This window comes from Paenibacillus alvei DSM 29, assembly GCF_000293805.1.
Classification (GTDB): Bacteria; Bacillota; Bacilli; order Paenibacillales; family Paenibacillaceae; genus Paenibacillus_B; species Paenibacillus_B alvei.
Genome location: NZ_AMBZ01000003.1, coordinates 228,431 through 285,056 on the forward strand (window position 1 = coordinate 228,431; position 56,626 = coordinate 285,056).

At 44.4% G+C, this 56,626-nt stretch carries 66 protein-coding genes and 2 pseudogenes (2 of these 68 cut by a window edge); 34 read left to right on the top strand and 34 right to left on the bottom strand.

Annotated features, from left to right (window positions below):
• Positions 1-503 carry the 3' portion of an aminoglycoside phosphotransferase family protein gene (locus tag PAV_RS11420; RefSeq protein ID WP_005546225.1) on the top strand. The gene continues 433 nt to the left of window position 1, outside the view, so the window shows 503 of its 936 coding nt (coding positions 434-936); its start codon lies beyond the left edge, outside the window; its stop codon occupies positions 501-503.
• Positions 504-615: 112 nt separating this feature from the next.
• On the opposite strand, the gene PAV_RS11425 is transcribed toward PAV_RS11420, so the two are convergent.
• Positions 616-1,836, bottom strand: a complete 1,221-nt coding sequence (locus PAV_RS11425) for a GNAT family N-acetyltransferase (RefSeq protein WP_005546228.1) — start codon at positions 1,834-1,836, stop codon at positions 616-618.
• A 186-nt stretch (positions 1,837-2,022) separates the two neighbouring features.
• Positions 2,023-2,397 (bottom strand): annotated as a pseudogene (locus tag PAV_RS11430) (VOC family protein); the annotation flags it as partial.
• 344 nt (positions 2,398-2,741) lie between these two features.
• Here PAV_RS11430 and PAV_RS11435 point away from each other — a divergent pair.
• A complete protein-coding gene (locus PAV_RS11435) occupies positions 2,742-3,083 on the top strand; it encodes a cupin domain-containing protein (protein ID WP_005546232.1) in 342 nt (113 codons plus the stop codon).
• Positions 3,084-3,220: 137 nt separating this feature from the next.
• Here PAV_RS11435 and wecB read toward each other — a convergent pair whose 3' ends face one another.
• Positions 3,221-4,378, bottom strand: coding sequence for a non-hydrolyzing UDP-N-acetylglucosamine 2-epimerase (gene wecB / locus PAV_RS11440; protein ID WP_005546234.1), 1,158 nt, complete (start codon positions 4,376-4,378; stop codon positions 3,221-3,223).
• A 336-nt stretch (positions 4,379-4,714) separates the two neighbouring features.
• Here wecB and PAV_RS11445 point away from each other — a divergent pair, with 336 nt between their 5' ends.
• From PAV_RS11445 to PAV_RS34610, 4 genes are all read left to right on the top strand, one after another.
• On the top strand, positions 4,715-4,978 hold the full coding sequence (locus PAV_RS11445; protein WP_005546235.1) for a YqkE family protein: 264 nt from the start codon (positions 4,715-4,717) through the stop codon (positions 4,976-4,978).
• A 170-nt stretch (positions 4,979-5,148) separates the two neighbouring features.
• Positions 5,149-5,799, top strand: a complete 651-nt coding sequence (locus PAV_RS11450) for a GTP pyrophosphokinase (protein ID WP_005546236.1) — start codon at positions 5,149-5,151, stop codon at positions 5,797-5,799.
• A 370-nt stretch (positions 5,800-6,169) separates the two neighbouring features.
• Positions 6,170-6,919, top strand: a complete 750-nt coding sequence (locus PAV_RS11455; RefSeq protein WP_005546237.1) for an alpha/beta hydrolase — start codon at positions 6,170-6,172, stop codon at positions 6,917-6,919.
• On the top strand, positions 6,900-7,043 hold the full coding sequence (locus tag PAV_RS34610; protein WP_157266781.1) for a hypothetical protein: 144 nt from the start codon (positions 6,900-6,902) through the stop codon (positions 7,041-7,043). Before PAV_RS11455 ends, PAV_RS34610 begins: the two co-directional genes overlap by 20 nt.
• A 3-nt stretch (positions 7,044-7,046) precedes the next feature.
• On the opposite strand, the gene PAV_RS11460 is transcribed toward PAV_RS34610, so the two are convergent.
• From PAV_RS11460 to PAV_RS11470, 3 genes are all read right to left on the bottom strand, one after another.
• Positions 7,047-7,775 carry a 3-ketoacyl-ACP reductase gene (locus tag PAV_RS11460; protein WP_005546238.1) on the bottom strand — a complete coding sequence of 243 codons (729 nt, stop codon included), beginning with the start codon at positions 7,773-7,775 and terminating at the stop codon, positions 7,047-7,049.
• A gap of 29 nt (positions 7,776-7,804) precedes the next feature.
• The gene (locus PAV_RS11465) at positions 7,805-8,113 is read right to left on the bottom strand and encodes an antibiotic biosynthesis monooxygenase (RefSeq protein WP_005546239.1); all 309 of its coding nucleotides are present in this window, start codon (positions 8,111-8,113) and stop codon (positions 7,805-7,807) included.
• Positions 8,114-8,210: 97 nt separating this feature from the next.
• On the bottom strand, positions 8,211-8,501 hold the full coding sequence (locus tag PAV_RS11470) for a winged helix-turn-helix transcriptional regulator (protein WP_051135121.1): 291 nt from the start codon (positions 8,499-8,501) through the stop codon (positions 8,211-8,213).
• Positions 8,502-8,875: 374 nt separating this feature from the next.
• Between PAV_RS11470 and PAV_RS11475 the strand changes: the two genes are divergently transcribed.
• Entirely contained in the window at positions 8,876-9,394 is a 519-nt protein-coding gene (locus PAV_RS11475; RefSeq protein ID WP_005546243.1) for an NAD(P)H-dependent oxidoreductase, read from the top strand.
• Between the two features lie 282 nt (positions 9,395-9,676).
• Here PAV_RS11475 and PAV_RS11480 read toward each other — a convergent pair whose 3' ends face one another.
• Positions 9,677-10,468, bottom strand: a complete 792-nt coding sequence (locus PAV_RS11480; protein WP_005546247.1) for an HAD-IIB family hydrolase — start codon at positions 10,466-10,468, stop codon at positions 9,677-9,679.
• A gap of 45 nt (positions 10,469-10,513) precedes the next feature.
• Positions 10,514-11,200: a LysE family transporter gene (locus PAV_RS11485; protein WP_005546249.1), complete on the bottom strand. Its 687-nt coding sequence runs from the start codon at positions 11,198-11,200 to the stop codon at positions 10,514-10,516.
• Between the two features lie 110 nt (positions 11,201-11,310).
• Here PAV_RS11485 and pdxR point away from each other — a divergent pair, with 110 nt between their 5' ends.
• Positions 11,311-12,771 carry a MocR-like pyridoxine biosynthesis transcription factor PdxR gene (gene pdxR, locus PAV_RS11490; protein WP_005546251.1) on the top strand — a complete coding sequence of 487 codons (1,461 nt, stop codon included), beginning with the start codon at positions 11,311-11,313 and terminating at the stop codon, positions 12,769-12,771.
• 83 nt (positions 12,772-12,854) lie between these two features.
• Positions 12,855-13,700 carry an HAD family hydrolase gene (locus tag PAV_RS11495; RefSeq protein ID WP_005546253.1) on the top strand — a complete coding sequence of 282 codons (846 nt, stop codon included), beginning with the start codon at positions 12,855-12,857 and terminating at the stop codon, positions 13,698-13,700.
• A gap of 1 nt (position 13,701) precedes the next feature.
• On the opposite strand, the gene PAV_RS11500 is transcribed toward PAV_RS11495, so the two are convergent.
• From PAV_RS11500 to PAV_RS37570, 3 genes and pseudogenes are all read right to left on the bottom strand, one after another.
• Positions 13,702-14,592, bottom strand: a complete 891-nt coding sequence (locus PAV_RS11500; RefSeq protein WP_005546255.1) for a LysR family transcriptional regulator — start codon at positions 14,590-14,592, stop codon at positions 13,702-13,704.
• A 45-nt stretch (positions 14,593-14,637) separates the two neighbouring features.
• Positions 14,638-14,990: pseudogene (locus PAV_RS11505) on the bottom strand (DUF4260 domain-containing protein).
• Between the two features lie 264 nt (positions 14,991-15,254).
• A complete protein-coding gene (locus PAV_RS37570; RefSeq protein WP_372515396.1) occupies positions 15,255-15,344 on the bottom strand; it encodes a putative holin-like toxin in 90 nt (29 codons plus the stop codon).
• 247 nt (positions 15,345-15,591) lie between these two features.
• Here PAV_RS37570 and PAV_RS11510 point away from each other — a divergent pair, with 247 nt between their 5' ends.
• Both PAV_RS11510 and PAV_RS11515 read left to right on the top strand, forming a co-directional pair.
• Complete coding sequence (locus PAV_RS11510) at positions 15,592-16,746, top strand: IS4 family transposase (protein ID WP_005543483.1); 1,155 nt, start codon at positions 15,592-15,594, stop codon at positions 16,744-16,746.
• A 505-nt stretch (positions 16,747-17,251) separates the two neighbouring features.
• The gene (locus PAV_RS11515; RefSeq protein WP_005546260.1) at positions 17,252-18,304 is read left to right on the top strand and encodes a YeiH family protein; all 1,053 of its coding nucleotides are present in this window, start codon (positions 17,252-17,254) and stop codon (positions 18,302-18,304) included.
• Between the two features lie 206 nt (positions 18,305-18,510).
• Here the strand turns inward: PAV_RS11515 and ald are convergent, their stop codons facing one another.
• Together ald and PAV_RS11525 are read right to left on the bottom strand one after the other, a co-directional pair.
• On the bottom strand, positions 18,511-19,641 hold the full coding sequence (ald, locus tag PAV_RS11520; RefSeq protein ID WP_005546262.1) for an alanine dehydrogenase: 1,131 nt from the start codon (positions 19,639-19,641) through the stop codon (positions 18,511-18,513).
• Between the two features lie 230 nt (positions 19,642-19,871).
• Positions 19,872-21,113: a PucR family transcriptional regulator gene (locus tag PAV_RS11525; RefSeq protein ID WP_005546264.1), complete on the bottom strand. Its 1,242-nt coding sequence runs from the start codon at positions 21,111-21,113 to the stop codon at positions 19,872-19,874.
• Between the two features lie 107 nt (positions 21,114-21,220).
• Between PAV_RS11525 and PAV_RS11530 the strand changes: the two genes are divergently transcribed.
• Positions 21,221-21,712 carry a sensor histidine kinase gene (locus PAV_RS11530; protein ID WP_081505720.1) on the top strand — a complete coding sequence of 164 codons (492 nt, stop codon included), beginning with the start codon at positions 21,221-21,223 and terminating at the stop codon, positions 21,710-21,712.
• A gap of 81 nt (positions 21,713-21,793) precedes the next feature.
• Here PAV_RS11530 and PAV_RS11535 read toward each other — a convergent pair whose 3' ends face one another.
• Entirely contained in the window at positions 21,794-23,443 is a 1,650-nt protein-coding gene (locus PAV_RS11535) for an alkaline phosphatase (protein ID WP_005546269.1), read from the bottom strand.
• Positions 23,373-23,519, bottom strand: a complete 147-nt coding sequence (locus PAV_RS36110; protein WP_238555807.1) for a hypothetical protein — start codon at positions 23,517-23,519, stop codon at positions 23,373-23,375. The genes PAV_RS11535 and PAV_RS36110 overlap by 71 nt, the downstream gene beginning before the upstream one ends.
• A 386-nt stretch (positions 23,520-23,905) precedes the next feature.
• Between PAV_RS36110 and PAV_RS11540 the strand changes: the two genes are divergently transcribed.
• From PAV_RS11540 to PAV_RS37580, 9 genes are all read left to right on the top strand, one after another.
• Positions 23,906-24,514: a hypothetical protein gene (locus tag PAV_RS11540; protein ID WP_005546271.1), complete on the top strand. Its 609-nt coding sequence runs from the start codon at positions 23,906-23,908 to the stop codon at positions 24,512-24,514.
• Between the two features lie 17 nt (positions 24,515-24,531).
• Positions 24,532-25,089: a hypothetical protein gene (locus tag PAV_RS11545; protein ID WP_005546273.1), complete on the top strand. Its 558-nt coding sequence runs from the start codon at positions 24,532-24,534 to the stop codon at positions 25,087-25,089.
• Positions 25,090-25,186: 97 nt separating this feature from the next.
• On the top strand, positions 25,187-25,753 hold the full coding sequence (locus PAV_RS11550) for a hypothetical protein (protein WP_005546275.1): 567 nt from the start codon (positions 25,187-25,189) through the stop codon (positions 25,751-25,753).
• 25 nt (positions 25,754-25,778) lie between these two features.
• Positions 25,779-26,066: a hypothetical protein gene (locus PAV_RS11555; RefSeq protein WP_005546277.1), complete on the top strand. Its 288-nt coding sequence runs from the start codon at positions 25,779-25,781 to the stop codon at positions 26,064-26,066.
• Between the two features lie 189 nt (positions 26,067-26,255).
• Positions 26,256-27,224, top strand: a complete 969-nt coding sequence (locus PAV_RS11560; protein ID WP_005546280.1) for a stalk domain-containing protein — start codon at positions 26,256-26,258, stop codon at positions 27,222-27,224.
• Between the two features lie 476 nt (positions 27,225-27,700).
• Entirely contained in the window at positions 27,701-29,830 is a 2,130-nt protein-coding gene (locus PAV_RS11565; protein WP_005546282.1) for a methyl-accepting chemotaxis protein, read from the top strand.
• Between the two features lie 117 nt (positions 29,831-29,947).
• A complete protein-coding gene (locus tag PAV_RS37575) occupies positions 29,948-30,142 on the top strand; it encodes an aminoglycoside adenylyltransferase domain-containing protein (RefSeq protein ID WP_372515410.1) in 195 nt (64 codons plus the stop codon).
• A 135-nt stretch (positions 30,143-30,277) separates the two neighbouring features.
• Positions 30,278-30,970 (top strand): hypothetical protein, encoded by a 693-nt coding sequence (locus PAV_RS11570; protein ID WP_005546284.1) that lies wholly within the window; start codon positions 30,278-30,280, stop codon positions 30,968-30,970.
• Between the two features lie 20 nt (positions 30,971-30,990).
• On the top strand, positions 30,991-31,197 hold the full coding sequence (locus tag PAV_RS37580) for a helix-turn-helix domain-containing protein (RefSeq protein ID WP_081505722.1): 207 nt from the start codon (positions 30,991-30,993) through the stop codon (positions 31,195-31,197).
• 100 nt (positions 31,198-31,297) lie between these two features.
• Here the strand turns inward: PAV_RS37580 and PAV_RS11575 are convergent, their stop codons facing one another.
• Entirely contained in the window at positions 31,298-31,567 is a 270-nt protein-coding gene (locus tag PAV_RS11575; protein ID WP_005546286.1) for a hypothetical protein, read from the bottom strand.
• A gap of 180 nt (positions 31,568-31,747) precedes the next feature.
• Here PAV_RS11575 and PAV_RS36875 point away from each other — a divergent pair, with 180 nt between their 5' ends.
• Positions 31,748-31,873 (top strand): hypothetical protein, encoded by a 126-nt coding sequence (locus PAV_RS36875; protein ID WP_005546288.1) that lies wholly within the window; start codon positions 31,748-31,750, stop codon positions 31,871-31,873.
• A 749-nt stretch (positions 31,874-32,622) separates the two neighbouring features.
• Here the strand turns inward: PAV_RS36875 and PAV_RS33350 are convergent.
• The 7 genes from PAV_RS33350 to PAV_RS11610 all read right to left on the bottom strand — a co-directional run bounded on the left by PAV_RS33350 (position 32,623) and on the right by PAV_RS11610 (position 38,447).
• Complete coding sequence (locus PAV_RS33350) at positions 32,623-32,799, bottom strand: aspartyl-phosphate phosphatase Spo0E family protein (RefSeq protein ID WP_081505738.1); 177 nt, start codon at positions 32,797-32,799, stop codon at positions 32,623-32,625.
• A 142-nt stretch (positions 32,800-32,941) separates the two neighbouring features.
• Complete coding sequence (locus tag PAV_RS11580) at positions 32,942-33,217, bottom strand: hypothetical protein (RefSeq protein WP_005546291.1); 276 nt, start codon at positions 33,215-33,217, stop codon at positions 32,942-32,944.
• Between the two features lie 26 nt (positions 33,218-33,243).
• Positions 33,244-33,888, bottom strand: coding sequence for a hypothetical protein (locus PAV_RS11585; protein WP_005546292.1), 645 nt, complete (start codon positions 33,886-33,888; stop codon positions 33,244-33,246).
• 233 nt (positions 33,889-34,121) lie between these two features.
• Positions 34,122-35,333 (bottom strand): helix-turn-helix domain-containing protein, encoded by a 1,212-nt coding sequence (locus PAV_RS11590; RefSeq protein WP_005546294.1) that lies wholly within the window; start codon positions 35,331-35,333, stop codon positions 34,122-34,124.
• A gap of 1,178 nt (positions 35,334-36,511) precedes the next feature.
• Positions 36,512-36,859 (bottom strand): hypothetical protein, encoded by a 348-nt coding sequence (locus PAV_RS11600; RefSeq protein ID WP_005546298.1) that lies wholly within the window; start codon positions 36,857-36,859, stop codon positions 36,512-36,514.
• Positions 36,856-37,368, bottom strand: a complete 513-nt coding sequence (locus tag PAV_RS11605; protein WP_005546300.1) for a hypothetical protein — start codon at positions 37,366-37,368, stop codon at positions 36,856-36,858. The genes PAV_RS11600 and PAV_RS11605 overlap by 4 nt, the downstream gene beginning before the upstream one ends.
• A 59-nt stretch (positions 37,369-37,427) precedes the next feature.
• A complete protein-coding gene (locus tag PAV_RS11610) occupies positions 37,428-38,447 on the bottom strand; it encodes a hypothetical protein (RefSeq protein WP_157266783.1) in 1,020 nt (339 codons plus the stop codon).
• A 399-nt stretch (positions 38,448-38,846) separates the two neighbouring features.
• On the opposite strand from PAV_RS11610, the gene PAV_RS11615 reads away from it, so the two are divergent.
• The 3 genes from PAV_RS11615 (at position 38,847) to PAV_RS11625 (ending at position 41,254) form a co-directional block, all read left to right on the top strand.
• Positions 38,847-39,233 (top strand): VOC family protein, encoded by a 387-nt coding sequence (locus tag PAV_RS11615; RefSeq protein WP_005546303.1) that lies wholly within the window; start codon positions 38,847-38,849, stop codon positions 39,231-39,233.
• A gap of 29 nt (positions 39,234-39,262) precedes the next feature.
• Complete coding sequence (locus PAV_RS11620; protein WP_005546305.1) at positions 39,263-39,808, top strand: nucleotidyltransferase family protein; 546 nt, start codon at positions 39,263-39,265, stop codon at positions 39,806-39,808.
• Between the two features lie 120 nt (positions 39,809-39,928).
• A complete protein-coding gene (locus PAV_RS11625; RefSeq protein WP_005546307.1) occupies positions 39,929-41,254 on the top strand; it encodes a family 8 glycosyl hydrolase in 1,326 nt (441 codons plus the stop codon).
• A 172-nt stretch (positions 41,255-41,426) separates the two neighbouring features.
• On the opposite strand, the gene PAV_RS11630 is transcribed toward PAV_RS11625, so the two are convergent.
• The gene (locus tag PAV_RS11630) at positions 41,427-41,993 is read right to left on the bottom strand and encodes a GNAT family N-acetyltransferase (RefSeq protein WP_005546309.1); all 567 of its coding nucleotides are present in this window, start codon (positions 41,991-41,993) and stop codon (positions 41,427-41,429) included.
• 270 nt (positions 41,994-42,263) lie between these two features.
• On the opposite strand from PAV_RS11630, the gene PAV_RS37230 reads away from it, so the two are divergent.
• From PAV_RS37230 to PAV_RS11650, 5 genes are all read left to right on the top strand, one after another.
• Positions 42,264-42,584 carry a hypothetical protein gene (locus PAV_RS37230; protein ID WP_005546311.1) on the top strand — a complete coding sequence of 107 codons (321 nt, stop codon included), beginning with the start codon at positions 42,264-42,266 and terminating at the stop codon, positions 42,582-42,584.
• A gap of 61 nt (positions 42,585-42,645) precedes the next feature.
• On the top strand, positions 42,646-43,659 hold the full coding sequence (locus PAV_RS11635) for a TraB/GumN family protein (protein WP_005546314.1): 1,014 nt from the start codon (positions 42,646-42,648) through the stop codon (positions 43,657-43,659).
• Between the two features lie 472 nt (positions 43,660-44,131).
• Positions 44,132-44,569, top strand: a complete 438-nt coding sequence (locus PAV_RS11640) for a nuclear transport factor 2 family protein (RefSeq protein ID WP_005546315.1) — start codon at positions 44,132-44,134, stop codon at positions 44,567-44,569.
• 29 nt (positions 44,570-44,598) lie between these two features.
• Positions 44,599-45,816, top strand: a complete 1,218-nt coding sequence (locus PAV_RS11645; protein ID WP_005546317.1) for an epoxide hydrolase family protein — start codon at positions 44,599-44,601, stop codon at positions 45,814-45,816.
• A 181-nt stretch (positions 45,817-45,997) separates the two neighbouring features.
• Entirely contained in the window at positions 45,998-46,594 is a 597-nt protein-coding gene (locus PAV_RS11650) for a TetR/AcrR family transcriptional regulator (protein WP_005546318.1), read from the top strand.
• An 86-nt stretch (positions 46,595-46,680) separates the two neighbouring features.
• On the opposite strand, the gene PAV_RS33355 is transcribed toward PAV_RS11650, so the two are convergent.
• Positions 46,681-46,803, bottom strand: a complete 123-nt coding sequence (locus PAV_RS33355; RefSeq protein WP_081505739.1) for a TetR family transcriptional regulator C-terminal domain-containing protein — start codon at positions 46,801-46,803, stop codon at positions 46,681-46,683.
• A 41-nt stretch (positions 46,804-46,844) separates the two neighbouring features.
• Here PAV_RS33355 and PAV_RS11655 point away from each other — a divergent pair, with 41 nt between their 5' ends.
• Complete coding sequence (locus PAV_RS11655) at positions 46,845-47,258, top strand: PH domain-containing protein (RefSeq protein WP_372515397.1); 414 nt, start codon at positions 46,845-46,847, stop codon at positions 47,256-47,258.
• 145 nt (positions 47,259-47,403) lie between these two features.
• Here the strand turns inward: PAV_RS11655 and PAV_RS11660 are convergent, their stop codons facing one another.
• The 6 genes from PAV_RS11660 to PAV_RS11685 form a co-directional block, all read right to left on the bottom strand.
• A complete protein-coding gene (locus tag PAV_RS11660; RefSeq protein ID WP_005546323.1) occupies positions 47,404-48,618 on the bottom strand; it encodes a M24 family metallopeptidase in 1,215 nt (404 codons plus the stop codon).
• Between the two features lie 173 nt (positions 48,619-48,791).
• Positions 48,792-49,586, bottom strand: coding sequence for an amino acid ABC transporter ATP-binding protein (locus PAV_RS11665; protein ID WP_005546326.1), 795 nt, complete (start codon positions 49,584-49,586; stop codon positions 48,792-48,794).
• 15 nt (positions 49,587-49,601) lie between these two features.
• Positions 49,602-50,246 (bottom strand): amino acid ABC transporter permease, encoded by a 645-nt coding sequence (locus PAV_RS11670; protein ID WP_005546329.1) that lies wholly within the window; start codon positions 50,244-50,246, stop codon positions 49,602-49,604.
• A gap of 164 nt (positions 50,247-50,410) precedes the next feature.
• The gene (locus PAV_RS11675) at positions 50,411-51,565 is read right to left on the bottom strand and encodes an IS4 family transposase (RefSeq protein WP_005543483.1); all 1,155 of its coding nucleotides are present in this window, start codon (positions 51,563-51,565) and stop codon (positions 50,411-50,413) included.
• Between the two features lie 194 nt (positions 51,566-51,759).
• Positions 51,760-52,584 (bottom strand): transporter substrate-binding domain-containing protein, encoded by an 825-nt coding sequence (locus PAV_RS11680; RefSeq protein ID WP_005546331.1) that lies wholly within the window; start codon positions 52,582-52,584, stop codon positions 51,760-51,762.
• A 110-nt stretch (positions 52,585-52,694) separates the two neighbouring features.
• Positions 52,695-53,276, bottom strand: a complete 582-nt coding sequence (locus PAV_RS11685) for a TetR/AcrR family transcriptional regulator (RefSeq protein WP_005546334.1) — start codon at positions 53,274-53,276, stop codon at positions 52,695-52,697.
• Between the two features lie 141 nt (positions 53,277-53,417).
• Between PAV_RS11685 and PAV_RS11690 the strand changes: the two genes are divergently transcribed.
• The gene (locus tag PAV_RS11690) at positions 53,418-53,849 is read left to right on the top strand and encodes an NUDIX hydrolase (RefSeq protein WP_157266815.1); all 432 of its coding nucleotides are present in this window, start codon (positions 53,418-53,420) and stop codon (positions 53,847-53,849) included.
• Between the two features lie 418 nt (positions 53,850-54,267).
• On the opposite strand, the gene PAV_RS32330 is transcribed toward PAV_RS11690, so the two are convergent.
• The 3 genes from PAV_RS32330 to PAV_RS11700 are packed head-to-tail and all read right to left on the bottom strand — an operon-like array spanning position 54,268 to position 55,688.
• On the bottom strand, positions 54,268-54,885 hold the full coding sequence (locus PAV_RS32330) for a M14 family zinc carboxypeptidase (RefSeq protein ID WP_338010902.1): 618 nt from the start codon (positions 54,883-54,885) through the stop codon (positions 54,268-54,270).
• Entirely contained in the window at positions 54,770-55,351 is a 582-nt protein-coding gene (locus PAV_RS32335; RefSeq protein ID WP_005546338.1) for a M14 family zinc carboxypeptidase, read from the bottom strand. Before PAV_RS32335 ends, PAV_RS32330 begins: the two co-directional genes overlap by 116 nt.
• A gap of 31 nt (positions 55,352-55,382) precedes the next feature.
• Entirely contained in the window at positions 55,383-55,688 is a 306-nt protein-coding gene (locus tag PAV_RS11700) for a hypothetical protein (protein ID WP_005546339.1), read from the bottom strand.
• A gap of 517 nt (positions 55,689-56,205) precedes the next feature.
• Between PAV_RS11700 and PAV_RS11705 the strand changes: the two genes are divergently transcribed.
• On the top strand, positions 56,206-56,430 hold the full coding sequence (locus tag PAV_RS11705) for a hypothetical protein (RefSeq protein ID WP_005546342.1): 225 nt from the start codon (positions 56,206-56,208) through the stop codon (positions 56,428-56,430).
• Between the two features lie 193 nt (positions 56,431-56,623).
• A protein-coding gene (locus tag PAV_RS11710) for an AAA family ATPase (protein ID WP_005546346.1) crosses the window boundary here: on the top strand, positions 56,624-56,626 show its start. 561 nt of this gene lie beyond the right edge of the window; only the first 3 of its 564 coding nucleotides appear in the window; it begins with the start codon at positions 56,624-56,626; its stop codon lies off the right edge, out of view.

A 56,626-nucleotide genomic window follows, 5' to 3' on the forward strand; every position in this document is an offset into this window, starting at 1 on the left:
ATCTGGACAAGCTGAACACGCTGCCTGAGGAGCAGGTCGATGCAAATGCTATAAAGCAAAGAGTCGTTCGCAACGCGAGATGGAACATATTTACTGAAGCTATCCGAACTCAAATTGCTGAAATTGTCGCGAAAAGCCCGATATCACAGCCCGTATATGTGCATGGCGATATCACAGCGGAGAATGTCATGGTTGATGCAAAAGGTCAGCTTTACATGATCGACTTTGCAGACAGTACGATTGCTCCAGCGGCGTATGAATACCCGCCAATTTTGTTCTCGTTATTTGATTTTGATGCCGAGTTGATCCAATTGTTCATGCATGAGCTGAATTGCAGCCGCGAAGCGTTCATCGATGAGGTATTTCTCGCTATATTGCTGCATGAATTCGGCTTTGACTTTGTTAGAATGATCTGTGAGAAGTATTCGAAGCTGGGTGCTCAGTCATTAACCGATATTTATGAAGTAAAAAGATTGCTTCAAGCACACCTGCCTATGGAATGACGGAAGCGGAAGTAGAAATGGAAGCAAACAGCATCGTCCATCAGAAGTGGCGTAAAGCAGTTGAGAGCACTCTAACTCGTTTGGGAGTTGGAAGTGCTCTCTTTTTGTTCGCTTAGAAATAGTCGGAGAAGTATGGGATTTGGCGGATGATCAGTCGTTCAAGCATATCAATGGTTGCTTCGTTGGCCTGGAATCGTCCGATTTTTGCTAAATAAGATGGGCGCTTATAGCCCATAAGCATAGTGGTTAATGTTTGGATATCGAATTCAGCATCTCGTTGATTTCCACCCTTGATCAGCTTCCCATGTCCTTGTTCATCTACTGATAAAGTGAACACGCCTTGATTCCACTCCAGCATCGGATCGTGGAGGACGAAGGTGAAGCTGCACGGCATTTCCTGTGGCTGGAACGGATATTGTTTCAAAAATAAGCCGATGTCGACGATCCTTGCCATATAGTAGGGAGCAATCGTCTCCTTAATGTCACTGTCTTCAAGCAAAAAGGCAAGTGGTTCATCGGTATAAATATGCCCCTTTACTTTGGTCACCATGGAGAAGTGTGCACTGATGAAGTTCCATAAGCCATTGCGTGCTTCCTGGTTCACATACACCATCTCTTTCATATAGAACACTTCCTCGGCAATCCAGTAAAGCAAATACCCTGTTGGCTCATGGCTGCTGTTATAATAAACGGCCACGGTCATATCATCGAGATCCCATCGCAAATATTCCTCCCACGCCAGTTCATTGCGCAGCATTGCACCGTGTGTCTGCAGAGCAAAGTGGTGATAGACTTGTCGCACGTCTGGATGCTCAATCGTAACACGCTCTACATTGCCGGGTACTGTTTTAAGCTTGGGCAACTGTGTATCTTTCACTTCGAACGAGATTTTATCGGAGATGATCTCCCAGCCTTTCCGGCGGTAGTAAGGAATGGAATAAGGATATAAATAGGATACGGATTGCTTGCGCTTGCGCATATTCGTCAGGGCTTGACGCATCAACTTATTCATTAAGCCTAGGTTGGCGTATTCAGGGTAGGTGCCGACTCCTGTTAATCCGCCCATTTCATATATTTGGCCAAAGATGTTGACTTGGAACGGGTATACTGCCAATTGGGAAATAAGTTTATCCCCATCGAACCAGCCCAGCACGTCAGCCTGCCTCAGCACAGGCAGCTTAGCCTGCGCGATCTCGCGATTTTCCCAACCTAGCGCCTGCAAATCATGATTGGTCACTTGGAATACATAGCGCAGCAAGTCATTGAACTGCTCGCCATGCTGGATTTCAACTTCCTTCATTTTCAGTCTTTCTTGCAGCTTTTGACGGCTCATGGAATAGAACCTCCTTATTTAGGGCCGATTAGCCTTATACTATTTTACACGAAATTGACATGGTTCAATCATGTATAGAAATAAGGACTGTGAAGGTAGGAGAGACGACGAAAGGCAGAAGCTGCGAAACAAAAAAGAGCGCCGCCACGAAAGTGGAGGCGTTGTATATTGGAAAACGGGTTTATTTTTCTCCATAACCGCAAAATAGTTGTTTTCGCTGTCTGCAAAGTTGAATAAGCGGCCTGTGGGCATGGTCACTAATTCACCGACCGTAATGCCTTTATCCTTGAAAGCTTCATACAGTCCATCGAGATTGTCGGAGAATAGCATGATCGAAGGTGTGCCAAGGTTAAGCTCTGGCTGCATCTGGGCAATAAGCTGCTTGTTATGAAGCACGAAGGAGGTTTGAGCACCTTGTGCAGGGGCGATTTCAATCCATTTCATACCTTGTCCGTTGTTATCTTCCGATACGACAACGAAGCCGACCTTTTCTGTCCAAAATTGCACGGCTTGGTCTTGATCATTTACATACAGCATAACTTGTCCGATTTGATTGATCATAGGTCATTCTCCACTTCTCATTGAATTTGCTGAATCCATGTTCGATGGTACAATTTCTGGACTTGGATTGCAAGCAAACAGACGGGAAGACAGCAGTTCATCAATCGCAGCTCCAATTCCTTTATTTTGATTACACGATAGGATTATAAAATTAAGATTAGGGATTGCTTCAACGTCATAGTTGTATATGACGCTTGGTAATTGGGGAAAGTATTCTATTTTGTTATGTGATTATAATCACAATGTTTTTGGATCCGTCCTATATAATAGGTGCAGGACAGGAATGTTTCCCTCGTCGAAGATCGGAAAATAGATTCATTTACAATATTGGAAGGTGAGATCTCATGCAAAAAAATCATGTATCCCAATTTCAGGAATATGTAGAAGGCAGATTTACGAAACGAATCATTCATAAGGATGGAGACAACGTTATTTTCGTGTTGAACTTCAGCCGAGGAGCCGAATTGCCGACACATAATCATCCGGGAGCTGATGTATATATCTTAGTTCTGGACGGAAGCGGGACAGTGACTGTCAATGGGGTGGAGACTGAAGTTGCAGAAGGAGATATCCTTCATATTGCTGGAGACGAAAATTTTGCTTATCGCAACGGGACAGATGCCGATTCCAGCCTGTATGTTATTTTGACGAAAACGCCATGTGAGCGCTATGCCCAAAATATGTAATCATAGCGTTGCATAAGGCAAATGACATAGTGCCCCTGGGGATAGGGCAGGATACCGTGGTAGATATCCATCACCTAATCTTAGGGGCACTATTGGTATGGCAACAGATGCGCCATGCTGTTCGAATGTAACGTTCTCTATCCTTTAAATGGAATTGTCTGCTCCGAGGTAAAACCGAAGTGGTTCGCGATGATCTGAACGATGCGCTTGGAAGCTTGTCCATCGCCAAATGGATTGCTTGCCTTGGTCATCCCTAGGTAAGTCTGCTCATCTGAAAGCAGTCGGTTCGCAATATTGAAAATCGAGTCCTCCTCGGTTCCCGCAAGGGCAACCATATTGGCATCCACTGCTTCCGGACGTTCTGTCGTGTCTCGCATCAGAACAAGCGGCTTATTGAACACCGTTGTTTCTTCTTGCAAGCCGCCGGAATCGCTCATAATCAGATAGGAACGGGCAAGCAAGTTGATCATATCCGGGTATTCCAGCGTATTGAGCAAATGAATGCGATCATGCCCGGATAGAAGCGTGTGAGCTGCATCTCGGACGACTGGACTCATATGAACAGGATAGATGACAGCAGTATCAGGATGATTATCTGCAATTCGGCGAATGGCTCGGAACATGTTCTGCATTGGAGTTCCATAATTCTCCCGACGATGGGCCGTCACTGTAATGATTCTGCCTGGATGCTGGACAAGTGCATGTAATGCAGCTTCACTGAACGTATAATTTTCCTTATAAGTCTGCAAAGCGGCGTCTACAGCAGTTTGGCCTGTTATGTAAATATGCCCCTCGCTATACCCTTCACGCAGAAGATTATCCTTTCCAACAGAAGTTGGCGCAAACAGCAAATCGGTTACCGCATCGACAATTCTACGGTTTACTTCCTCTGGCCATGGGGAGTATTTGTTGTGCGAACGCAAGCCTGCTTCTACATGTCCAACTGGGATTTTGTGAAAAAATGCCGCAAGCCCACCGCACATCGCTGTTTGCGTATCGCCGTGAACAAGGATCATATCCGGCTTATCCTCTGCAAGTACATTGTCGAGTCCAGCGATAGCAGCGGACGTGAAATAGGCGAGAGACTGATTCTCTTTCATTAAGCGTAAATCAAGATCAGGCGATAGAGAAAAATGGGAGAGAGCCTGATAGAGCTGCTCTCGGTGCTGTCCGGTAACAACAACTTTTGTATCGAACCAATCAGATTGCTGCTTCAATTCCTGCACGACAGGGCACATCTTGGTAGCTTCCGGCCTTGTCCCGAAAATGACCATGATTTTCTTCTTTGTATTCATATGGAAAGCCCCCTCCACCTCGATTCTAATATGGAACATTCCTAATATTACCACATGAGGTTGGGTAAGTCATAAGTTCGAGGGATGAAGCGAAGGAGGTCATATTTTCTTTGACGAATATTTTGATAGAGAAGGCATTACATCACTGTTATTGATTATTGTCATAAAAATGTCGGGGAAATTAAAGCGGAGACAAGACTGATTCAAAGTTTTTTCGATTATGCCAGGTGGGTTAGAGAGTGTATAATGGACAACCATCAGATAAGGAAAATATGTGGACACATGGAACGGCAAAAGGATAACTGATATAATGATAATGAAATCGAGGTGATCGAAATGGGGAAGAAACGCAGAACAGCAGTTGCTCCGACTCAGAACACAGCAGAGAAGCCAGCCACATTGAAGGACTTGTTAAGTTCCGAGGTGCTGGACAAGTTGAAGGCACAAGCCAAAGAACTGAAGGTTCAGGAAGATAACCGCAAGGAAGTGGAACGACAGAAGGCGGAAGAGGCTCGCCGTGTGGAGCAGAAGAAGCTTGATAATAACTTTGAGTACTTATTGAATAACAGCAGCATGGATTGGCGAAAATTTAAAAATTAACAAAAGCGTGCAGACGAGAGCGTCTCACGCTTTTGTTACGTATGGTCAGCACTTATGAGCTTTAAAGATCTCTCATTCACGTTATGTGCATTTGATCTCTGGTTCAAGAGGATGTAATCTAGTTTATATAGGATTGTTACATTGTTCACATATTATTTGGAGGGAACAACATGAACTTGCCTATCTTAAACAAATTTGAATTGTTCGAAGCGATACAGAAGCATTGGGGCGGATTTTTCCGTCAATATGAAATGGCTCTGAACGAGCTGCAAAGCGACTTTCAAATTATTGATTTGGAATGGAAAACAAAGTTTGGATATTCCCCGATCGAACATATGAAGGCACGGGTGAAAAACCCACTATCCTTGCTCAAAAAAATAGAAAAAAAGAGAATTCCATTTTCCATGGAATCTGTACAAAATAACATCCGTGACATTGCTGGTTTACGGATTGTCACTACATTTCTTGATGACGTATATATGATGAAAGAACATATCGAACAACGTGAAGACATCCAAGTGCTGCAAGTAAAAGATTACATTCAGAACCCAAAGCCAAGCGGCTACAAGAGCTTGCATATGGTTGTCAAGACACAGGTCATTCTTTCGCAGGAAGTGCTGTGGGTACCAGCCGAAATTCAGTTGAGAACGTCTTCGATGGATTTCTGGGCTGCTACAGAACATAAGCTGAACTATAAATATGAAGGCGGCGAAGTGCCCGAGGATGCACGCACCCAATTATTTGAACTATCCAAATCGGCATTTCAAATGGATCAGCAAATGTCCATGCTTCGGAATCAGCTGATAAATAAAAATAAATAAAAGGCAAATAGGCTTTCCTTCAAAAGGAAGGCCTATTGTTTTATCTCGAACGATTACTTGATCCCATGCCACTTAGCGAGGTGCTCCGCATGGGAACGCAAATACGCATATTTTCAGAAGGGGCATACCATTCGATTGAAAGATATGAACTCTTTGTTCCCGATACATGGTCGGAATCCGAACAGCATGCTTGCTCCTGATGAAGTGTCACATTTTTTCTTCCCTCGTCTTCCAAAAAACTACAAGTGGCATCTATTTTCCCGATGATTAACCTCCACTTTTGACTGGAGGATATGGGGGATTCGAGTCGGAAAATCAACCATCTTATGCAAATAGGAAGATGCAGCAAGAGTTCGAGGATGCAAGGTATATGAACTGGTGTGGCCAAACCCTTACTTTTGTTCTTGTTCACGGAGCATGGGGGGATTGCAGTTATTGGTCAAGAACGGCTGAAGTTCTGCACAGTATGGGGCATAGGGTGTACGTTCCGAATTTGCCAGGACATGGGATGGATTGGAATAAGAATGTAACTCATGCCATGTATGTGGATACAGTCGTTCATTGTATCAAGCATCATCAACTCTCAAATGTTGTACTGGTTGGGCACAGCTTTGGCGGTACGGTTATTTGCAAGACGGTAGAACATGTCCCTGATCGTATACGTCGGCTTGTCTTTATGGATGCATTTGTTGTACGCGATGGATATAGTGCTGCAGATGAAATACCGCCGCAAAGCAAAGAGGAGTGGGCGAAGCTGGCACAACAATCATCTGACAATACCATTATGCTGCCTTTTACCGTATGGAGGGAGACATTCATGAACAATGCCAGTATTGAGCTGGCGTATCATGTCTATTGTACGGTTACACCAGAGCCTGCAGGGCCATTGTTTGAGAAGCTGGATCTGTCGAAATTCTATCGTTTACCTATGCCCAGAAGCTACTTGTACTTAACGGATGATACTGCGCTGCCTCAAGGGGAGCAGTATGGCTGGCACCCCCATATGTCAAGTCGATTAGGGTTGTTCCGGCTTATAACGGCACATGGCGATCATATGACCCCATTTCATATTCAACCGCATCTCGTTGCGGAGAAGCTTATTGAAGCAGGACGGGATTAAAGTATGGGGGTATGAGGGCTGCGACAATGTGTACGGAATGATTAAAACAAAGGCTGGCCAAAAGAGAATTTCTCTTGGCCAGCCTGCATGTGCTGCAAGTATTTCGATGTATGGAACGAAATGATAATTACTGTGGATTGGTTGTCCAAATACCAGCAGTCTTCACAAAGACGCGCTGCGGCAGCTTAAGCGCAGCTAGTGCAAGCTCGGCTACATCCTCAGGCTGCATCATGCGATTCTCGTCTCCGATGTTGAGCCCCGCATTTACTGCGAGTTCTGTATTTACAGTGCTTGGCGTCAATGCAGTTACACGGATATTATGCTTGCGAACTTCCTGCATGAGCGCTTCGGTCATGCCCATAACCGCGAACTTGGATGCATTGTAGGCAGAACCTGTTGCAAATCCACGTTCTCCAGCAGTTGAAGAAATATTGATAATGCTTCCTTCATTCTGTTCAATCATGGCAGGGAGCACTGCACGAGTAACATAGTAGGTGCCCATCAAGTTGACTTGGATAATGCGCTCCCATTCTTGCGGATCCATATCGACCAACTTGCCGAACTTGGCAATGCCTGCGTTATTAATGACAATGTGGATAGCGCCAAGCTGCTCCGAAAGAGAAGCAACGGCGCGATTGACGTCCTCTTGTACTGCAACATCAGCCGTTGCGATAGCGACGCGGATATCATATTTCGCAGTAAGTTCGGCTTTTAGAGCTTCAAGATCAGCGGCTGTACGGGCGATGAGGCCAAGATGTACGCCTTCCTGCGCTAACGATTCGGCCAACGCTTTGCCAATACCTTTGCCTGCGCCAGTAATCAGTGCGGTTTTGTTCGTAAGATCTTGCAATTTCATATTTTTAATCTCCTTTTACTTTTTTTTGCTTAACCGTTATGACTAACAACAAGCTCGTATTTGTTCAAAGAAGCACCCAGCATGTACTGCTTGCTGTCGCTGGCACCCCGGTGGGATTCGCGGAAGGTATCGCTAGATGTCCAGTTGCGGAATGACTCCTCATTCTCCCACACCGTACAGACCTTCAGTTCTTCTTCGCCTTCCTGACCTGGACCCAGCCATACCTCCAAGCGGACAAATCCGCTCATTTGCTGTACGCCCTTGGCCTGCGCGAATCGCTCTGCCACTTGCTTCCCGAATCCTTCTTTAATTCGGATTGTGTTCGTCACGACTAACATGCTATCGCCTCCTGTGTGCATAATGATGTTCATGTTCATTTGTACAGATTATATATCTGCCTCTCTATTATACTCGAACTATTGGACAAGATCACACTCACTCGTGAGTATTACCAAGCACATTCCATCTTGTTCCCCATTCCTTCATGGCATCAAATATGGGACGAAGTGTAATTCCCCTCTCCGTTAATGAATATTCGACGTGTGGAGGGATTTCGGAATAGACGGTTCGTTGAATAATGTTCTGCTGCTCCAGTTCCTTCAATCGGAGTGACAGCGTGCGTGGACTGATGCCATGGAGTGCGCGTTCCAGCTCGCCGAATCGCTTTGTCCCGTGAAACAAATCGCGCAATATTAGAAAAGTCCACTTCCCCCCGATAATATGCATTGTATGCTCAATGGGACAAGCTGTGATCGAGGCCGTATCCACGGGAGATTCATACTTATGTGTTGTATCTAGGGAGGCCGAAGCGTGTAATGTTCCTTTTTGGCAAGGTGTATGTGTGGTTTGTTCTGGAGTTGACATGTGAAGCCCCCTTCTCTTATTGCACTTCATTTAGTATAGTGCAATGAAGTCGGTGGTGACAATGCTGAGACTTTGCAAGAAGCAGTGGGGAACAGGACGCAGCTCACGTCTTCGATTGGCTAGATCAGATAAGGGGCTATGCAAGTATAGACTATGAGAAAGGCATGATAGGTAATGAATCATGTATTGTGCTAAAATTAATGATGATACTGTATGTACAGAAGGGGAGGAATATTATGAAGGTGCTTGTCATAGTTGCACATCCGAATTTGGATGCCTCTAACGTTAACCGTGCTTGGGTCGAAGAGCTGCGTAAGCATGACAACATTACTGTACACGAGCTGTACAAGGAATATCCCAATGGACAGATTGACGTACAGAAGGAGCAGGCGTTGATTGAAAGTCATGACCGCATCGTATGGCAGTTCCCATTCTATTGGTACAGCTCGCCAGCATTGATGAAGCAATGGCTGGACAGTGTGCTTACATATGGCTGGGCATATGGTACGGGCGGCGATCGCTTGCATGGCAAGGAGCTTATGCTGGCTATATCGACCGGAAGCCCGCAAGAGAAGTATCAGGCGGGCGGGCTTAATCATTATTCCATGAGTGAGCTGCTGAAGCCGTTCCAGGCGACTAGCAATCTGATCGGCACAACATACCTGCCTGCATTCGTATTCCATGGAGCAATGGGAGCGGAAGAGGCTGTGATTCAGAATAGTGTCAAGGACTATGTATCCTATCTGTTGAAATAGGAGCTAAGATGTAAGTAAGCGGAGTATACCCAATTCCAATTGGAGTGCCGCAAAGTAGGTTCACCTAGCTATGGGACGAACTTTAAATTTGAAAAAAGGTTAGGTTAAGGGAATGTGCATGTTTCCTTTAACTCGGCCTTTTTGTCTTATTGGTGTGATATGGAGACAAAAAAAGAACTCAACATCCGCTAAAAAGTGGACAATTGAGCTCTCTTCGAGTTATTGGGATGTTCCTATCCGTTTCGATTACCCGTTCATCGTTATCTATGTTGAAGGACGTGCTTATGCAGACGTTGACGCTGCATTTCCTGGAATTCCGTTGCCAAACGCCAGTTCTTCAAGCTTCGCAATAATGCGTTCTTCTGTATCGCTGTCGACAGGAATGTTACATGATGCAAGCGGAAGCAGCTTGTCGAAGCTTCCAATTGCAACAGAATAGCCAGCCTGCTGAAACATCGGAATATCATTCATATCATTGCCGAAGCAGACGAATTGCCCAGGGATAATCCCGAACGAGCGAAGTGCAGCCATTTTGTTGACACCGATGCTTGTCATATCAACGATGCCTTCCGCGGAGTGGTAATGGAGCGTTGTATCCAGCGACTTCAGCTTTTCTGTTAGCTCCTCTAAGCGGTTGCTGCCTAGAACGAGAATCTTGATCACATTATAAATTTCATTCGTAGGTAAACAAGCAGCTAGGCGTAGCGGATCGACATGGAATAGGAATGGATGTGTCCCCTCCAAGTTGTGCGCATAGTTCCACTCATCATCAACAAGGTAGGCCGCTTCATATTGATGCAGCAAGCTCATAATCTCATCGGCTGTTGCCTGCGGAAGCGGGCTAGACGCTAGACGCTCACCTTGGAAATAGGTCATGGCACCGTTGGCGCCGATGAGCAGGTTGTGGTGAAAGCGTTCATCTAGGACAGGAAGCATATCCCGGCAAGGACGTGCCGAAGCGAAGCCTACGATATGTCCAGCTTCTTGTATGCGTGCAAGGCAATTCATAATTGGAGCAGAGACAGGCTGTCCTTTGAATGAAATCGTACCATCAATATCAAAAATGAAGTGCATGTAAGATGTTCTCCTTTGACTGAATGTATGTTTTCTGTATGCAAGTTATAAGTTGTAAGTTGTAAGTAGCAATGCTGGCAGGAATATTAGTTTAAAAAACGAAAGGGCTTGCTTGACTGCACAGTAGCCGAAATAGATGCCAAACCCGATAAATACAATGCCTGCTGTAATCGATACATATTGCATGATGCGTGGGGTAATGGCTCTGCGGCTGAAATGGGTCACAGCAGCGACGAAAAGATCCCATATACAAATACCGACAATGATAGCGCTGCTATATAGCAAGGTATCCTGCTTGCCTAACACATCCATGGTTGTTGCCATAACGGAGCCATATATGCCGATCCAAAATACGATGTTAAGCGGGTTGGATAACGCCAGTAAAAAGCCCGATAAAAAAGAGGAACCGACATGCTGCTTCTTGGCATCGGAATCGGAGATCTGGACTGTAGATCTGGCTTCACGAAAACTTTCATATCCAAGATACAGCAGCAATATGAACCCTGCCGTCCATAGAATGAGCTTAGCGAACGGTGTTGTTAAGAACGAAGCGGCTCCATAGTAGATAAGCAGCATGAAAATAACATCCGTGCTCATGGCGCCGAGCCCCAGGAACCAAGCGTTCCAGAACCCATTTTTTAATCCGGCCTTGATCTGAGCGATGCTGATTGGACCGACGGGGGCTGAGAGAGACAGCCCGAGCAATACATAGCTGAACCATATGCTAGCCATCTGATCTTCCTTCCTGTTCTTGCGAAATAATGGTACTATTGTACTGGTTATCTGTCCTGTTGATAAGTGGCAGATTTGTAGATTTAATTGGGGACAGAGGTGATGGGGAAATGCTTGAACTGACTCCGCATATTGATGATCATTCTTCGGAACCGAAGTATTTGCAATTATACAGCTACATAGCGAAGCAAATCTGGAATGGAACATTGACAGCAGGCACGCGGCTTCCATCTATTCGAACATTGGCGGCACATTTGCATCTAAGCCGCAATACGGTTGAGGCGGCCTATCAGCAGTTAATTGCAGAAGGGTACGTAGAGAACCGCTCCCGAATTGGTTTGTTCGTCATGCCGATTGAAGGAGGTGTGAAGCAAGCGGAGAGTGGCGAGAAAGGAGCCGAACGAGAGCTTGAACGAGAGCTGGCGCAGCCATTAACGGCTTCTTTAGATGATGAAAAGGATGTATTCGATACGGATGCAGGAATTGAAATTGATTTTCGTCATGGCAACGTAGACAGGGAAAGGTTCCCGTTGATCGTATGGCGCAAGCTTGCAAATGATTTATTTCGACATAGACGGGATGAGGCGCTTCAATACGGACATCGTCAGGGTGAAGCAGGATTGCGCAGAGCGATTGCTCGATATTTATACCAATCAAGAGGAGTACATTGTACGCCTGAGCAGATTGTGATGGGGGCTGGCATTCAACAATTGTTGATGCTTATCTGTCAGTTGATTCGCAAAGATACGCATTCCATTGCGATGGAGGAGCCGGGATATGACGGCGCACGGGCAATTTTTTATCATAATGGTTACGAGATAGTGCCAATTCCACTTGAGGCCGAAGGAATATCTGTACAGCATCTAAGAGAACAGAGTGCTGGTGCGGTATACGTAACGCCGTCGCATCAGTTTCCTCAAGGCATGGTGATGTCTATCGCGAAGCGGATGCAACTGCTGCAATGGGCGAACGATCGGGAAAGCATCATTATCGAGGATGATTATGACGGAGAATTCAAATATGGAGCGAAGCCAGTTCCCTCGCTGCAAGGGCTGGATGGGCATGGCCGGGTCGTATACGTGGGCACATTCTCCAAGTCCCTGCTTCCTTCCATTCGATTAAGCTATATGGTGCTTCCTCCGTGGCTTCTAGCGCGGTACAGGCTTGAATTCGCTGCTTATGAGCAGACGGCCTCAAAGCTGCATCAGATGACAATGGAGCGGTTCATGACAGAAGGGCATTGGGACAAGCATCTGCGGAAAATGCGCAAGCTGTACCAAGAAAAGCACAGCACACTGTTGACAGCGTTAAGTGAAGAAATGGGCGATCGAGTCCGTGTGATAGGGCAGCATTCCGGACTTCATATCAAGCTTCAAGTGAAGCATGAATATAGTGAACAGCAATTAATCGATGCGGCAAGAACAGTTGGAGTTAAGGTGTATCCGACCTCGATTTATCGAATTAAGCAGGAGGAAGACGAACAGCCTTCCTTGCTCATCGGCTTCGGTGGACTCAGTCTGATCCAGATAAGAGAGGGAGTAGAACGACTCAGACAGGCATGGTTTGGATGAATGCCTGATTGCCTGACTTCTGTCAACGACATTCTAAAGGTAAAAAGTTTAGAAGGGAAAAGGGAAGGGACGGGGACGAGCGAATGAACAGCTGGATTACATTTGACTTGGATGGAACGTTGATGCAGAATCCATTTGCTGCATGGATCTTTCCGGAGATTACAAGTGTCGTACGGGAGCAATTGCGAACCGGCATTGATGTTGACGATGATGCTGGCTTTGATATGGGAAAGCTTCTTTATGAGGAACATCGTAAGCGAATGGAGGCGGGTAAGACAGTTCGCGCTTATGATTGGGACGATATGCTGCGGCAAGTGCTTACTGAACTAGGTGCCGAACAAAGTATTGATATTCAGGTAGAGCAGCTTGTACGCAAGCATGCGGTGCCGCCTGCGAAGGTCTATTTGCTAGAAGGAGGCGTTAAGCCTGTTCTGGAGCAGTTGAGTCAGCACGGATACCGATTGGCGGTAGCAACGAACGGATATTATAAATACCAGTTTCCAGTGCTTGAAGCTCTAGGCATTGCCCAATATTTCGAGCGAATTGTTACCCCAGAGACTGCAGGAGGCGGCAAACCTGATATGCATATGCTCCATGCTGTTCGCCAGTACGGTTCAATTGCCGCGCATGTTGGGGATCGGCTGGATCATGATGTGTATATGGCCAATCAATTCGGAACTGCTTCTATCCTGGTGCACCGCAAGCTGCCGCAGGAATTGCAACAGCTCGCTCCTGAACAACGCATGTATGAACCAGCCTTTGTGCCGATATGCAGCCAACAGCTTCAGCGGGAAAGCCAGAGCTTGTATACGAAGCTGTTCGGAGATGATGATGGAACGGAACTGCCGGAGCAGATTAGACCCGATTTCGTTATTCGCAGCATTCATGAACTGCCTGCATGCTTGGCCGCAATAGCGAACAAAGAGTAGATTACCGCATTTTGAAATGCCGAACCTGTTCGATGAACATCGTCATGGCCATCGTGGCGGAAGCATTATTGTCTTGGAGGATGTGGAACGCCCGCTTGACGCTCTTGCCCTTAACGTGAACTAAGCGCAGCTCGCCATGTTCCTGCTCTTTACGAATTACCCAATAAGAAAGCATTGCGATCCCGAGTCCGGCCATGACGGCTTCCTTCACACTTTGACTGCTGTTGAACACATAAGAACGCTTGATGTGCAGCTTCAGATCGCTCATGAATTGATCGCTGTAAGCTCTTGTTCCCGAACCCTGCTCACGCAGCACCCATACCTCGTCATGCAGCATGCTCGGCTCGATGGTGGGCATGGAAGCAAATGAATGGTTGGGCGATACGACGAGTACCATCTCATCCTCCATGAACGGAGTGCCAAGCTGAAGGTCTTTATATTCGATTTTGCCTTCTACAAGCCCGATATCCAACTCATTCGCACGTACGGATTGGGCAATTTGTTCGGTGTTGGCGATTGTCACTTGGACATCTACGCTCGGGTATTGACGAGCGAATGAAGCCACGATACGAGGCAATATATATTCTCCAATCGTGAAACTGGCTCCGATCCGCAGTGATCCTGTAACCTCATCCCGAAGCAGGCCGATGTCTTCGCGTGCCGCTTCATAACGGGCAATCATTTCCTTGGCATGCTTATATAATATCTCTCCAGCTTCGGTCAACTTAACATGCTTAGGGGAGCGGTGAATGAGCTGCACCCCGAACTCTTGCTCCAAGTTGCGGATATGCTGGCTGACGCCGGGCTGAGACAGATGGAGCAGCTCGGCGGCTCGCGAGAAATTGCGCTGTTCCACGACCGCTACATATACCTTCATTGTATCTACAATCATAGGGTGAACGAACCTCCGTGAATTCTTATCCATGAAAAATGAGATCTATAATCGGCTCAAATGAGTATCTTTGATGTTGTCGCATACTTTAAACCATATCCAAGCATTCGATCCATGCCAATATGGGCCGTCCATATGATCCCCACTGCTAAGACCGCTTGATTGGACAACAGAAATCCGCACATCACGGTTGCGAGTGATACACTGTACGTATGGAGTACATTATAAATAAAAGCGCCTGCTTTATTACTAACGACATAACCGATCATGGATACATCGGGAACAAACAACAAAGCAAAAAACAGCAGCCAGTTAAATTGATGATATTCGTAAAAATAGATGCATCCTAATAATACGAACAATCCTTCTACATGTAATAATGCTTTACTTCCTGTCATTTATTATCCTCCAATCTTGTTGTAAAGGTAAACTCTTGCGCAATCATTGCCGGCAGGGTAAGAGTGGGCAGAGGCAGTTTTTGAAGAAAAGGTGTGATTTTGCAAGTTGATTCGCAGCAGCAATAAGGTATAATATGTAATAAGAGAGATACAATGAATAAAGGGATCGTGTTGGTAGCACGATCCCTGTACAACGGCCGCATGTAAGAACGGTCGGCTGCAAAGACGGACATGAAATAGACCGATACCTTGCTACGGGGCGGTCTATTTCCGTTTATTAAACGATAACAGCGCTACAATAAGCGTACCAAAGCTAATCATTAGCGTTAGTGCTTCGAACACTGTCATGGGCATCACCTCCCGTCAGGGAGACTAGCCGACCGCCCTTCATGCCGAATCAGTTGTACTCTTGTATCATACCATAATTTTCTATAGTCAGAATATATAATTGCACAATAGCGTTGCATTAAATTTCAGACCTAATTACAAATTCTAAATTGTACTAAAAATGTTAAATTATCGACGTCCATTCAAAGAAAAAATCTCCATAATTAGGGGAGCAGGTAGTCCTGTCCAAATCCCTAATCATAGGAGATCGTACATGGACAAGGATACACTACTTTCATCATTTGGTAAATGGGTCGCACCACTAAATGCACAAATCATTTCAGATTGGACGGATAAAACCGGCGAAGATAAGTACGTTAAAAAGCTGCATTCACTGGCCTATCTCTTGATCTTTATGGATGCACAGCTGCAGCAGCGAGACTGTTTACGAACTATCGTTACTGAATTGCAGTGTAACGAAGCGTTCCAGAAAGAACTTGGAATTACGTCCATAAGCACCTCACAGCTATCAAGGAAAAACAACAAGCTTTCCAGTGAGGTTTTGCAAAGCATATTTGCGGATCTGGTCTTGAAAATCAGCGAGCACAGCCGTCCTGCTTCAGGGCGAATCGGCACAGTAAAATTGCTAGATTCCACGACGATGAGCCTATGTTTAAGTAAATACAAATGGGCAACGTACCGAAAAACAAAATCCGGTGTCAAACTTCATTTGCGAGTAACCTTTTGCGATCCGGACACGGTTTATCCAGAAAAGGCAGTGCTTACACCTGCGAAGCCTGCGGATCGTACTCAAATGGATGCTCTTATTGATGAAACCGGAGCCACCTATGTGTTCGATCGCGGCTATGTCGATTACAAGAAGTATGATCATTACTGCAGGGAAGGCATTTTTTTCGTAACTCGTTTGAAGAACAACGCGGTCGTGGAGACGCTCTCCGAATTTCCAGTAGCCGAAAACTCCTTGATCCATCGGGATCAAATGGTTCGAATCGGTAAAGGAAAGAAACAGATGGAAGAGGCATTGCGACTTGTAGAAACGACCGATTTAAAGGGTAAGCTGATCCGCATCATTAGCAATCGCTTTGATTTAACAGCAGAAGAGATCAGTGAGCTGTATCGCAATCGTTGGAAGATAGAAACATTCTTCCGTTGGGTTAAACAGCATCTGAAGCTGACGCGTTTCTATGGAGAGCAAGAGAACGCGGTATGGAATCAGATCCTCATTTGTTTGATCGCATATAGCCTTCAGCTCTTGATGAAAATGGAGCTTGGTACAACGAAGAGCTTATTAGATCTACATCGACTACTTATCTCAATGCTGTATCAGCCCTGGGAAACGTTCAGAGAAGCTGTTTTTCGGAAGCCTGCTCGCACTTCCAAAGGTCGGCAGAAAGTCGTAAAGACCTAAGATTCAGGAAAATAGTTCCTTGAAATGATAGATATTACCAAATGGGCGCGGCTACTTGCTTTCATAGAACCCTTAACTTTTTGGCTTATATGAAAGCAAGAAAACTGTAAATTATTTTATCTGCAACAATATCTTTCCTTTAATATTTGCAGTGGGATTCTTTTATGCAACGCTATTGATAATTGCATGTTTCGCAATATACGATATATTGAGCGGACTAACCCTAACTATGAGACCATTCAAGCACCTCCATGGATAAGTTCTTCTATCGCAAGATGGGAAGACAGCCTGGAGGTGTTTTGCATTTATCATGAACATGCTTGGCAAATAGCCAACATCAACGGATAGAGGCACCATAAATGCTATCTATGAATAGATAAATATAATGACAATAAGTTTTCCTTATGCTAGGGATTGCATATCCGTATTTCCCCTTGCGAGCGAAGCCATTTATAGTAATCATCGTAAGGATCAGGCTGCGCCTGCTGAAAGATGGGGGATGGATATGAATAACGGGGAAGTGCTCCTGGCCACGAAGCCGAAGCGAAATAAACAATATAGCGGATTTGCGCTTGGGATTGCTTTGACGCTAATTATCGCAGTTGCAGCGAAGCTGCTTGCAGGATTGCCGTTCCTTAGCATTATGGGACAGCTTGTCATCGCAATACTGATTGGCATCATGTGGCGCGCCACAATCGGGGTGCCTGAACAAATCATAGCGGGAACGAACTTTTCAAGTAAGAAGCTGCTCCGGCTTGGAATCATTCTGCTCGGAATGCGCTTGGATCTCATGGATATTGTACGTGCTGGCCCGAAGGTTTTCTTTATCGCAGTACTCGTAATTGCATTTACCTTGTCAGTCGTATATGGGCTTACGAGACTGTTCAAGGTGGATAAGCGACTCGGTATACTGACGGCATGTGGAACGGCGATTTGTGGAGCGGCGGCCGTAGTGGCGATAGCACCGCAAATTAAAGCGAAAGATGAGGAGACGGCAATCGGCGCGGCCATGGTTGCGATTTTAGGAACTATTTTTACACTTGCCTATACATTCTTGTTTCCGATCCTCGGTTTTTCGGATAATGGATACGGCGTTTTTGCCGGAGCGACGCTGCACGAGATTGCCCACGTGATAGCAGCGGCAGACCCAGGGGGAAGCGCGGCGGTCGATATGGCCGTTATTGTGAAGCTGACACGTGTAGCACTGCTTGTGCCTGTAGCGATTCTCATTGGCATTTGGTCGTCGCGTGAGAGCCGCAGGGAAACGGGAGAAGGGGCTGGAGCAAAGAAAGCAAAAGTGCCAATTCCTTGGTTCATTCTCGGATTCCTGCTTGTCAGCGGCTTTAATTCACTGGGAATTGTACCAGAAGCAATTGCTGGATATATTGTTATTGCGGCTTACATGCTCATTGCTATGGCGATGGCTGGGCTTGGCTTGAATGTCGATCTCGCAGCGTTCCGCAGACTTGGGATGAAGTCGTTCGCGGCGGGATTCATTGGCTCCGTTCTGTTGTCCTTTCTTGGCTTCGGGCTAGTGCATTGGTTCGGCTTGGCATAAATAAATATTTACTAGTAATAAGATATGTGAAAGAACTTTTACAAGAGGTCAACACACCAACACATTGGTTGTTGACCTTTTTGCTTTATTATCATTCTGCCCTGAACAAAAAATAGACGCCCAATTGCTGAGCGTCCCAAGCACAGAATATGACTATGACATCTCCTGAGGGGGAGAATGCAAGATATATTGTTTGCCGCTACATTCTAAATCACGCTTGCATTATGCAGCGCCTCTTCCACTGGCACATAAGGAAGAGCAAGATCACGAGCGACTGCTTCGTATGTGATGGAGCCTCCGGCTGTATTGACGCCGCGCATAAGCGGTTGACTGTTCTGCAATGCTCTGCCGAGCCCAAGATTCGCAATGCTGAGTGCATAAGGAACGGTAACATTCGTAAGCGCCATCGTTGATGTGCGCGGCACAGCACCAGGCATATTTGCTACAGCGTAGTGAACGACACCATGCTTGACGTAAATCGGATCGTCATGAGTCGTAATGCGATCAACCGTCTCGAAAATGCCGCCTTGATCGATTGCGACATCGATGACGACAGAACCAGGCTGCATGGAGCGAATCATCTCTTCCGTGACAAGTTTCGGCGCTTTCGCACCCGGAATGAGAACTGCACCGATAACCAAGTCGGATTCGGCTACAGACTCAGCTATCGTGAGCGGGTTGGACATTAATGTATTTACGCTGGAGCCGAACAGATCATCCAGTTGGCGCAGTCGATCTGCGTTCATATCGATAATGGTGACGTCTGCTCCAAGACCCACTGCGATCTTGGCTGCATTTGTACCGACAACACCACCGCCAATTACTGTAACCTTGCCGCGACGTACGCCTGGAACACCGCCAAGCAGGATTCCGATGCCGCCATGCGGCTTTTCAAGGAACTGTGCGCCAATTTGGGCTGACATACGGCCAGCCACTTCACTCATCGGAGTGAGCAGAGGCAGTGTGCGGTTGATTTCAACGGTCTCATAGGCGAGAGCCGTTACTTTGTGCTCGATTAAGGCGCGAGCCAATTCAGGTTCAGCCGCCAGGTGCAAATACGTGAACAAGATGAGCCCTGGACGGAAATAACCGTACTCGGATGACAGGGGCTCCTTCACTTTCATAATCATATCTGCCTGTGCCCATACTTCTGCTGCACTAGGGATAATAGTTGCTCCTGCCTGTTCATAAGAGGCATTGTCGAAACCGCTTCCAATTCCAGCGTCATGTTCGATAATGACACGATGGCCGGCTTTATGGAATGCAGCTACACCAGCGGGGGTGAGCGCAACGCGATTTTCGTTATTTTTAATTTCCATAGGAATTCCGATTATCATTGCATAGCCTCCTCATATATCCTGAACCTGTTTGGTTATCCAATTAAAGTATAATTCGTCGATCACGCTTGCGCTTTGTTGCAAGCTCCAAAAAAATACCCTGTCCTTGTGTATTTCCCACAAAGCCAGGGACAATTGCGTATCGGTAATCGATCGCAGGGAAGGTTGGCAACGGATGACGTGTTACGTAGATTCGTTGTCCTTGTTTATCGTTGCCAATCGATGCAATTTTAATTCCAAAAAAGCGACATCTTCTCATCCATGCTGTCCATATGAATGCCGCCAACTTCTGCAATGCGCTTTATCCGATACATCAGTGTATTCGTATGAACATGGAGGGCTTCCGCTGTACGCTTCACATTGCAATCGTGACGAAGATATTGTTCGATCGTATGCATAAGCTCACCGAAATGTTCGGAATCATATACACGCAGCTTCTCCAGCCCATCATGCTGATAAGCCTGCTGTGCAGCATGATTCGCGGAGCGCGCGGAACGCTGCTCGGTCAATATTGGCAGATGGCGATAATAGCCCAGCTCGCTGTAGCTATGGATAGAAGCGAGTTCGTCAGGGAATGCCTTCTTTAAGGAAAGAGTGGTCATTGCCTCCTCATAAGATCGCGATACGTTAAGAAATGATGAAGAGCTGTCGCTGGCACCACTGCAAGTGGGGGAGGCGCCGAATCGCTGTTCCATATGGAGAAGAAGTTGTTGGCATTGCACCTTAGACATGTGAAGCGTATTACCTGCTTGTGCTTGCTGCATTAGACCCGGCATCATGATGAGACGGTCACGCTCAACTACATGCAGCAATATCCGAAGATGCTGTGTTGTCTTTAACGTATATTGAATTTGGCGGTATAGCTTTTCTTGGATAGGGGTGTTGAACTGGATGATCCATATGAAATATTCAGATGGGAATGTAATGCCTAGCCGAGCTGCGTGCTCTCGTATTGCTTGCTCAGATGAGTGATGTCCGGTTATAAGCTGCCAGAAGAAATCATGCTTGTGCTGCTCCTGCCGTCTGCTGTGCAACTGGTGCTGCATAAGCTTGGACTTGGCAGCCTGAGCCGCTCGCGACAAGGTATGAAGGGCGGTATCCGGCAGCGGCTGCTCGTTGTCGAGCACCCATATGTAGCCGATAATATCCTGTTGATGGCGAATGGCTACAGCCAAACGATTGCCGAGGCCAACCTCATCGATATGCTGGATGCGTATCGGTTCTGTGCTGGACATAAGCCGCTGCATCGTTCCATCTCTCCATAATGCGCTGATCACCTGCTCCGGGACGCGCCGACCGATAATGGTCGCAATCCGCGCTGGATCGGTGCCCGGATGATGCGTGCTGTACGCAAGCAGCTTATGTCCGGCATCTTCAATTGTGACAGGACACTGCAGCAGATCACTGACGGTGTCGGCAACCGCTTCCAGACTGTCAAAATGCTGTTCGAAAAGATGGTTTATTTTATTCATGCACATGGCTCCTCAACGATAGGAAGATCATGACTATTTTAGCATGAAATCCATCGTTTTGTAGCCGGATTCATCAATTTAAATGCCGACATCCAGTGTGCCATAAGATGGAAAGCGACCGCGCCACCATGCTCTATCATCCCTTCAATTTGAGTGAAGCAGTGGAAACGATTCTGCTGACGATGGAAGCCGTTATTTTCGAGAAACAGTTGCAATGGGACTATGACATCGAGCCTGATTTGATGGTGCATGGCAGCAGTGAACCAATTAAGCAGGTCGTTCTCATTTTGCTTGATAACGCCCTCAAGTATACGAATCCGAACGGATCCGTAACCATTTCTCTGAAAATACAGCATCAGGATGTCGTTCTTACGGTGTCCAATACAGGCAAAGGGAGTGCGCCTGAGCATCTGTCTCGGATTTTTGATCGCTTCTATCGAACCGATGCGTCGAGATCGCGCCAGCAGGGCGGCTACGGGCTTGGTCTGGCAATCGCAAAATCTATCGTCGAGCAGCATAAAGGAAAACTTTACGCGAAGAGTACGATAGGCGAGACGACGTCATTTTATTTGCATCTCACAAGACTGGAAAGTCGCTAATAATCATCGAAACACCTCATTTAGAAAGAAACGGGCAGGGTGACACTGTCACCCCGCCCATTCAAGTACGAATCGATATGATTATTTCAAAATGATGCGCTCAGACAAGGAGTCCCACTTCAAAGCTTTGCCAGTCAGCTTGCTGAATGCGTCAAGGCTCAGGTAGAGGACATTGTGCTCCACTTCTGCCGGAATGGAAATTGCTTTGCCATTCAACGTTACGGAAGCTCCGTCTTTTACCTTCAAGGTTACCTTGTCCTTCGCAAATGTAGTTGTTTTCGATGTGCTGTCATTCGTTACTTTAATTTGCAGCGCTTGTGCAAGCTTCACAGCAGGGAAGAGAACCTTGCCGTCGCGGCTTACCTTGAACTTTGGATACAGGTGCTTGCTTTGCAGCGCGGCTGTTGCTTTCTTCAGATCCAATCCCGCTACCTTCGCGATGCTTGTTGCAATTGCTGTGTTGTCAATTTTACCTTTCACATATTCCGCAATTGGTCCATACGCCCATACGCCAACATCTACCGCAGAGTGGCCATGCCCAGACCAGCCTACCAAGTAACGCTTCGCCATCACTTGATTGAACGCTCCTTCCTGTTTGTAGGAAGAACCATCGCCCTGCATGATGTATTGGGCTTCTTCATCTGTGATGTCAGTGAAGCCTGTATGTTTCTTGATTAACGACTTCACTTCGTCCGTGGACGCTGCTTTTGCAAGCTGTGGCCCAAGAAGCTCGGAGGAGATTTTTTGCTTGCCCCATGCATCGACATTCAGTTCATAAATGTTGTCACGGGACAGAGAAAGGCCGCCTGTCTCATGATCGGCCGTAATGACGATCGAAGTGTTGCCGTCCTTTTTCGCAAAATCAAGAGCGACCTTCACCGCTGCATCAAAATCAAGCGTTTCTTGAATCATGGCACCCAGATCATTCGCGTGAGCTGCGTGATCGATACGTCCGCCTTCAATCATCATGGTGAAGCCTTTAGGGTTCGTAGAGAGAGACTTAATCGCTGCAGATGTCATGTCAGCAAGGCTTGGTGTTTCAGGCTTGCGATCCAGTACATAGTCCACATGAGAATCGTGGAACAGACCGAGAACTTTGCCGTTTTTCGCCGTTAACGATTGCAGACCTTTTTTGTCGTATACGACTTTATAGCCCTTTTTCTCGAAATCAGGAATGATTGTCTTGTCTTCGCGCTTGCCTTTCTCCTGCTTGCTGACGAATTGGCGCTTGCCGCCTCCGAGCAGAACGTCAACAACGCCCGACTCTAAATATTGGGATGCGATTGCATTTTCATTGTCGCGATTGCGGACATGGGAGGCATATGCCGCAGGTGTTGCGTGTGTAATGCGAGCTGTCGTTACGAGGCCAGTCGACTTGCCGATAGCCTTGGAAGCTTCGATGACGGATGCGACTGGCTTCGAAATGTCCTCATTCGATACGCTGATTGCAGCGTTGTATGTTTTGTTGCCCGTTGCAAATGCAGTAGCTGCAGATGCAGAGTCTGTTACTTCGCCGGAGACGATCGTATCCCCGTCCTCGCCTTTGTCAGCGAAGGTCGTTGCCTGGCCCACATACAGGCTGTCCATATATAAGGATGGACGCTTCAGCTTGTTCTTGGAGTAGATTCGTGCGGCAGTTACTTGAGCAGGTCCCATGCCGTCACCAATAAGGACAATGAGATTTTTCGAAGCGGTTTGCGGCTTCGCGGCGCTTTTTAGCCAATACTGCATCGGATTGCATAGCTCCGAACGGCAGCATGAGAAGCGCCAGCGTCGTCACCAACGATTTGCGTAACATTTTATTCAACCGAAATCCCTCCAACCAAGTATGTAATATACAGCTTTATTGTAGACAAGGTTTGTTAGCGATTGTGTAAATAAATGTAATTGGTAAATCAAATAGATTTGAAAATTTTGTAAATCTTATATATGCCTATTATAGATCTCATACGTATATGCCAGATTTGTTGCTTACACTTACAGCAGGAAAAGGTTAATGAAATAGAATGTTGGGAATGGCATGTTGAAAATGCAGGTCGAGTGTTATTGATTTAAGCTGGGAGTGCTGGGTAATTGAAGAGAAATGGGACAGAAGACCTGCAAGGATAATCAGGGAGTCTATTGATTGTTCGTAAGAGGTTACCTATACTTGGTAATGATTTGGTAAAAATATCGGAAGGAGGAAAGAACATCATGGAACGATTTATAGACCCGCTTGGTCTTCCTTTTCGATTTTATGCGATATTGCGCCGGAATGAAGAGGTCGCTGTAAAGTGCCCGAAGTGTAAAGGTCTGGCCTATATTTCTCAAGGGGAATGCGGACTAATGGTGAAGTGCACCTCATGCTTCCATCAAGAAAAGGAACCGGAGGCTTATCGGTGCAGCGCTAGCGGTGTTTGCGCAGTATGCGAAAGATGGTTCAATGAGCAGGTTACCGATCACAAGCAGCAGACGCAGAAGGCAATACGTATCGCTTGTCCTCATTGCTCAGCTGTGAATCAAGTGCCTTTGCGCAGGGCGTTGACGTATACTGGCTGCTACTCTGATTTTCGAGATGAACGGGATCCTGTCTTTCAATTGGAGCTGTACTATTTGGATTATTTCCGCAGTAAGCCCGTATGGGCTGCCAATTGGGAGCATTTGAACTATTTGATCCGCTATATATCGGCAGATTTGCGTGAGAAGCCTGCTGGCGTAATCAAGCGTACAGCTTCCCATTCGCTGCCTGCCTATATGAAGGATGCGAAGAATCGGGAGGCCATCGTGAAGCTGCTGTACAAGCTTCAGCATAAAGATATGTAATTGCATAAGGAGGCAGCATGAGCAAACTCAAGCATAAAATGGCCATCGTACTCTTTGTCCTTGTGGGGTTAAGCATTCCTGCATACTTTATTTTTCGTTCATTTGGCGTGTTCCAAGGTGAGGTAGTGTTGAGCAAGTATGCCTTAGCAATCGAAAAGGACGGTAAAAAGTATGACGCATGGCCTCTGCTAAACTCCATGTCCGCGATGGATAAGAAGGAGGAAGAACGGCAGTTTTATTATCGAGCGGATCCCGGCGACATGGAAGAATTGTTTATGCTGGCATATGGAAAATACGAGGTGAAATCCTCTAAGGAGAACCCATATTTAGATGGCAAGGTTGGATATGACACAGAACGCGAGCATACGTATATCAAAACGGTTTCGAAATATGAGAATGCGAATGATTACACGAATACATATGAATTTTTTGATGATAATGGAAATCATGTGTACACGTATGATCCTGCCGCTCCCGTGGACAAGGACTATGTGAAAGATATTATTAATGCCGGCATGTCTCGGTCAACGGGAGCGGGGGAACTTCTGAGGCTATCGACCGCTACATTAACGTAACGAAGCTGTTCAAAGATAAATTAGACATTACGGTAGAGCTGAAAGTTGACGATAACAATCGTATCGTAACGATCATGATGACACTGGATAGGACGTGATGAAATTGATGAATCAAATTGACTACAGACAAGGCCCTGCTTATTTGGACGGCATTGCAATTCCGGAGAGTCCGGCGACATGGCATGAGGTAGAGTGGACAGGAAGGTTGTCTATTGAAGGCGGAGCGAAGAAATTCCATATTTTCTATTATGGGGAGCTCATCGATGATCTGATTTCATCGACTGATTTTGCTCCGCCGCTCATCATTGCAGAGGATCCAGACACGGGGAAACGCTACGTGCTGTTTGATGGATGCAAGCATGGTTATGATGCGATGCTGTGCGACACCTTCACAGCGGAGCAGCACAATGAGCGGAAGCCGCTGCTTCCTTATGTGGATGGAGACGGAGAGGATTTGTTTGAAGTTTTCGTAACCGTCTATTACAACGTCGACTGGGATGAGGAATTCGAAGAAGAAGTGGATGAGGACGGGAAGCTGGAGCTGATTAGCGGAGAAAAGTGCAACTTCGATGAGGCGAAGCGCAATGGATATGATGCGATCAGTATCACGATCGTGAACTCGCGCGGGCGTAAGACGGAAATCGCCCAGGGAGAGCTGGCTTAGCCAGGATAAAAGAGAGCAGCGGCCTATGAAAAAATCAACAGTTTGTGTACTGCTGGCATTCCTTTTTACAGTGGGTGTACTGGTTGGCGGGGTAAGTTATTATGTGCTATTGCAGCCCTCTGTGCAGCACTTGTTATTAACTCGTCCTTTCATGATCGTGTTGTTTATTGGTTGCGTTATCGGGCTCGTGGCCCTAGTCGGGAGCTTGGTGAAAAGGTTTTTCGGTTCGGAGTTGTTTATGTTGTTCTTAATCGGGATTGTGCTTGGATTCGTGGGGATTTGGATTTGGGCGATGACAGGCGTACTGTCGTAATTTTTAAGACGGAAACCTAGTATGGCGCATGCAACTATGTGAGTTTGAGTAAATGGGTTAGTAAAATATGGAGAAAATCATTTGTGCAACCTTTTGATTGAATGCCCCGTCTGAGTGTGTGAATCAGTTGAAAAAACATTGCGCAATGCGTCACAACACAAGGATTCATTCGAGAGGAAGTGGACTCAGATGAAAAAGACAACCATTGCAACTACCGTAGCATTAGCTCTTGGATTAATGGGCGCACAAGCGTACGCAGCTCCGGCTGCACAACCAGTCGATGCAAAAGCTGTAACAACGAACATGGAAGTGAAAGACTTAGGAACGAATTTCTACGATAAATATGTGAAGAAGTTTGTATATAACGATAAAGGCGACATTGTAGGCACGACACGCGGCGCAGCCTTGGATAACAAATGGGTACATAACGTCGGATCTCAAACGTCGGTAACGATTAACGGCGAAAAGGTAGCCAGCCAAGTGAAGGTCGATGGCAATCATATTCTTGTACCTATACGCACAGTAGCAGAAGGACTGGGCTACAAGCTGGATTGGCATAAGAAGGACAAGTCGGTCACTGCGATTAAGGGAGAGCAGAAGGTTACGGCCGTGTTGAACAAGGATGAGTATGGACAAGTGAAGGATATCCTGCAATTGGGCAAGGCCGCCTTGCTTAAGGATAAGCAGTTGTATGTACCGCTGCAGTTCGTCTCCGATGTGCTGCATGCTGGCGTGACGATGGATGCCGACGGACATATTGAGATTGTTCAAACCAACCAACTTCCGCAGGATTCCTTCGGCGGCATGCATTGGGTGCTTGTCGTCAATGGCGAAGGGCTTGGCGAGATTTCCAAGGAAGTATTCACGACGGAACACAACGTCATGGTGCCAATCGAAGAAATCAGTAAGGCGCTTGGCTATAAAGTCGAAAAGAACGAAAAGACTGGAGCATATGAGTTCATGCGCGGAGCGAGATGGATTGCGCTGAAAGAGGGCGACAAGAATGCATCTGTAGCAAAGATGTTCGTCGAGCTGAAGGAAGCGCCGGTCGTAAAGGACGGCAAGCTCTTCATGCCGCTTGACTCCCTGCAAGATGTCTTCGGCGCGAAGTTCGGCGTAGACCCAACAGGCGTTGTTGGGATTAGCGACAAAGAGTAAGTTGTTGTTATCAACTGAGGCTCTTGCTTCAGTTTAGATATAAGTTAGTTTAAAAGATAAATAGACAGAGAAAGTACAAAGAGAAGATAAAAAAAGGTTAGAATTATAGGTGAGTCAAAAGACACGCTGGTAGTGAGGGGAAATCCCTAGCTGCTGGCGTGTCTTTTTGTGTTAGAAGAGGATATGAGCGCTATACGGAATTCGATAACCAAGCTCAGTTTCAAACAGATGAACAACTTGACGTTGAAGTCCATGATTATTTCATTAGTTTAATCATCACCGGATCTACGGAACACTTAATTATCTTACTCTGTTGAAGCTAGGATTGTGTCCTTATAAGAGTTTGTTCAGTGCAGCGTTGAAAATCCCAGCACAAAAGGGCTGGTTGACTATGATATATATCACAAATGCCAGTGAATTTTATCGGTAAAATATACTGGACATCTAAGAGAATATATCATGGGGGTAAGAAAAGTATGTTAGACCAATTATTAAGTCCATTTACTTCGATCCTATCGAGGCTAAAATATGGGCAAAAGTTTATGCTCATCAGTGTACTATTTATTATTCCAATAGTAGTCCTTCTATATAATTGGAACGCGACACAGCAAACTCAAATAAAATTCATCAAAGGCGAACAAGCTGGTGTTGAGCAGATCAGTGAAATAATGCCCTTCATGCTACAAGTACAACAGCAACGTGGGCTTATAAATGGTTACTTGAATGGAAATAAAGAATCAAAGAGCGCAATTGAGGCGAAGCTACAAGAAATTGCTCAATTGATTGGACACATGGAAGCAAAATTCCAGAAGAAAAACCTACCCCAGTCATACGAAAAATGGGCTTCTATTCATAGAGAATGGATTGAACTGCGTGATTCTTATAAAAGCTTAAAGGCGGCAGATAGTTTTGTTCGTCATTCAAAACTGGTGGAGCAGATAGAAGAACTTATTGTCAGCAGCGCCGATGAGTCTGAATTATCACTTGATAATGAAATTAATTCATACTATTTGATGAGATTGGTCGTTCAGGAACTGCCTGCATTAATCGAAAACTCCGCTTTTATCCGGGGAAGTGGCAATGGTATTCTTGCATCGAAAACGCTAACGGATGAGTTGAAAATCCAGCTACTTCTGAAAGAATATGAGAGTAAGACTGCTCTTGTCAATCTAAATAAATCTCTTTCCAAAATTGCGGAATCTCAGAGTAACAATAATGTGAATCTAGTTGAGAAGGGAGGGCAAGTTGCACAAAATATTCAAGACTATCTCGTTTTACTTGAACAAGAAATTATACATAAGCAAGAGATGAACATGAATCCTGATACTTTTTTCACTCAAGGGACGGTTGCGATCACAACAGCGGATGAGGTATTCAAACTTGCCATAATGGAATTAGATCATATTCTTCAAAAACGGATCGATGACTATACTGCTGAGCGCAATATAACATTATTGATTATGGTGGTAGTCTTACTATTAGTAGTCATATTTTATGTAGCATTCTTTAAAAGTGTTATGGATACAGTGAGTATCTTAAAGCAAAGAGCGGAATCGATGGCGAAGGGTGATTTCTCCCAAGACATTGTACTGAATACTAAGGATGAGCTGCAGCTTGTAGGTGCGGCCTTTAATGAAATGCAAAGATCGATGAATCGAGTGCTTAGTTTAAATCAACAAATTTCCTTAACAACATTTCAATCCTCCCAGCAACTAACTGGAATCTCAGATCAATCAATACAGGCTATGAACAAGGTTGCCGATTCTGTGCAGAAAGTATCGGATGGGACAGCTTCACAAAAGAAAACGACAGTGGAAGCGGCATCTGCAATGAATGAGATGGCGATTGGGATTACACGAGTTGCGGAAGCGGCATCTGAGGTTGCTTCGGTTGCCATTCGTGCAAGTGAAAATGCAGTAATTGGGAATCAGCAACTGATAGAAACCGTGGATCAAATGGTGAGTATTAAGAAGGCTCAGGCTGATTCTGCCCAGATTGTAGCTAAGCTTGACGAGCATTCAGTACGTATTGGTCAAATTATAAATTCAATTATGGAGATTGCTGGGCAAACAAAGCTGCTTGCCTTAAATGCAAATATTGAAGCGGCACGTGCGGGGGAGCATGGTCGTGGATTTAGCGTAGTTGCACAAGAGATAGGAGCGCTTGCCGAAGAAACATCGAGCTCTGGGAAATCCATTTCTGACCTATTGATTGATATTCGATCGCTTGTTGGAGAAACGGTATCCGCTATGGATTCGATACAAATCGAGACGAGTATGGGTATGGAATCTATTGCACGAACGAAGGAGACCATTGATGGCATTCTTAGTGAGGTTAAGCTTGTAAGTGAACAAATTCAGGAAGTATCCGCAATCACTGAGGAAATGTCAGCTGGAATGGAGGAAGTGGCGGCTTCAATTACAGATGTATCTGATATTTCTCAACGTACATCGAATGAAGCTGAGATAATGGCTACAGGTACAGCAGAACAACTAGTTTCCGCAGAGAAAATCCAAATTTCTGCCAAAGAGTTAAGGGATATGTCACAGCAATTGCAGAATGACTTAAGCAAATTTGTATTGTGCAATGACGTTATAATAAATTAAGTTCGTTTGTAATTCAGGGTACCGATCTCGACTGATATCAACGGCGCTTTAGAAAAAATCGCTTTTATTATGTATTAAGATTTATCACGGGTTCTTTGGTATGTAAAAGAGTCGGTTATTTCGTCCAAGAAGGAAGCAGGTAAATGGGCTCTCAATTATTTACCGAGCGACTATCATAACTTAATTGCACGGTGTCTTGCCAAGTATCGAAATGAATTAGACGATCTGAATCTCGACGAAACGATGCTCTTAAACTACACGGAATATATGCTTCAAGAAATGCAGTGCTCCGCTGAATCAGCAACGATTTGATAAAATCGGCAGAGACTCATGAAAGTGCGAATAGAAGAGCATCAGACAAGAATTTGTAAACAGCACCGTGCCAATAGAAAAAACGATTTTGAAATCACTTAAGAAAAAATCTTATCATTAATTGGGGTGTCTCAGATGAAAAAGAGTATTATCATATCGACTTTTGTGGCTGTATTTATTATAGGGACAGCAACTGGATTTGCAGCTTCAAATTATAAAGAAGTAAAAGCTTTATTGTATCCTGCTGTAAAGGTAGACTTAAATGGACATGAAGCCAGTAATGTAAAGGCACTAATGTATGAGGGAACTTTATATTTACCAGTCAAGTCGATGACGGATTATTTCGGGCTTAATTCCAAATTAGAATTTAATAAGAAGGAAAATAAGATTACGATTGGTGGGCCCAAATATCTTAATTTGTTCAATAGCGAATCCAATAATTTTTATCAGGTTATGGTGAACGGAAACTGGGGTGCCTCATATCAAACCAACGAACGACAAGTGGTAAGCAATTATTACATGGGTGTTGATATTTTTCTGCAGACAATAAATAATTCGAACTTAGAACAATACACGAAGGCACTCCAACAAAAACTTAGTAGTATAGGTTATACCGTTTCCAATGAAATAAATCGAAAGATTGCTGGCGAAAATGCAAAAGTATTGGATTATAAAACAGATGGATCTATAGGGAAAATAGCTATCCTTCAAAAGGATGATGATTACGTAACGCTTATGTTCTTCGTTGATAAAACTCGTTATAAAAAAGAGGATATGAAAGAGTTCGACAACATTGTAAAAAGCTTTACTATCCAACTAGTAAATTAATAGTTTAAAGGGGTTTTGGAATCAAGCTATATAGAAGAAGGCGTAGACTATATAACGACGCTAAATATGGATATGCACAAAACCAGTTGTTCCTACTTCAAGATCACGGTGTATGGGTAAATCACAAGAAAGTTTTACGCTTGATGCAGGCCATGAACTTACGATCCAACATCGCCGAAAGTGTCGTTATAACTCCTCATCCGGAGATGGACGAGTTGAGCAGATGAGCTTACATAACGATAATCAACTTGTTCTTCAAACGTTTAAGAAAGCCTTAATGTATATTTGTTGTTTTAAAAATAAAGGATGCCTCGAAAAAGGCATCCTTTATTCTGTATCAGGTTTGAAAATCAAATACAGCACATAAACAATAAGTGTAGCGATACCCAATTCAAATAGTAGCCTCAAATAATCCAATTGATAAGCTACAAAGAATTCATCTACTTGATGTTCTCCTTGCAGTTCCCAAAGAGAAACGTATTTCTTAGAATGATACCTCATTTCTTCTCCCCAAACTACAGTCACTGGAACTTTGAACAGACCCAAAAAGGTAATTACGATCAAATAGATGCTCAGAAAAATTCTCTTGATAAGCAAATACAAAACCTCCTAAAAACAATTGATTGTCAATATTCGACATCTCGAGAACATAAATCCTATAAATATTTTTTACAGGATCAATATTCGACAGACAAGCCCTTGGGCATATGTTAAATTTAGATCGCATTTAGGATTTTTATAAATGCACCATATCCATATTATAGGGGGGATAAGAAGATGAAAAAAGTATCTATTGCATCTTTGACTCTGCTTATGGTTTGCAGTTTGTTCATGTCTGCTGTATCTGCAAGTCCAGACATTACACAGAACATCGAAAAAGTCCCTGGTTCTGAGACGAGATGATTAGATGCTGACATATTTGATTTTTTCATAGCCAACTTTGTAATAGCTTACTTCTACATCGAATATGGAGACTATGTTAAAGCTTTTTGGCTGTCTGTTTACTTGGTGACTATGGTTTTTGTTATTGATTTGATTAGGCACTATATAAAAAAGGGAAAAATAATTAGGGTCAGGATAAACAATGTTCTCACTTTCTTAGTAGATTGCAAGCTGACCACCGTCCTTGATGGAGTTCATTGTGAAGGGTTTTAAACTCTTTAGACCTTGGAATTTCCTACTGGAGGTACCAAGGACTTTGTGTAAATTTCACTGATTAAAAAATGATCACATCTACTGTATCTTGGGGCGTAGGATTAACGGCAGAAGATATTATGTTGTCCTTTATTTAATATCTTAAGTGTAGGAGGTGGTATTTATGGTCGATCAGGATACTAACAAAAAGTTGAAGTTTATTGTTAATACTATTGTAGTTGTTTTAGTTCTTGTCATCATCTTAATTGTTTTTGGCGTTGTTCAATTCATCCTCATGACCTCATGACATGATTTTAGTACAGTTGATGGACATAATGATGGATAATCCAAAGATATTTCCCTTATTCAGAATAAGGTTTTTTTTATTAATAGGGCAACTTTGTGTCAATTGACATCAGAGAGTTGTTAAAATACCTAATTTGTAGTAAAGCTCAAGCCGGTCTTGCTGGGGGAAGAAATCAGCTCGAGTGGTCTATGATCAGGTTATACAATGACAATTATTTGATGGAGTTTTTGCGTTTCCGAAACCTTATAGTTTGTTGCTTTACAATGAGTTCATCTAATTGCTGGCTTATCCGTACAACCTCTTCGTCTGTGAATTTTTGTTTCTCCCTTACGACTTCGATTAATTTGTTCCTTAGATTATTTATTTGGTCATTAATCGACTTATCAATATGGTTTCACCTCACATACACACTACCATGATTGTTTCCATTGGCAAGTATAATGTACGTTTCAATATATTCCATATAATAGAATTAAAGAAACAAAATAACAGCAATCAAAAGAGCACCCGGAGGTGCCCTTTGATTGCTGTTATTTGTTCATTTTCTTCTTGTAGATCAATTGCTGCCTGACAAGCCCAATAAACACAACAGTAAAGAGTATGGATTGAATCCAGTTACTTCCACTCTTGAAGATCGTGTTGTAATACGACACCAGTAGCCCGATTGCCAAAAACCCCAAGTAAATAAAGTTCCTAACTATGAGGTTCTTTCTAAAGATGAAGTGAATGACAAATACGGCTAATAGAACGTATAGAGTAAGAAAAGAAATGGTAGTTAAAAACGTTTCCAATTGACTGAGTTCCATAACTCCCTCCTCTGTGTTAATGCCAACTAGTTGGACGTGACCTCATAATAGATCACTGGCAACCAATGAATGTTGAGCGTTGCACCGTTCCCACGATTGTAATAATCAAAGTCATTCGCGATTGAGTTTGCAGCCCAACCCCAAGCGGCACCAGTTACAGCAGCTAGCCAACCTCCTGGAATAAAAGCAGCAATAGCAGCAAGGAAAGAGGTGGTATTACCTGATTGACGCATTGCAAGAGCGTGTGCTTTTGTTTCCGAGTCGCTAAAAGTGATTGCTACTCCCCACCAGTAAGTGTTGCTGAAAGCATTAGTCGAATATCTTTCTGATACGCTCACTTGCCCGTTTTGGATTACAATTGTCCCTTGACGAACTTCTGCATTAAGGCTATCGATGCCTTTTTTGTAATGCTCATAGATGTCTGCACCTACGACATTCTTCGCGGCAGGATCAATCACGAATTGGTCTTTACTGACCGTGATGTATCGATCCATGACTGATATGGCATTAAGAACCTTTTTGCTGAACTCATCCTTTCCGATTTGAAGCATGTGACCTTGTTTCTGTGACTCAGCCTGCTGTTCTGGCACAGATGCCGCCAATGCCATTGGTGCGAACATCGAGAATGCCATGCTTACACTTAATAGGGATACGATCCATTTCTTCTTCAAGCAACTCGCCTCCTGGAATTTTTTGGCGAAGTTACTCTTATACATGGGCGGACTCAGCATCACGATAAATTGTATGCGCATCACTTATGTAATGATACATCATCTATTTCTAAGGTGATTTAAAGAGTAACCTCACATGGCGAATATATAATACGTTTCAGTTATTCCAGAAAATAGATGAAAAAGAAACGGAAGATAAAAGAAAAAGCACCTTTAAGGTGTTTCTAGCGCGATTATAATATATCACCATGGGTGAATGCCGTTTTGATTATCCGACAAAGCTTTTCTTTAACTCTAGCGTTCACTTTTGAGTAGTAAGAAGCTCCTTCCACCATATAATTAATACATGCTTCATAATCGCCGACAGCTAAATAATATTCTCCTTTGATTTGAAGGTAATCAGCATATCTAGAAAGGATTAAAGGGTTACTCGTGTTTAAAATGGATGGGTTTATTGTGCTACCTTCTAATACATTTTTAGCACCTTCGAGGTTATTTTGCTGTAAGTACAAACGGAGTAGCTGGTTGGTAGCAGAAATTACAGAATCATTACTGCACGACTTCAAAAATAATAGGAGTTGATTTATCGATTGTTCAATATTACCCTTTTTGGAGTTGATAAACGCCTCCATAAGAATAGCATTTTCTCGAATGTACGGATAGTCAAATTGCTTGTACTGCAACGAGTAAAGCTCCGACTCTTCATACTCCCCAAGAGCAAAATGTGCGTCTCTGAGGACGCCAAGTGCATTTACTTTATAGAAGCTTTCGCCATATTCTAATACTTTTTTGCTGTGGTCATTACTTTCTGAATAAAGTCTTAGATTAAGAGAATGGATGCCTAATTTGTAGTACAGCTCGATCCGTTCTTGTTGGGGTAAGAAATCAGCATAATGAAGAATATACTTTCCACTATAGTAGGTTTCCTTCAATTTACTAAAATCATTTCGCTCAATCAGGTATCGTTGATACATTCCTTTGGCGATGTAAGGCATCATTCCATGTGAACGCGAGTGCTCAATGATGAGATTATACAATAATAACTTAATGGAGTTATCTTCAATGGAGTCGATGTTCTGATAAAGCTTTTCGATTAAATCGTAGCTATCTTCATTGCAGGATTCTAGGAACTTGGTGGCGACCTTTTGAATCAGTTCGTTGTTGCTCTTATGTTGGATCGTCGTGTGCAGAATATGCAGCAATGAATCTGATCTTCTCTCGATTTCCACGTAATAATCAATCAGTGTTTCTAAGGGGATATTTAATGCCTTTGCCAACGGGTGTACGGTCGAGAATTGCGGTCGTTTTACATTTCCGTTTTCAATTCGTGATATTGTCCCCTTTGGAATGCCGGATAGCTCTGATATTTGTGTTAATGTTATGTTTGATGCACGTCTGGTGTCTTGGATAAGTTCCCCGATTGTTTTGATGACCGCAACTTCCAATATAATCCCTCTTCCTTTTGGATTTATCACCTATATTTTACTATGTTATGAAGGTCGTGTAAATTGTGGGAGGACATTAGAAGCAAAGATAAGAAACGGAGGGAGATAATCTCACCCTTTTGTTTTGGATGGTGAATAGGCTTGAGCTTCAATTCTCCGATTGATATGCAAAAATATCATACGAGAAGTTAATCGAGGAACTTCATCCAGAAATAAAATTATGGACGTTGGATACGATACAAAAAAGTCTAAGAAATCATTATTTTTACGAACAAAATGGGTACAAGTTGGTTGCTGAAGATAAATATAAAAGACTTATTAATGGATCAAAGCAGCCTATCAAATCTTACTATTCAAAATTGTAATGTAAAGGGTGTTACAATTAACGGAATCTTAGTAAGTTAATTGCTGAAATTTACAATAAATAGATTTAGGCGGTTAAATTAAGGCTATGACATCATCCTATAATAGCTGGGATAGGAGACAATTATGGACATCAATCTTGTCCCTGTTACCTTTGAAGAGAAGGAATCATTCGTTAATCTATATCAATTTTATCTATATGACTTCAGTCTGTATACAGATCAAGACGTAAACTAAAGATGGAAGCTTCGAAGAGAACATCGATTACTTTTGGGAAGGCGACAAGCGGTGGAATCCCTATTTCATCGATTTATCTGGAACAATCGTTGGGTTTTTGGTCGTGCTTTTTGAGAATTTAGATACCGATCCGGAACCGACACATGTCATCTATGATTTTAAGAAGTATAGTAAAAATGGAATTGGTCAATGTGCTGCGAAGAAATAGAGACAACCTATTAGACAGGGGAAACATTTAGAATGAATCAACAAGTTGTTTTAGACCATATCACGAATCTCTTGAAATGTGAATTATCGCAATCGCTAGTCGGAATCTATTTACACGGTTCAATGGCGATGGGATGCTTTACCCCTCAACAAAGCATATTGATATATTAGTCATTGTAAAGGAAAAGCTACCTAATTATATGTACAAAATTATTGCTCGGGAAATAATTCGTCTATAAAAGGATGAACGCTAGAGCACGGTATTCGATATTGGAGTGAATGGAGTAAGGTAGAAAAGTATTTTTTAGTTCCGAACTCCGTGCTCTAGCTAAGCCTTTACTTGTATCGAAGATTATATGAATTACGCCTGATTACAAATCTAGCTCTGGCTGTTCCACTTCTTGCGGAACGGATGCCCGAAGCACCTGAACGTTGGACGTCGCCTGGAGTCCCCTATAGGCAGCATGGATTCTCGTGAATCCCGCTTTACGGCCAATCAGGTTCCCCTCATCATCGCACTCGAGAATGTCCGGATTGGCGCTTCGGAAAGTTGCTTCCTTGGTCACGTCTATTTCTTTATGTACGGAATAGTCGTAAAGGATGACCCTTACATCGATCATGGAGCCGGCACTTAGCGAGTAGTCGTTCGAATCCAGCCGGAGGTTTCCGCGGACCGGTTCAGGCTCAACCCAATCCTCCGGAAGCACGGTTACTTTCAAGCTGGTATTGAGCCCTCCATAAGAGGCCCCAATATAAGTGACTCCAGGCTCATCCCCGTGACTCTACCTGATGCGTCGACGTCAGCAATACGGGGATTATCCGATCTATATACGGCTGCGCCTGATATATCGCTGACCATTCCATTACCGTACACGGCTTGCAGTACTGTCGGCATGCTGGTGCCTGATATTACTTGCATCTCTTTCTCCATGAATGAAATGCTTGCCAATGTCTGTTCTGTAGGAGGCATGTTCTCGAAAGGTGTCAGCTTCATGAGCTGAAGCTTCCATACCTCTCCTCGTTTCACGGTTCCGGTAAAAATAAACCCGCCGTCGCGAGCTATCGCTGCCTTGCCAACGTCGCTCAGCGTCGGGCCTGGGAGTACTTCGCGGCTTGTCAACACGCCGTTTACGTCGAACGTGACTATCGCATATTCCCATTTCCTGTCCGAGCTCTCGCTTAATGTGCCTGTACCGAGCAGGGCATACCCGTCTTTCGTCCGCACCAAGCTTCTGAACGATTCCGGGCTCGGGGCTGTATATGTTTTTTCCCACTCCGGCTGACCGTTTACGTCCGTCTTGGTGAGAATGGTGACTTCACCCTGCTTCGTTTTTTACGATTGCCTATCAGATAACCTCCGTCATCGGAAGAGATGATCGAAAAGGCACGCCGTTTCGTATTTGGTTCTTGGAACGGCCGTGACCATACGATGTCGCCCTGCTCATTAAGCTTCATCATAAGCATGGCGTCCTCATCGCCAGACTCATAATCCGGATAGCCTATGCCGCCAACTACAATATAACCTCCGTCACTGGCGGGGATCATATCGGCAAAGAATTCGCTGCCGATAAAGCGATAATCTCGATACCATAACTTTTCTCCGTTGCGATCCACCTTCAGGATGTAGCCCTTTTCGTAGGCAATGGCAGAGAACATCCCTCTCCCGGCAATCATAAAGCTGCCATCATCCGTTTCCATAATAGCTACCGGAGTGTGGTGGAATTGTCCATCATCAACAGCCTTGTGCCACAGTACTTGTCCGGACGCATCCAGCCGAATGAGATATAGCTTGTCTAACGGTTTGCCGTCATATAACTTGTAGGTGCCGACTACTAAATATCCTCCGTCCCTAGTCTCTATCGCCCGGTACGCGGCATTCTCGGACGAATAATGATCTAGCTTCTGCTCCCATAGCGGCTGTCCTTCTACATCCGTTTTAATGATATAAGCCTTAACGACATATGACCAACTATCTTGCCCGATCATTTTCTTCTCCGTAATGCTTCCTACCGTCAAATAACCGCCATCGGAGGTAGGGATGACCGCTTCCCCTCTGGAACTGCTTCCATAATCCCTAAACCATTCCACGGCAGCCCGCGGTTGCGATGGCTCGGCAGATGCTGGACTCATCGTGCCCTGTAACCCGAGTGTTAGCATGATTCCGGCAACGCACGCGGCTATCAAGCGTGTACATGTGTTGAACAAATGAAGCACCTCTCTCCATGAATTATTGCATGATGCTTGATGATTGCTGTCGAAGCAAGCGGTGTGGATAGCCTCTATTATGATTATTGATTGGATCATCATTCCTGTGTATCCCACGAATTGCATAATTCTGTATGACGCTCGAACGGTTTTTAATCATGCACGATAGGGACGGCCTACCCATAAGCTCCGGTGAAAAAAATAAATGATATTGTCACATTGATGAAAATTTTGGATAATAATGATGTTCTGTTACGTATGTATGTGATGATGTAGGTATAACGATCCAGCACTAGAGAGTAGGGTGATTCAGTTGACTTCAAGTCTTGAACAGCAATGGAAAGCAACTGAAATTCATGAGAATAAGAGTGATTGCTAGAGTCCATGACCTTGATATGCTATAAACTTGGTTGACGGTGATCATAACGATAACGGTTCGTTGAAGTTACAGATAGGCTGTTCACAAATTGTTAGATGACATGGAAGGGAAGAGGAGTGAAAATGACAACAACCGCATTATTTGCTTGCTGCCTTCAAATGTTTCCTTCACCAGAATTACATCGTACAGCTGAATACTATGAGAATCTAGGGTTCCGTTCAGTCTATTATTTGGAATCCGCAGAACCTCATGTATGCTTGTACCGGGATGCAATGGAAATTGTGTTGACGAAGGGCAATCCAGAGAACTTCAAGCCGAATCGATTGCTCCATGGATATGGGTATGATGGATATTTTATTACGACAGACCAGCAGGGAATGCTGGAGGAACTTACCGCAAGAGGCGTTAAAATTGTGCGTCCACTTACAACAACCGACTATAACAATCGAGAATTTGTATTCGAGGATGTAGACGGAAGATGGATCGCGGTCGGTATGAAGCAGTCATAGTTTCCTATGGAAATGAGGGTTAATAAAAAATGCAAGAGCAACGGCTGAAACAATACTTGTGCGAGCATGAAGCGTTCATGCGTGATTTGCGTATCGTTCAGGAGTTACAACTGCCGCAATGCTATATTGCAGCGGGTTACATTCGCAACTACGTGTGGGACAGGCTCCATGGCTACGATAATCGCAGCAGACATAGTGATATTGATGTTGTCTATTTTGATCGCAATGATGCATCCGAGGAACGTGACATTCGCTTGGAGCAGGCGCTGATTCAAAAGACAGGCAATAAGAAATGGTCAGTCAAAAATCAAGCGAGAATGCACACTCATAATGGGGTAGAGCCCTATACATCCACATGGGATGCACTGTATCACTGGACGGAAACGGCGACAGCCGTCGGCGCTCGATTGGATGAAAACGATCAATTGGATATTTGTGCACCGTATGGATTAGATGATTTATTTCAGCTCGTCGTAAGAAGATGTTCACAGTTCCCGAATCACAGTTATTACGTGGAACGCGTTAGGAGTAAGAAGTGGAAGGATCAGTGGCCGCTTCTTACGATTATAGAATAATGGATTGGATATAGAATGTTAATGTTTCGTAAATTCATCATGAGACAATGGCTTTCCGACATAGCCTAAAGTGAAAACGATGTAATCGTTGGAACGATACCTTTGGAAGGAGCCGTGTCTGTGCGTAATCAAGTAAAATGGCTGTTATGTTTGACTCTTATTATCGGTTCATTGCAGGCTTTATTCGTTCAGCCAGCTGCCGCAAGCAATGAGCCGGATGGGGATGCGTCAACGACTGCAGTTGCTGCCGCATCTCCGCTTCGTCCATTTCCACAGCATACTACCTATGTATCAGGTGTCATTAAGCCGAATAATGTGGATCAAGCAATGATGGACAACGAGGTAAGAAGGCTGTATGACGAATGGAAGGGGCGGTATTTAAAGAAGAATCCGTATGTCAGCAACCAATACTTTGTCCACTATAATTTGAATCAGGAATCGGATGATGACCCTCAGGTGGTGACGACAAGCGAAGCGAACGGGTATGGCATGCTCATTACGGCCATTATGGCAGGATACGATAGCAACGCACAAACCTATTTTGATGGTCTCTATCGTTTCTATAAGGCTCATCCGAGCGAAATTAATGCGCAGCTCATGGCTTGGCAGCAGAAGGACAACGGATCTGCGATTGTCAGTAACGAGGATGCGGGAGTCAATGGTGCTACGGACGGGGATATGGATATCGCATATGGATTGCTGCTTGCCGATAAGCAGTGGGGCAGCTCAGGCAGTATTAATTATAAATCTGCCGCCGTTCAAATTATTAATGCCATTATGGCGAGTGAAGTGAACCAATCGGCATGGCATTTGAAGCTGGGGGATTGGGCTTCAGACTCCAGTTCAAAATGGGGCAAGGGGACACGGCCATCCGATTATATGCTGAACCATTTGCGTGCTTTCCGTGCAGCGACAGGAGATGGACGTTGGGATACGGTATTGAATCAGACCTACTCTATCATTCAGCAGTTATATACGGGTTACGCTGGCTCTACAGGTTTATTGCCTGACTTTGCAACGAAGGAATCAAGTGGTTACAAGCCGGCTGTTGGCGAGTATTTGGAAACAGATAAAGACGGCTATTACTACTACAATGCCAGCCGCACACCTTGGCGCATTGCTACGGACTATATACTTACCGGAGATTCAAGGGCAAAAGCACAGCTGACCCAATTGAATAACTGGATAAAGGGAAAGACAGGGAGCGATCCAGCAAAAATCAAGGCAGGCTACCGACTTAACGGGAATCAAATTAACTCCTACTATGATTTGACATTTGCAACTCCATTCGCAGTGAGCGCAATGATCGACAATAGCAACCAAGCTTGGCTGAACGCGTTGTGGTCGAATACGACTTCAAAATCGACGAACAGCAATACGTATTTTTCGAATAGCATCCGACTTCTGAGCTTAATTACAGTGTCCGGAAACTGGTGGAGACCTTAGGGAAAGAATTGCAACAATAAAATAGCGGTAGTCTTTGACTGGAAATAAAGTCTTTGACTGCCGCTATTTTTTGAACCTTCGGTCTGCTAGTGTAATGAGTAAGTAGTTAAAACGATTATTAACAGAGTAAAAAGAGTCGGATGCACTTATTTCAAGTGCTCTATAGACATCGTTACAGCTCGGTAATTGGAATGAACGGTTCGGGCTTGTCTGCGTGATCCCTTAACATTTTCTCCATCCAAATCATATCGTACCATTGGTTAAATTTGTACGCGCATTTGGTGAAATGGGCCACCTTCTTATAGCCCAAATGGCTGTGAAATTTTTCGCTGGCGGTGTCCAAATATTCATTCGGTGTACTTGGATAGGATATACATGCGTTCACATTGATCACATTTTGCCGCTTTAAAGCTTCCTCTAAAGCATAATACAGCGCCTTGCCCAGTCCACCCCCGCGACAATCCTGCCGCAGATACACGCTTGTTTCAACTGACCAGTCATATGCAGCACGGCCTTTAAAGACAGAAGCATATGCATATCCGCAAATTTGCTCGTTTTGAACAATGACGAGATAGGGATATCTTTGCAGTGTATTCTGAATTCGATTGGCAAATTCTTGGACAGTTGGCACGGTGTACTCAAAGGTGATAGCCGTATCCGTCACATACGGGGCGTAGATGTGTAACAGCTCCTGCGCATCAGATTCAACTGCCATGCGAATGTAAAAACTCTGGTTCATACACGCTCCCCTTTCTATTCATGGTGTCAAAGTTATTTTTTCATGATTTTAGCACAACCCAAGGGAGTATGACATGATTCATTTAGGCATCTGTGCTAAGGCACATATGCTGCTTTTGATTCTGAGCATAATTGATAACGATTTTTCTATACAGGAACATATCATCATATATTTACAAATACATAGGATAACCTTGCCTTTCAATAGGTTAAGCGCTATAATCGGTAGGGTTTGAGGATATACATATCTTCTATAGAGAGGGGAATCTTGGTGAAGACTAGCAAATGGAATGTGTTAAAACGTAGTCTGGCCAGCGGTCTCGTTGCTTTAGTCGCCATGCTCGGGTTTGTTATTCCAGCACAAGCGACTCAGGCTCCTGTCGATGCTCCGCAAGTAAGTGTAAGCTCTTGGTCAATTAACGTACTGAATGAGGGGGAAAAGTACGGGATTTTCCCACTGACATGGTATACAGACGGTACTTTTCAACAGCCGATATCAGCAGACAAGTTCCAAGCACTTATGAAAGCAACATCTGCGAAGCTGGATGCACTGGAATTAAAGAAAAAATACGTTCACAGTACCAGCGACTGAAAAAGTCATTACAAGAGAATCGGTAATCAATGCGGTATACGGTGTACTGACTCAATATGACTTGCCGGAATCCATTCAAATTGGAACGGATGAGCCAATTGCTTTCCTCCAGAAAAAAGGGATTGTAAACGGAACGGGCAAAGGACTTGATCTGGACAAGCCAAGTACGGTTGAACAAGCAGTTGTTATGGCAAGTCGTCTTGTAGAATACACCTACGATGCCGTTGACGGTGGAGCGAAGGGGCTTCTCTGGAAGGCAACAAAAGGACAAAATACGCTTTACTTGCTCGGATCGATTCATGTCGGCTCTCCTGAAATGTATCCGATAAAGAAGAGTGTACGCGATGCTTTCAAGCAGGCAGATTCCCTGTGGGTTGAAGTCGATCTGCTAGGCAACAAAGATATGGACTACTTCACGCAATCGATGGCGTATACAGACGGTACGACATTGAAGGATCACGTCTCGAAGGAAACCTATGCGAAGCTGCAAAAGGTGTTGGAGAAAATGCAGCTGCCGAAGGAAGTCTTTGACGGCTTCAAGCCATGGGCAATAACGACTAACCTTGCGCTTGCAGGCATGACAGGCTCTCAAGAAGAGATGGCGCAAGCTGCTGCGCTCGGCATTGATTCCTACTTCACGAATTCGGCATTGCTCGCTGGCAAGCCAATTCATGAGCTGGAAGGCTTAAAGCTTCAAGCCGATATCTTCAACAAGGTTCCAGTTGCAACACAAGAGAAGGAATTGAATGAAGCATTGGATCAAGTTTTGACGCCAACAGGTAAGCCGGATGAGTCCATGGAGTTGTTACAATCTTGGCAGAAGCTGTGGGTGAAGGCTGATCTGGATAAGTTCAAGCAATCCTTCACAAGCTCGAAAGAAAAGATGACAACGGATTCGGCAAAACGCTTGTTAGGCGAACGCGACAAGAACATGGCGAAGAAGCTGATGGAGTTGCTTGATAAAGAAGGATCCTCAACGCACTTTGTCGTTGTAGGCGCAGCTCATTACGTGGTTCAAGATATGGTCGTTGATCAGTTGAAGGCGAAAGGCTACCAAGTAGAGTTCGTGAAATAGAATAGTTGAAAAAAGAGGCTGATCCTTATGCTGCTGAACATGGTGGCGGGGGATCAGTCTTATTTCTTTAATCTATTCGAAAACGGTCTATATTTCCAAATATCGTAATATCACGATCATATTTGGGAGTTATTAGACCTATTGACTGGCAGAAAATTCCGATGTATGATTAGAATGAACATTCGATCTATTTCATGGGAAAGGAGATATCTCTTTCTTAAATCAATTGGAATCAATCATGATCTTCATTATTGGAATTCAGCGGAATATTGACCGCGAAAGCAAAGTATACTTTAAGATTAGAACGATCATTCAATCTAATTTATTTTTTATAGTAAAACCAAGCTTGGCTTACTTTATCTTACCGGCGACAGCGGGAACGTTTACGGCAGCGAGATTGTTCTGTTTATAGAATGAATATTCAGTCTAATCAGTTGAATATACTTTTGTGAAGTATAAAGGGAGTGGAAAAATGGACGACATCCAAAAGCTTGTCGCAATTGAAGAGATTAGCAATCTTAAGGCTCGTTATGTTCGGTATGCAGATGAGAAAAAGTGGTCAGAACTTGCAAAATTGTTTACTACAGAAGCTACTTTTGAAGCCTATGATGCAAAAGATAACTTGCTTGTCAGAATGAAAGGTCAACAAGAAATTCAACACGCTATTAATGACAACGTTGGAGCGGCACAACCGATTCATCACATCTTCTCTCGTGAGTTTGACTTTACATCGTCAACTACTGCGAAGGCGGTGTGGTCAATGGAAGACAACATTATGTTTCCAGAGGGCTCGGAGTTTTCATTGATCCGCGGCTATGGCCATTATCACGATACGTACGAGAAGGTCGATGGCAAATGGTTCATTCAGTCCTTAAAAATTACTAGAGTTAAAATGGAATTCATCAAATAGATGAGTAAATTAACGGAGGGATGACTATTATGTCACTTGTACAATATAAAATGAACATTCATGTATCGGACGAACAAATTGCTGATCTCAAAAGACGCTTGAAGGATACTCGATTCATCAGCAATCCAGGAAATGAAGACCGATACTATGGTATCGATGCTAAATATATGAGTGAATTGGTTGACTACTGGGCTAGTCAATTCGACTGGCGCAAAGCAGAAGCGCAGATTAACGCTTTTGATCACTATAAAGTAGAGATAGATGGCGTACCTATTCACTTTATGCATAAGCCTGGTAAGGGACCAAATCCAATTCCGCTAATTATTAGCCATGGCTGGCCTTGGACATTCTGGCACTGGAGCAAAGTCATTGGCCCATTGGCAGATCCTTCTGCATACGGCGGAGATCCTGAAGATGCATTTGATGTTTATATTCCTTCGCTCCCTGGCTTTGGGTTCTCTACGCCGCTTACAAAACCAGATATGAACTTTTGGAAGATTACAGATCTTTTCCATAAACTCATGACGGAGGTATTAGGCCATAAAAAATATGCAGCCAGTGGTTCCGACTATGGCGCGCTGATTACAGGTCAACTTGGTCACAAATATGCGGATTCTCTTTATGGCATTCATTTGGGTCATGCGATTCTGCTCAATCTCTTCCAAGGCGAACGCCCATGGGATCTAACCGACGGATTTAAAGTGCCGGCTGGCGCACCTGATGACATTCGTGAAGGAATTCTTCACTTCCAACGCACTTATGTATCTCATGTGGCCGTTCACATGCTTGACTCTGCGACTATCTCCTATGGGCTGAACGACTCTCCGGTCGGACTTCTTGCTTGGATCATGACTCGCTGGTTGAAGTGGGGCGACGATACGGGCTACAACATCGAAGCCAAGTACACCAAGGATGAGCTTCTGACTATGGCATCGATTTTCTGGTTCAGCAACAGCATTGAGATGACAATTCGGATGTATACAAATATGAATCGTTATCCATGGACGCCATCCCATGATCGCACACCGATCGTTGAAGCGCCTATGGGTATCACTTTCCTTGGAGGCGAAAATATCCCAGGTACGACTACCGAAACTCGCGTTCAAGCGTTTCTCGACAGCCCAGACGCAAAATGGTATAACCCGATTTACTTGAAAGCCCATGAAAGAGGGGGGCACTTCACGGGATGGGAAAACCCAGACGCCATTATTGAGGATATTCGTGGAACATTTAAAAAACTTAGATAACATCTCAGAAGAAAATTTGGAAGAATGACTAACGAAAAAACGATAGTTAAGTGGGATCAGCGACGGCATTTTGAAACTTTGTTTTCTCGGACATTCTGTGATCGCAAAAGAACGTCAAATGGTGTATTATGTTTAGATTGATTGTTCAATTTTTGAGAATGTGCGAAAGGAGGTAGTAAGCATGTTCGAGCAATATAACAATGTGCAGCAGGCCGTCCTTGAGACAACTCTGGATCTGATCATCGACAGGGAACTGCAGGCTACGTCCATGTCGCTGATCGCTAAGAATTCAGGTGTTTCTACTGGAAACATTTATCACTATTTCAGCAGCAAGGAAGATATCATTAATGAACTGTACAAGGCGATCGTGCGATTTAACGGAGAGTTCGTAACGAAGAACATAAACGAGACTGATTCTATTCAGAAGCAGTTTCGTAATGCTTGGCGCAACTTGATCGAGCTGGGCAATAAGTATCCGAAGGGGTTTCGTTTTATTGAGCAGTATTCATTCTCTCCTTATATTTACGAGCAGTCTAAGCTGGAAGCTTACAAGGACGGCTGGTGCGGCCCACTAGAGAAGATGTATCAAAAGGCAGTCGAGGAAGGCCTATTCGTTCAATTGGAGCCTCAAATAATGGTGCAGATGCACTATGGATCCATTGTTTATCTCTTAAAGGCTAATCAGCAAAATTTGATTGAGCTAACAGATGATATTGTGGATAAAGCGATTCTCGCTTGCTGGAACGCAGTGAGCCGCCAGGGGCAAACTTTCATATAATAAAAAACAGACCGATCGTCCCCCATAGAAGGCGGACATTGGTCTGTTCTCATTTACAGCTATGTGATCGGGATTGTCATCCGTATTTAGATCTCATTTTCTTGACTAATGCACAATGACTGAAGATGCTCTCCCAGAATACGTTCAACACGCTCGGCTTGTAGGCGCTGCGGATGAAGGATGAGATGGAGGGCAAGCCCATCCAGCAGCGCATATAGCTTCTCGACTCGGGCTAATCAAGAATTCAGGAGTGCTCAGATTGTTTCAAGATTCCCTGCTGGAGGGGATGGTTGCAGAGGAAAAGCGTTCCCAATTTATGAATGTGATTGCAAAGCCAAGCTACTTCGATGCCGTTGCGGAAGAAGCAAAGCTGATTGACAGTGTGGAAAATGCGGTTCGGGGGCAAAAGCTGGGAGATATGCCGGTAAGAGTGATTCCACGAGGTATTCCGCATCCTTATTCAAGTACGGGCATTTGGGAAGAAGCAGCAAAGAAACTAAAGGAGATTTGGCAGAAAGGTCAGCGGCGAATGTTGAACATTTCATCGAACAGCAAACTGATAGTAGCAGCGAAGAGCGGGCATATGGTAATTGATGATGAACCGCAGCTGGTGGTGGATGTTATTCGTAAGGTGTTGGCTTCAGTGGCAAATAGAAACATATAGAATAGAAAATGAAGTCGAGAGTATGTATCAGTTTGAGCGCTAATGAAGACATTGTTAGATAAAGTAAAACAAAGTCAGAAAGCTGGTTTCGGTCATCTTTCTGACTTTTATGTCACATGATAGAGTTCTATTATGAAAAGTAAAGCTAAAGTGAAATCAAATCCCGTGACAACGAATTTAATCGTTCCATTCCGTTGTCAGTAATCAGCACCATATCCTCGATCATAATCGATCCGATGCCATATCCGTAGTAGGGTGTCTCCAAGCAGATAACCATGCCCGGCTGAAATTCTGTGTCCTCGGATGGACTGAGGAATGGAGCTTCCTCTGCAGCTAAGCTTAATCCTGCACTGTGGCCCAAATGTCCACGATTATAAGTCGGAAGGCCGGAACGGCGGATGACAGACATTGCTTCGTTAAAGGCATGCTTCATTGGCATCCCCGGCTCAATGATCTCGAGCAGATGATCATGTCCAGTCCGCAGCGCGTTGTAGATACGCTGTACCGTATCGGAAGGGGAACCGAGCACAAATGTGCGAGCGATGTCTGAGCCGTATCCGTTGACGTCGACACCGACATCAAACTTGATCACTTCACCAGCTTGTCCAGGTCGTGTATCGAAAATATGTGCAGGGGCGAAATGATCCCCAACAGATATCATATGGAAGCGGGAATTTGCTCCATTTGCATGAGTCAGCAGGGCAAGACGGAACGCATCTGCGATATCAAAAGCAGAGCTTCCGACGGAGATTCCTTTTATCGCCTCGGTTATGCCAATTTCGGCGTAGGTGCAGCTCTTGCGGAGCTGTTCCACTTCCCATGGCGTTTTCTGTGCACGCAGTTCGGTCAAAATTGGGCTTGCCTCTGATAGCTCGACATGGGGCAAAGCGTCTTGCAAGGCGCGTACAGCTCCGTACTTCATGGCGTTCAGCTCCACGGCAACCTTTCCACTGCTTACTCCATACTCAGCGAGCACCTCATGGAGCAATCCAAACATCTCCTGAACCTGATGATTCACTGGGCGTTTCCCTTCATATTTATCACCACGCAATCCAAGCGGATCATCGACGTCGACCCAGGTTGGGTATGTTCGGAGCTCGCATTGGGGCAAGTCCTCTGGAACGCCTGCGGCTTCAAATTCGTTCATGATGATGACCGTGCGGCGCGACGAATCACGGAATATGACGGCTAGTGCGACTTCGCTCATACGCAAGGTGTACATGAACGTGCTCGGATGGCCGGATAAATAGTAGAAGTTCTCGCAGCCAGATGCCACGATGGCGTCTATCTGTTCACGTTCCATGATTTGTCGTGCATGCTCGGTGACATGCTTCAGATGCTCTGCTTTGTCGTTCATCATGACAGTCTCTCCTTTGATGAAAGTTCGATATTCAATTCCAATCCCCTTCGAATTTTAATGAAATAGCACTTCGGTTACATCTCCATATCCATGTCCATTTCCATTTCTGTGCCATTGTTGCTGCAAATGGTTTTGCAATTGGTATTCCATTGATATTTTCATTTCTACTGCTCTTACTTTACTTCCGCTTCGGGCGTCTTTATTTCCTGCGTGATCGTGTCTGGATCATTTGCGAGCTGCCGCAAAAACTTGCGGGCGCGCTCTGTCTTAGGTTGATTGAAAAACTGCTCAGGCGCGCTTTCCTCTTGAATTTTGCCGTCACTCATGAAAATGACGCGATTGGCAACTTCTTGGGCGAATTTCATCTCGTGCGTTACGACGATCATAGTCATGCCTTCCGCAGCGAGCTGCTTCATTACCGCAAGCACTTCGCCCGTGAGTTCCGGATCGAGCGCGGATGTCGGTTCATCGAAGAGCATAATTTCAGGCTGCATCGCAAGTGCCCGTGCAATTGCAACACGCTGCTGCTGACCCCCGGACAGCCTAGAAGGATACTCATCCTTTTTATGCAGCAGTCCTACCTTGGCAAGCAACGTTTCCCCAATCTTAATCGCTTCCTCTTTGGACAGCTTTTTGACGATTGTTGGGGCCATGATAACATTGTCCAACACGGTCATATGCGGAAACAGGTTGAACGATTGGAACACCATGCCTGTTAACGTGCGAATTTGCTGAACGGCTTTCTTTTTAGAAGCAGCATCCATTGCGGTATTCCATTCGGCACTACCGACTTGAATGGAACCGGAGTCTGGAACCTCCAGTCCGTTCAGGCAGCGCAGCAATGTACTTTTTCCCGAACCGCTAGGCCCGACCAATACGACGATTTCACCAGATCGAACTTGCAGATTGATATCTTCGAACACAAGCAAATCTCCGAACCGTTTCCTTAGTTTGTTTACTTCAATCATGTTGATCACACGTCCTTAATAGGCTTTAGACAAGCGAATTTCAATACGGTTCAAAATCGCTGAGAAGCCAATACTCATTACCCAATACATGAGGGCAATCGCAATGAAAAATGGCATTGCCACATAATATTGTGCAATAAGCAGTTGGGCGGAGCGAAGCAGCTCCGTTACGGTAACGACCGAGACGAGAGATGTCTCCTTCAGCATGCCGATGAAGGTATTGCCCATCGGTGGGATCGCTACGCGCGCCGCCTGCGGAAGCACAACTCTCCACATCGTTTGCCAGGGAGATAAGCCTAATGATAAAGCAGCTTCGGTCTGTCCGTTGGATACGGAAAGGATGGCGCCGCGGAATGTTTCGGACAAGTACGCGCTGATGTTGATACTAAGTGAAATAAAGGCCGCTGTGAGCGGCCCGAGTGTAATCCCAAAGTCGGGTAGTCCATAGTAAATAATGAAAATCTGTACCAATATCGGCGTTCCGCGAATGATAGACACATAAATTCTAGCGACATTGCGGATGAACTTATTTCCCTTCAAGCGAGCTACGGCGACAACCAACCCGATGAGGAGTCCAAAGAACATGGAAACGATCGTAATCAGCAGGGTGTAATATGCGCCTGTAAATAAAAAGTCTAGGTTTTGCCAATAGCGTTGCATAAAAGAATCCCACTGCAAATATTAAAGGAAAGATATTGTTGCAGATAAAATAATTTACAGTTTTCTTGCTTTCATATAAGCCAAAAAGTTAAGGGTTCTATGAAAGCAAGTAGCCGCGCCCATTTGGTAATATCTATCATTTCAAGGAACTATTTTCCTGAATCTTAGGTCTTTACGACTTTCTGCCGACCTTTGGAAGTGCGAGCAGGCTTCCGAAAAACAGCTTCTCTGAACGTTTCCCAGGGCTGATACAGCATTGAGATAAGTAGTCGATGTAGATCTAATAAGCTCTTCGTTGTACCAAGCTCCATTTTCATCAAGAGCTGAAGGCTATATGCGATCAAACAAATGAGGATCTGATTCCATACCGCGTTCTCTTGCTCTCCATAGAAACGCGTCAGCTTCAGATGCTGTTTAACCCAACGGAAGAATGTTTCTATCTTCCAACGATTGCGATACAGCTCACTGATCTCTTCTGCTGTTAAATCAAAGCGATTGCTAATGATGCGGATCAGCTTACCCTTTAAATCGGTCGTTTCTACAAGTCGCAATGCCTCTTCCATCTGTTTCTTTCCTTTACCGATTCGAACCATTTGATCCCGATGGATCAAGGAGTTTTCGGCTACTGGAAATTCGGAGAGCGTCTCCACGACCGCGTTGTTCTTCAAACGAGTTACGAAAAAAATGCCTTCCCTGCAGTAATGATCATACTTCTTGTAATCGACATAGCCGCGATCGAACACATAGGTGGCTCCGGTTTCATCAATAAGAGCATCCATTTGAGTACGATCCGCAGGCTTCGCAGGTGTAAGCACTGCCTTTTCTGGATAAACCGTGTCCGGATCGCAAAAGGTTACTCGCAAATGAAGTTTGACACCGGATTTTGTTTTTCGGTACGTTGCCCATTTGTATTTACTTAAACATAGGCTCATCGTCGTGGAATCTAGCAATTTTACTGTGCCGATTCGCCCTGAAGCAGGACGGCTGTGCTCGCTGATTTTCAAGACCAGATCCGCAAATATGCTTTGCAAAACCTCACTGGAAAGCTTGTTGTTTTTCCTTGATAGCTGTGAGGTGCTTATGGACGTAATTCCAAGTTCTTTCTGGAACGCTTCGTTACACTGCAATTCAGTAACGATAGTTCGTAAACAGTCTCGCTGCTGCAGCTGTGCATCCATAAAGATCAAGAGATAGGCCAGTGAATGCAGCTTTTTAACGTACTTATCTTCGCCGGTTTTATCCGTCCAATCTGAAATGATTTGTGCATTTAGTGGTGCGACCCATTTACCAAATGATGAAAGTAGTGTATCCTTGTCCATGTACGATCTCCTATGATTAGGGATTTGGACAGGACTACCTGCTCCCCTAATTATGGAGATTTTTTCTTTGAATGGACGTCGATAATTTAACATTTTTAGTACAATTTAGAATTTGTAATTAGGTCTGAAATTTAATGCAACGCTATTGAGGTTTTGCATGACGAGTTCCATCTCTTGTACCCTCCCGGAATGGCTTAAATGTTAGGCTCTACATCAAACCATTTTTTGAAAATTTCTTTGAATGTGCCGTCCGATTTCATTTCTTCCAATGCTTTGTTGATGGCGGCAAGCAGCTCCGGATTGTTCTTGCGAATGGCGATACCGGCTACATCTTCTTTGATAGGCTCACCGACAGCCTTCACGTCGAAATGATTTTTCTCAATCAACGGCTTGAGCGCAAATACGTTGTTAATCGTTGCATCGATGCGTCCCACATTCAAATCCTGCAAGGAGGTAATGACATCGTTGTAAGTCGCAATTTCAAACTTTCCAACCTTAGGCATTGCAACATCGCGCAAATATTTCTCATCATTCGTTCCAAGACCGACACCGATCTTCTTGTCTTTGAAGTCTTCAATTTTCTGGATGGACGTATTGTCACTCTTCACGATGACATTTACGGCATTTTTCACATAAGGAGTGGAGAAATCCATCTTCTGCTTGCGATCGTCTGTAATGGTAACTTGGCTGACTAGCGCATCGTATTTATCCTTTTGCAATCCTTCGATCAATCCGGAGAATTCGCCAGTGATGAACTCGACCTCTACTCCGATATGTTTCGCGACTGCCTTGGCAATATCAGCATCGAAGCCGTCGACCTCACGCTTATCGTTAATGAAGTTGTATGGGGCATAAGTGCCCATAAGCCCGATTTTAATTTTTCCAGATTTTTTAATTTGTTCCAGTGCGTTAGCGGAGCCCGCATCCGTTGTCGATTTGCTTCCGCATCCGACAAGTGCCACCGCGAGAACCGTTAATAGAGTAGTAGCTTTCAGAAGTTTTTTGAAATGGAATGACATGATTGTTGCCTCCTTGTGATGTTGTAGCTGTTTCCATTTGAACTCCAATGAAATGATCATATTCACGTTGAACCGTGCATGTATATGGGCTTCGGCAACCGTAATCGGAATTATCCGAGAAGTCCCCGAAATTCGAATGTGGCAGTTGCTTCTGCGATTGCTGCTGGCGAATAGGCAGACTGGTAATCGACCTCATGCATAGGGCCGAACAGCCATTTGGACAACACGCCTGTAAGTAAGCAGACCAGAATGTTGGCGCGGAGCGACAAATCATCTTTTTGCGGCAGCATTCCCAATTCGATTGCTCTTTGTATATTCATCTTGAATGCTGCTTCAAAAGCAATCCAGGCTTGCGATACAGCTTCTCGAACGGGAGGATCGGCGCCTTGCCCCTTCATAAGAAGGAGAGCCATCAAATTCCGGTTCTGATCAGCGAATGTGAATAGCTCGGTGAGCAGTCGAGTCGAGGAGCTTATCATATCATCGACAGTCCCTGTATGCTTGCGATAGCCTTGAGCAATGACTTTGCTTAGTTTCTCCTTGCCTTCATCAATTAACTCGAGAACGATTTGTTCTTTGCTTTGAAAATACCAATAGAACGTTCCTTGAGAGACACCGGCAGCTTTGACCACATCGGATATCTTCGTACAGTGGTATCCTTTGTTTGCAAAAAGGTAGAGAGCAGCATTCATGAGCTGCTGACGTCTATCCGGTTCTTGATTTGATCTGATAGCCAGCGTTCATCGCTCCCTTTTCTTAACTGATTCATCAGTCAGTTTTAATTCCGATGCGATTACTATACTTTTGAATGGGCGCAGTGTCAAGTGTTAATTTTGATTGGAATAGTAGGATTTGAAAAATATCCTCCAAAACATATCGTATCTGCCGGCGCCATCATTTTGAATGAACAGCACGAAATTTTTCTGATTAGAGGGCCGCGTAGAGGATGGGAGATGCCGGGTGGTCAAGTGGAAGAAGGGGAATCGCTCGCTCAAGCGGCCATTCGTGAGACGAGGGAAGAAGCGGGAATCGATATTGAAATTGTTCGCTTCTGTGGGATCTATCAGAATGTATCCGCTGGAATATGCAATACGTTATTTCTAGCCAAGCAGGTGGACGGTGAGCTGACAACGACAGAAGAGGCGCTAGAAGTGGGGTATTTTCCAATAAAAGACGCTTTGCAGATGGTCACATGGAAGAACTTCCGCGAGCGAATTGAGAAATGCTTGGATGCTTCCCAGCAGCCGTTTTATGTCGAGTTCTAATGCTGTAAATAAATCGAGGATGTGTTGGTATATCGGCTAACGAAAATCATGGCTTTGACTCGTAAAAGGTATACCCCACATACAGCATGCCGTAAAAAAAGCATACAGGTTGCTCGGCCTTAATCGATTGGTACTATTGATGATCATACACAACTATATACGAATAAGCTTCAAATCTATCGCGCATGTACAGTTATAACATTAATCAAATGTCAACGTCATAAGAAACAATAATGGCTAGTGATTGTAAAAATCGTACAACCTTAGCATATAGTTTAAACTTTTTAGATATGAGTTATTAGATGTATGATTAACTAGATCGATTGGAGCGAGCTATGGCCGCATCTTATGGTTCCACTGCAACGAAGAGAACCCCTCATTTCACTTTGCAAAATGAGGGGTTCATTTACATGTTTCACTAAGGCGTTGCACCGCTAGCTGACTCGCTGAATTGAACAATGCCGGCGGACACTTCGCTAACAATTTGCTGCATCTCTGTCCACGGCGGTTGAAATTCCCTGCCCCATTCAATCGTAAAGCCGTAAATTTTCCCTTTGCTCGGATCAGTCATATGACGACTATACGCATAGTCATCAGAGGTGCCGGAAGTAGGATAAAGGTCGAACGCCTGCTGTACCTGATAATTTCGTCCTCGAACGGCTTTAATGCCTTGGTGCATCGCGTTTGCTAGCGCAAGGGTTACCGTTCGATCCTCGTTCGAAATATACTCTTTATAGGCGTTATCTCCTTTTAACCCGCGGACTGTATCAAATGCAGGGTTCATAAAGTTCATATTTTGTTGATTCGACTGGTTTTCATCATCTCCCCAGTTCGTTAAAATTTTCTCTCCGTATGAGTGGATATCCACATACCACTTAATTTGCGGAAAGTTATCGAATATCCAAATAACATTTTGCGTCTCATGTTCGGAAGCGGGAGTGCTGCCATGATACGTCTGGTCTATGCTGCACGGGTCTGTGGACGTGCGAACTGGCGCTAAAGGGGAGAAGTGGTGAGGGAAATTCCATAAAAAAATCGAAATTTCGATTTATATCAACTCCAACACAACTGTTATTTCCTCCACTATCAGCTGGATTCCGGTTACGTCTCCACAACGCTTCTATCGTTTGGCTGTATAAACGGCCATCTGGGTTAACATCTGGAAAAATAACAAAATCAATGGACTCGAAGAGAGATTTGATCTCAGTTGAAGTGAAGTTTTTTCCTCCATAGACTAACCCGGTACCTTGGTCATAGGCCTCCAATAAATCTGCCGCCAAAAACACACAAATTTCACAGCTTCCCCATTCGCGTGCATGAACGCCGCCAGTTATAAAAATTGTATTTCGTTTGCTTTGAAAATGACTTGATAGGTGTAACGCGTGAGATGTACGCTGCTCTACACTTTTATGGGGAAGTGTAATTAACTTCGTGAAGTTCGGATATTTGCGGCTTAGAGCAATAATAGCCGACTCCACTTCGTTCACATTTAAGTAAGCCACCTTTTTTCCTCCTGTCAAGCATAGACTTGTGTTATCGCTTAATCCCAGTGCCTTGAGGCGCTACATTGCCACCCTCATAACGATCGGCGTTACCGACTTCTTGCTGTCGTTGTTCTAACATGGATCGACTAATATGTTCAAGAATTTCATAACGGTAGCCTTGCGAACTCAAATCATTCACGTGATCATCCGGTACATAGGCCTCTATAACAAATGTTCCGTCGGGCTGTCGATTTGGCCCGCCACAGCTCATATCAATAGATGCGCTGCGTACAAGCTTATTCATCTCTTCACGAGTGTCCGTCGTTATTGCAATTTTTTTATCATAGTTCTCCATCCATTGCTCAGTTTGGTGTTATGCTGCTCTTCTTCATATACGTAATAGATGTACATCTTGTATGAATCCAACTTTAAGTGACACGATTAGTTGAAGCTTTTTCTACACTGGAACGAGCTTTAATAACAGCACTGGAAGCATTAATTCGTCCTGATCCGAACTTGTCATCATGCCAGAAAGTCAAAATGAATGGCAACAACATCGGGGATTTCTTTAATTAATACTTTTTTTCCGTGCAAAAAAATGTCGTTGCAATCATGTCAACTCCTAGGCTGATTTTCGTTTAATATTTCCATGTGTTGATGAGTTTATTCTTGTTTGCTAGGAGTGATTGTATAAGGGATACAGGCATTTGTTTGCATAAATGGTTCCCCTCAAATATGCAGCATATAATTATACCTTTAACACAAAAGACAAGAATGGATACGAGCAGAGATATATGTGCTGCACAGCAAAGCGCCGTGAATTAATCAAGGACTAGGAAGTTAAGCTTACGGATATAAGAGAAGAGGACAAATTGAATAAGAAATTATTCCTCAGAACCGCTGAGGAGAAAGCGAAACGTTCAGCGGAGAGAATATATGTTGACGAGGCAGTCTTTGATTTGGATACCAAAAAGGTGGTCGTGTCTCAGATCTGGACGCTTTATTTGAACGAGGACACTAAGAAGCGTATGTTGATTACGCCAGATGCGACTGACCGCATCGATAATCAAGGAAAGGTACAGTGGCGTGCTTGTTGAACATGCTTCTATTAATGAAACATACATGAACATTCGGAATTGAGCAAAAACGAGAAGGACTACAGCTCTTCACGAACGGAGGGACTACGGGCGCTTTGCTGTCATTTTAACTGTCTATCGAAAAATATAGTACATTAGTAATGTGTATATTATTGATTTATATTATTGAATCCAGGGACAGGGAGGGCGCAGGATG

Coding starts and splice junctions, on each gene's coding strand:
- PAV_RS11425 (WP_005546228.1), bottom strand. CDS start 1,836: ATGAGCCGTCAAAAGCTGCAAGAAAGACTGAAAATGAAGGAAGTTGAA.
- PAV_RS11435 (WP_005546232.1), top strand. CDS start 2,742: ATGCAAAAAAATCATGTATCCCAATTTCAGGAATATGTAGAAGGCAGA.
- wecB (WP_005546234.1), bottom strand. CDS start 4,378: ATGAATACAAAGAAGAAAATCATGGTCATTTTCGGGACAAGGCCGGAA.
- PAV_RS11445 (WP_005546235.1), top strand. CDS start 4,715: ATGGGGAAGAAACGCAGAACAGCAGTTGCTCCGACTCAGAACACAGCA.
- PAV_RS11450 (WP_005546236.1), top strand. CDS start 5,149: ATGAACTTGCCTATCTTAAACAAATTTGAATTGTTCGAAGCGATACAG.
- PAV_RS11455 (WP_005546237.1), top strand. CDS start 6,170: ATGAACTGGTGTGGCCAAACCCTTACTTTTGTTCTTGTTCACGGAGCA.
- PAV_RS11460 (WP_005546238.1), bottom strand. CDS start 7,775: ATGAAATTGCAAGATCTTACGAACAAAACCGCACTGATTACTGGCGCA.
- PAV_RS11465 (WP_005546239.1), bottom strand. CDS start 8,113: ATGTTAGTCGTGACGAACACAATCCGAATTAAAGAAGGATTCGGGAAG.
- PAV_RS11470 (WP_051135121.1), bottom strand. CDS start 8,501: ATGCATATTATCGGGGGGAAGTGGACTTTTCTAATATTGCGCGATTTG.
- PAV_RS11475 (WP_005546243.1), top strand. CDS start 8,876: ATGAAGGTGCTTGTCATAGTTGCACATCCGAATTTGGATGCCTCTAAC.
- PAV_RS11480 (WP_005546247.1), bottom strand. CDS start 10,468: ATGCACTTCATTTTTGATATTGATGGTACGATTTCATTCAAAGGACAG.
- PAV_RS11485 (WP_005546249.1), bottom strand. CDS start 11,200: ATGGCTAGCATATGGTTCAGCTATGTATTGCTCGGGCTGTCTCTCTCA.
- pdxR (WP_005546251.1), top strand. CDS start 11,311: ATGCTTGAACTGACTCCGCATATTGATGATCATTCTTCGGAACCGAAG.
- PAV_RS11495 (WP_005546253.1), top strand. CDS start 12,855: ATGAACAGCTGGATTACATTTGACTTGGATGGAACGTTGATGCAGAAT.
- PAV_RS11500 (WP_005546255.1), bottom strand. CDS start 14,592: ATGATTGTAGATACAATGAAGGTATATGTAGCGGTCGTGGAACAGCGC.
- PAV_RS37570 (WP_372515396.1), bottom strand. CDS start 15,344: ATGCCCATGACAGTGTTCGAAGCACTAACGCTAATGATTAGCTTTGGT.
- PAV_RS11510 (WP_005543483.1), top strand. CDS start 15,592: ATGGACAAGGATACACTACTTTCATCATTTGGTAAATGGGTCGCACCA.
- PAV_RS11515 (WP_005546260.1), top strand. CDS start 17,252: ATGAATAACGGGGAAGTGCTCCTGGCCACGAAGCCGAAGCGAAATAAA.
- ald (WP_005546262.1), bottom strand. CDS start 19,641: ATGATAATCGGAATTCCTATGGAAATTAAAAATAACGAAAATCGCGTT.
- PAV_RS11525 (WP_005546264.1), bottom strand. CDS start 21,113: ATGAATAAAATAAACCATCTTTTCGAACAGCATTTTGACAGTCTGGAA.
- PAV_RS11530 (WP_081505720.1), top strand. CDS start 21,221: ATGGAAAGCGACCGCGCCACCATGCTCTATCATCCCTTCAATTTGAGT.
- PAV_RS11535 (WP_005546269.1), bottom strand. CDS start 23,443: ATGCAGTATTGGCTAAAAAGCGCCGCGAAGCCGCAAACCGCTTCGAAA.
- PAV_RS11540 (WP_005546271.1), top strand. CDS start 23,906: ATGGAACGATTTATAGACCCGCTTGGTCTTCCTTTTCGATTTTATGCG.
- PAV_RS11545 (WP_005546273.1), top strand. CDS start 24,532: ATGAGCAAACTCAAGCATAAAATGGCCATCGTACTCTTTGTCCTTGTG.
- PAV_RS11550 (WP_005546275.1), top strand. CDS start 25,187: ATGAAATTGATGAATCAAATTGACTACAGACAAGGCCCTGCTTATTTG.
- PAV_RS11555 (WP_005546277.1), top strand. CDS start 25,779: ATGAAAAAATCAACAGTTTGTGTACTGCTGGCATTCCTTTTTACAGTG.
- PAV_RS11560 (WP_005546280.1), top strand. CDS start 26,256: ATGAAAAAGACAACCATTGCAACTACCGTAGCATTAGCTCTTGGATTA.
- PAV_RS11565 (WP_005546282.1), top strand. CDS start 27,701: ATGTTAGACCAATTATTAAGTCCATTTACTTCGATCCTATCGAGGCTA.
- PAV_RS11570 (WP_005546284.1), top strand. CDS start 30,278: ATGAAAAAGAGTATTATCATATCGACTTTTGTGGCTGTATTTATTATA.
- PAV_RS36875 (WP_005546288.1), top strand. CDS start 31,748: ATGAAAAAAGTATCTATTGCATCTTTGACTCTGCTTATGGTTTGCAGT.
- PAV_RS11580 (WP_005546291.1), bottom strand. CDS start 33,217: ATGGAACTCAGTCAATTGGAAACGTTTTTAACTACCATTTCTTTTCTT.
- PAV_RS11610 (WP_157266783.1), bottom strand. CDS start 38,447: ATGATGATCCAATCAATAATCATAATAGAGGCTATCCACACCGCTTGC.
- PAV_RS11615 (WP_005546303.1), top strand. CDS start 38,847: ATGACAACAACCGCATTATTTGCTTGCTGCCTTCAAATGTTTCCTTCA.
- PAV_RS11620 (WP_005546305.1), top strand. CDS start 39,263: ATGCAAGAGCAACGGCTGAAACAATACTTGTGCGAGCATGAAGCGTTC.
- PAV_RS11630 (WP_005546309.1), bottom strand. CDS start 41,993: ATGAACCAGAGTTTTTACATTCGCATGGCAGTTGAATCTGATGCGCAG.
- PAV_RS11640 (WP_005546315.1), top strand. CDS start 44,132: ATGGACGACATCCAAAAGCTTGTCGCAATTGAAGAGATTAGCAATCTT.
- PAV_RS11645 (WP_005546317.1), top strand. CDS start 44,599: ATGTCACTTGTACAATATAAAATGAACATTCATGTATCGGACGAACAA.
- PAV_RS11650 (WP_005546318.1), top strand. CDS start 45,998: ATGTTCGAGCAATATAACAATGTGCAGCAGGCCGTCCTTGAGACAACT.
- PAV_RS11660 (WP_005546323.1), bottom strand. CDS start 48,618: ATGATGAACGACAAAGCAGAGCATCTGAAGCATGTCACCGAGCATGCA.
- PAV_RS11665 (WP_005546326.1), bottom strand. CDS start 49,586: ATGATTGAAGTAAACAAACTAAGGAAACGGTTCGGAGATTTGCTTGTG.
- PAV_RS11670 (WP_005546329.1), bottom strand. CDS start 50,246: ATGCAACGCTATTGGCAAAACCTAGACTTTTTATTTACAGGCGCATAT.
- PAV_RS11675 (WP_005543483.1), bottom strand. CDS start 51,565: ATGGACAAGGATACACTACTTTCATCATTTGGTAAATGGGTCGCACCA.
- PAV_RS11680 (WP_005546331.1), bottom strand. CDS start 52,584: ATGTCATTCCATTTCAAAAAACTTCTGAAAGCTACTACTCTATTAACG.
- PAV_RS11685 (WP_005546334.1), bottom strand. CDS start 53,276: ATGAATGCTGCTCTCTACCTTTTTGCAAACAAAGGATACCACTGTACG.
- PAV_RS11700 (WP_005546339.1), bottom strand. CDS start 55,688: ATGGAGAACTATGATAAAAAAATTGCAATAACGACGGACACTCGTGAA.